Raw genomic sequence first — 57,671 nt, forward strand, 5'->3', positions numbered from 1 at the left:
CCCCGGGGGGCGCCCCCGCCCCCCCCCCCGCCCCCCCCCCGGCCGGGTTATCCCCCCCCCCCCCCCCCCCCGGGGGGGGCCCCCCCCGGGGGGGGGGGGCCCCCCCCGGCCCGTTTCCGTCGGCTGGCAGGTCATTACCGAACGCTGACGTTGTTGGCGACCGGCCGAGATGATCGCGCACACTGGGCCGATGAGCACCACGTCACGGCGGTACGCCGCGCTGGCCGGAATCACCGCCGCCGCCGTCGCGATCGGGATCGCCGAACCGGTAGCGGTGCTGACCGGCCCCCGGTCGGCACCCCTGGTCGCGGTCGGCGGGGTCATCGTCGACGCCGTCCCCGAGTCACTCAAGCAACTCGCCATCGACCTCTTCGGCACCGCCGACAAGATCGCGCTGCTGGTCGGCACCGCCGTGTTGCTGGGCGGCTTCGCCGCGCTCCTCGGCGTACTGGCGGTCCGTCGGCTGGCACTCGGCCTGGCAGGCATCGGCGTGTTCGGCGCCATCGGCGTCGCCGCCGCGTTGACCCGCTCCGGCGCGGACCTCGCCGACGCACTGCCGTCAGTGATCGGCGCGGGTCTCGGCGCCCTGGTGCTCTGGCTGTTCATCGCCGGCCCGTTCGAACTGAACCCCTGGCCCTGGTCACCACCCACGCCGACCGTGCGGTCCGCCGGCCCGGCGCCGTCCAACGGTCCTGTGCCGCCTGCCGGTGCGGCGCGGCCTGACGGTGCGGTGCCGCCTGCCGGGCCTGTGTCGTCCACCGGCCCGGGGTCGGAGTCGCGGGACGAGCTGCCGACGGGAGCCTCCTCAGCATCCGAGCGTCGGCCGGTGTCTCCGGCCGCGCCGGTGCCGGTGCCTTCGGCGGGGCCGACGCCGGCGGTTGAGCCGGTTGGGCCCGCCGAGGTGGACCCGGAGTCGCGGCGGCGATTTCTCACCGGGAGCGGGGTGCTGCTCGGAACGGCAGTGGTGGCCGGTCTCGGCGGGCGTTGGCTGGCGGGTCGGCGCGGCGTGTCCGCAGCCCGGGACGCGATCCGCCTGCCCGCGCCGGTCGCCCCCGCACCGGCCGTGCCGGCAGGCGCGAACCTCTCGCTGGCCCAACTGGCGCCGTACGTCACCCCGAACTTCGGGTTCTACCGGATCGACACCGCGCTGGTGGTGCCCCAGGTCGACCCGGACACCTGGCGGCTGCGGATCCACGGACGGGTCGGTAAGGAGCGCACCTACAGTTACGCGGACCTGCTGGCCCGACCGCTGGTCGAGCGGTACGTCACCCTGGCCTGCGTCTCCAACGAGGTGGGCGGGGACCTGATCGGCAATGCCCGCTGGCTCGGCGTACCCCTGCGGGAACTGCTGGACGAGGTCGAACCCGACGACGACGCCGACCAGGTCGTCGGCCGGTCTGTCGACGGCTGGACCTGCGGCACCCCCACCGCCGCACTGCGCGACGGACGGGACGCGCTGCTGGCCGTCGGAATGAACGGCGAGCCGCTGCCGGTCGAGCACGGCTTCCCGGTCCGGATGGTGGTGCCGGGCCTCTACGGCTACGTGTCGGCCTGCAAATGGGTGACCGAACTTGAGCTGACCCGGTTCGCCGACTTCGACGCGTACTGGGTGCCGCGCGGATGGTCCCGCGAGGGGCCGATCAAGACCCAGTCGCGGATCGACACGCCCCGCAGACGCAACCGGCTGACCGCCGGGCCGGTGACCGTCGCCGGGGTGGCCTGGGCGCAGCACCGAGGCATCCGCCGAGTCGAGGTACGCGTCGACGACGGGCAGTGGCAGGAGGCCGAACTGGCCCCCACAGTGTCGGTGGACACCTGGGTCCAGTGGTCCTGGCGCTGGGACGCCACACCGGGCGAACACCGGCTCCAGGTCCGAGCGACAGACGCGACCGGTGGAACCCAAACCGACCGTACCCAGGGCGTCGTCCCGGACGGCGCCACCGGCTGGCATACCGTCACCGTCACCGTCCGCTGACCCCGACACACCACGGCCCCTCCGGTCGACAGCGGGGAGGGTCCCCACCTGACCGCGGGGTCCGTGAGTGATCTACCGCGGCTGCCTACCGACCTGGCTTGTGGTCCCGTGCCTGTCCTTCGGCGCGGCCGGCGGCTGATGGACCGGCGATGCTCGGACCGTACATGTAGATCTTGGACAGTTTCCGTTCCGCGCTAACGGAAACTGTCCAAGATCTGGAAACGAGCGCCGCTTGATGACGCCATCCGCCTCCGCCGAGGATCCCTTCAGCGCGGCATCTCCCGTTGCGGCCCGCTGCGGCGGTCGGTGGTCGGCGTCCCGGGGGCGGGCGTCCCGGCGGGCCGGCGGGCCGGCGGGCCGGCGCAACGCAAAGGCCGCTGGCCGGCACCCCGGGTTGCGGGTGCCGGCCAGCGGTCGGTGTTCTCACGGTCCTACCGTGCGGTGGTGCGGTGGTGCTGGTGGTCAGCTGTTCCAGTGCTGGGCGACGAGGTCGGTGGCCTGCTGCTCCCACTGGGCGTAGGCGTCCGGGTACGCCGACACCTGCACGGTCTGCGCGGCCTGGGTCAGGGGCATGTTCTGCCACCCGTCGACCTGCTTGAGGCCCTTGAGGAACGCGGTCGTGGAGTACTCGGGGTCGGTGATCTGCTCCGGGGTACCCCAACCCGAGCTCGGGCGCTGCTGGAACAGGCCCAGCGAGTCGTGGTCGTTGGCGTCGCCGAGGTGGCCCAGGTTTTCCAGCTTCGACTCCTGCAGGCTCGTCGCGATGGAGATCACCGCGGCGCGCTCGGGCAGGCCGGCCTTCTTCGTGGCGGCGATGATCGCCTTGACGTTGGCGCTCTGCTCGTCGTTGAGGGTGATGTGCGACTGCTCGCCCTGCGGCTTCGCCGCCTGCACCGCCACCGCTGCGGCGGCGGGCTTGGCGTCCACGGCCGGGGTGGCGGCGTGGGCGGCGATCGGGCCGGCGAACACACCACCGGCGAACGCGAGACCAGCAACGGACAGCATGCTCTTACGGAAGATCGTGTTCATGGGGGTAGCTCCTTCGGGGGTAAGAACACCCACACGTCGGGGGGACGCACGGGTGTGAGCACCTCGTCCGGCGCTGCACATAACAAGGGGAAAGTTTGGGGGGTGACGCCTCTAGAGGCGTCGGTCGGCGACTTCACGGGCGCGGGGCTCATGGCGCCGGGGTCCAGGTGTAACGACCGGGGGGCCGGGGTCATTCCGGGGGTGGCCCAACCTGTCGGCACCCAGGTGGAGGCGATGCCTGCGGTCGATCGTCGGGATCACAACGACCGGGGGGCCGGGGTCATTCCGGGCTGGCCCAACCTGTCGGCACCCAGATGACGGCGGTGCCTGCGGTCGATCGTGGGGACCATAACGACCGGGTGGCGGGGGGCATTCCACCCTGCCGGACCTCAGATCCCGCACCCGTGAAGACCGGGCGGCGGGAGGTGCTGCTGCGATCGTCAGGGTGTGTAACGACCCCCGCCCGGCCATGATTCCGGCCCACCGGTGAGACCGGTAACCAGGCAAAAGCCCCAAACCGTGCATAGCCTAACGGTACGTCACCCTGCAACGGCCCAGACCGGACAAATCTCCCCTGAGATCATCCCCCGCCGGCTGGTCCCGTGCGCACCAGGGCTTGATCCACTCGTCTTCAATGAAATCGGGGTGTCCGGGCGAGCGGGACGGCCCGACATCAAGGACCTCGTGTTGATCATGGCCGTAATGAGGTCGGCATCGAGCGCGATGGTCGCGGGTTTGTCAGCCGGCCTGAAGCCGTGCAGACCTCGCGAAGCCACCCGAGCCCGTAACGCGACGCAGACCTCGCGAAGCCAGGCAGGCCCGCAAGGCCGCGCAGACCGGGAAGCAACCCAAGCCCGCAAGGCCGCACAGACCGCGAAGCAACCCAAGCCCGCAAGGACCGCGCAGACCTCGCGAAGCCACGCGAGCCCGCAACGCGGCGCGGACCCTGCGAAGCCACGCAAGCCCGGCAAGGCCGCGCAGACCTGCCGAGCTGCGTAGGCGGCGCGCCGCGCAGGCCGGGTTAGACCCGCGCGCAACCGCGCGAACCGCGCCTCCAGGTCGGGGGCGCGGTTCGCGGATGTTGGGGACGGTCGGGTCAGGCGACCTTGCGTTGGTCCGGGACCGTCGACTTGTGCGGGCGACCGAGGCGGGCTTCCAGTCGCGCGACGTCGACTCGGGCGTGCCGGCGGTCTGCGAGGTCCTCCCAACCGACGGCGAGCAGTCGGAGACGCTCCGACTCGCTGAAGCCGCCCCACACGCCGTACGGCTCGCGCACTGACAGTGCGTGGGCGGCGCACTCGGCGCGTACGGGGCAGGTGCGGCAGACCGCCTTGGCGGAGGATTCGCGGCGCAGCCGGGACGAGCCTCGTTCACCGTCGGGGTGGAAGAACTGCGCGCTGTCGCGTCCTCGGCAGGCACCGAGTCGCTGCCAGTCCCAGAGATCGACGATGGGTCCGGGCAGTCTACGTACGTTCGACATCAGCACCCCTCCTCCCGCGCGGCTCCGCGAGAATCCTTGATGGCCGGCGTCCGGGCGGCGGGCCGCGCAGGCGCACCGTTCCCGGCCTGGATCTCCGGTACCCGGGCTTTCGTCAACTCACACGTCTGTGATCGAAAACCTCCGGGAAATTGCGGCTTTCGCCCTATCTGTCGGAAAAGTTCGAACGATTGCCCGGAACCACCTCCCCAGCCGACCGCGTCATGGTCTGCTCGTTGGCGGAGAGGAGACCACAGTGCGTACCGTCCTTGTGTGCGTTCGGACACCGCTCGCGGCCCAGCACCTTACTTCTGCTGCCGCGCGGCTGGGGTTGTCCGCGATCGTTCGTACCGCCGTCTCTGATCCCGAGGTGATGCTGCGGCTGGCGGAGCGGCCGGCCGACGTGGTGTTGGCGGACACCGCCCTCACCCGGCCGGACAGCGCCGGCTTCGTCCGCCGGGTGTTGGCGCGGGCCCCGCAGGCAGCGGTGCTGCTGCTCGGCACCGAGGAGTCCGAGGCTGCGGCGGCCACCATCAGTGCCGGCGCCCGGGGGCTCATCCAGAATGTCGACCACGACCTGACCAGCGCGGTGGCGAAGGCCCTACTGCTGCTCACCGCGCCCGGTCGAGCCTCCCGGCAGCGAAGCACCGATCCGGCCCGCGACGCGGCGGCGGTGGGTGGTTCCGGTCGCTCCGGGCCGGCGCCGCGCGGTTCCGGTGAGCCCGGTTGGACGGCGACGGCCGCTGACGGGTCGGCCGGTCTGGCGTCGGTGCCGGTGCAGCGGGGCGACGACGAGGCGGAGGCGGGGACCGGTGAGCCGGCGGCGCAGACCGACCCGGGCCGTCCCGTCCCGAACGCGCGACCCAGTCGGGCGTCCATCGGCCTCACCGAGCGTGAGCTTCAGGTGCTGCTGGGCATGGCCGAGGGCAAGAGCAACGCGGAGATCGGCCGGGAGCTGTTCGTGTCGGAGGACACCGTCAAGACGCACGCCCGCCGGTTGTTCCGCAAGCTCGGTGCCCGGGACCGGGCGCACGCGGTGGCGGCGGGGTTCCGCGCCGGTCTGGTGGCCTGACGTCCGCGCAGCGCCGCCGCAGGGCGCGCCGCGCGGAAGCGGGGCACGCCCGCACGGCACCCGAGAGCAGGGGTACGCCGCGCGGCGGTGTCGTCACTTGGTGGCGGTCGGGGCGCCCGGCTCGTCCTCGGTGCCCTCGGACAGGGTGTCGTGCACCCCGTCGGCGTACCCCCGGGCGTAGTCCCAGGTCACATAGTGATCCGGGTCGGGGTCGTACGCGGGCTCGTGCACCCGGGGTCGGCCGGAGTTGAGCAGGTGCCGCAGGTTGCCGCGGAGCAGGTCCCAGTCGAAGTAGTGCGGCTCCCGGCAGTCCTCGCATTCGATCACCAGCCCGCGGACCCCGATCGGGGCCAGCAGCGCCTGGTAGATCTCCAGGTCGGCGAGGTCCTCCAGCACATCCTGCCGCTCGACGTCGGTCAGCGGATCCGGCGTCGCGTCATCGCCCGGGTCATCCAGACCCGCTGTCGGATCGGCCGGGTCGCCATTGAACGGGTCGATGGGCTCGTCGTGCACCCCCTCACCGTAGACCCAACGCGGCGCGAACGTCCGCCCCCCGGCCTCCGCGCCGGGCCGGCCTGCCACGGACGGGTCGCCCAGCTCACTGGGTACGATGAAGCGACGTGCCGGCACCGTGGCGCGCTCCGGTGCCCGCCCGCGCCACCTCGCTGAAGCCCATCCGAGCAGCTCAGGGGAGCAATCGTGGAAAATTCGCCCAGCACCGATCTTCCGGCCGGCGTCGAGCACGCCGACCTGGGCGGCCACCTGCCTGAGCTGCCGGCCGGCTCCGCCCGGGTGGTTCCGCTCGGTCTGACCTTCGACGACGTGCTGCTCCAGCCGGGCGAGTCGGACGTGGTGCCCAGCCGGGTCAACACCCGGACGAAGCTCACCCGCAACATCGAGTTGTCCATTCCGCTGCTGTCCAGCGCCATGGACACGGTGACCGAGGCCCGGATGGCGATCGCCATGGCCCGCCAGGGCGGCATCGGTGTGTTGCACCGCAACCTCTCCATGGAGGACCAGGCCCTCCAGGTCGACCTGGTCAAGCGCTCCGAGTCCGGCATGATCACCAACCCGGTGACCGCCAGCCCGGACGACACGCTGCGCGAGGTCGACGAGCTGTGCGGGCGGTACCGCATCTCGGGCGTTCCGGTGGTGGACGGCGACGGCCAGCTGGTGGGCATCGTCACCAACCGGGACATGCGTTTCGTCTCCGAGCCGAACACCCCGGTCCGCGAGATCATGACCCGCACTCCGTTGATCACGGCCCGGGTCGGGGTGAGCAAGGACGACGCTCTGGCCCTGCTGCGTCAGCACAAGGTCGAGAAGCTGCCGATCGTCGACGACTCGGGCCGACTGCGCGGCCTGATCACGGTGAAGGACTTCACCAAGAGCGAGCAGTATCCGGACGCCAGCAAGGACGACGCCGGTCGTCTGCGGGTCGCCGCCGCCATCGGTGTCGGTGAGGACGCCTACAAGCGGGCCCGTGCCCTGGTCGACGCGGGCGTGGACGTGCTGATCGTGGACACCGCGCACGGTCACCAGCGGGCCGTGCTGGACATGGTCCGCCGGCTCAAGGCCGACGTGGCGGTCGACGTCATGGGCGGCAACGTGGCCACGTACGCCGGCGCGAAGGCGCTCGTCGACGCCGGCGCCGACGGCGTCAAGGTGGGTGTGGGGCCGGGCGCGATCTGCACCACCCGGATCGTCGCCGGGGTCGGCGTGCCGCAGGTGACCGCGATCATGGAGGCGGCCCGGGCCGCCCGCCCGGCCGGCGTGCCGGTGATCGGCGACGGCGGCATTCAATATTCCGGTGACATCGCCAAGGCCCTGGTCGCCGGCGCCGACACGGTGATGCTCGGCAGCCTGCTGGCCGGCTGCGAGGAGAGCCCCGGCGAGCTGATCTTCGTCAATGGCAAGCAGTTCAAGACGTACCGCGGGATGGGGTCGCTCGGCGCGATGCAGTCCCGGGGTCAGGCCAAGTCGTACAGCAAGGACCGCTACTTCCAGCAGGACGTGCTCAGCGACGACAAGCTGGTCCCGGAGGGCGTGGAGGGCCAGGTGCCCTACCGGGGGCCGCTCTCCCGGGTGGCCCACCAGCTGGTCGGCGGTCTGCGACTGGCCATGGGGTACGCCGGTGCGGAGAACATCCCCGATCTGCACCGCCGGGGCCAGCTCATCCGGATCACCGCGGCCGGCCTGAAGGAGAGCCACCCGCACGACATCCAGATGACCGTCGAGGCGCCCAACTACCACACCCGCTGACCCACCACCCCCAACCACCTGGAGTCCCCCATGCGTGACGTGGTCGAGATCGGGCTGGGCAAGACCGCGCAGCGCGGCTACCACCTGGACGACATCGCCATCGTGCCGAGCCGCCGCACCCGGGACGTCGACGACGTGTCGACGTCCTGGCAGCTCGACGCGTACCCGTTCGGCATTCCGTGCGTCGGCCACCCCTCCGACGCCACCATGAGCCCGTCCTCGGCGGTGCGTCTCGGTCAGCTCGGCGGCCTCGGCGTGCTCAACGTGGAGGGGCTCTGGACCCGCTACGAGAACCCGACGAAGGTGCTGGACGAGCTGGCCGGCCTCGACGAGGACGCCCGCGCCACCAAGCGGCTCCAAGAGGTGTACGCGGAGCCGATCCGCCCGGACCTGATCGCGGAGCGGGTCCGTGAGCTGCGCGCCGGTGGCGGCACGGTGGCGGTGCGGGTCTCCCCGCAGCACACCCTGGCGCTGGCGCCGGTGATCCTGGACGCCGGTGTGGACATCCTGGTCATCCAGGGCACCATCGTCTCGGCCGAGCACGTGTCGACCACTGACGAGCCGCTGAACCTCAAGGAGTTCATCGCCGACCTCGACCTGCCCGTGATCGTCGGTGGCTGCACCGACTACAAGACGGCGCTGCACCTGATGCGCACCGGCGCGGCCGGGGTGATCGTGGGCATCGGTGGTGACGAGTGGTCGACCACCGAGTCGGTGCTGGGCATCCGGGTGCCGATGGCCACCGCGATCGCCGACGCCGCGGCGGCCCGCCGTGACTACCTGGACGAGACCGGCGGCCGGTACGTGCACCTGATCGCCGACGGTGACATCCAGACCTCGGGTGACATCGCCAAGGCGCTCGGCTGCGGCGCTGACGCGGTGATGCTCGGTGAGCCGCTGTCGCTGTGCGAGGAGGCCCCCGCCGGTGGTGCCTGGTGGCACTCGGCGGCGAGCCACCCGTCGCTGCCCCGGGGTGCCTTCGAGGTTTCCGGTGATCCGCTCGGGTCGATGGAGCAGTTGCTCTTCGGGCCGGCCGACGAGGCCGACGGTCAGCTGAACCTGTTCGGCGGGCTGCGTCGGGCGATGGCCAAGTGTGGTTACCGCGACCTGAAGGAGTTCCAGAAGGTCGGTCTGGTCCTCGACCGCTGACCGCTCCTGACGTCCGAAGGCCGGCCCGCACGGGCCGGCCTTCGTCGTGTTCAGCCGGCTGTCACTTCTCCAGGTAGATGGTCAGGTCGGACATGTTGCGGTAGCTGGTCGCCGCGAAGTCGAGCGACTGGCCCTTGTTGTCAGCGCCGCCGGGGGCGGTGTCCATCTCCCAGTTGGCGTGGTGGAAGTTGCGCTCGCCGATGGTCTGGAAGAACTGCTGGAAGTTGAGGTCGCCGTCGCCCAGCGGGGTCATCTGGTACCCGTTGGGGACAGTGGTGTCCCGGTCGCCGTCCTTGGCGTGGAAGAGCGGGAACCGGGTGGTCCGGTCGGCCACGGTGAGGATCGGGTCGAACAGGTCGGTCACCTCCTGGCCGGCCGGGTTGATGTACTTCTGGTGCTTGTAGCGGGCCACGTAGGCCCAGTAGATGTCCAGCTCGAAGAAGACGTACCGCGGGTCGGTGATCTCGAAGAAGTACTCCAGGCGGCGGATGCCGGAGGACCGGGTCTGCCGGCCCTGCGCGTCGCGCGGGCCCCGGTCGATCAGGAAGCTGTACGCGGCGTCGTGGTTGTGCGTGTAGAGCCGCATGCCCCGGGCCCTGGCCTGCCGGCCCAGCTCGTTCCAGATGTCCGCGGCGGCGTCCCACTCGGCCTTGTACGCGCTGTTGGTCGGGTCGCTGCCGGTGCCGATGTTCTTCATGCCGAGTTCCTCGGCGATGTCCAGTTGTTGCTGGAAGGTGGCCGGCTGGATCGTGGCGTGGGTGCCGTTGGCCACCAGGCCGTTGTCGTCGAGGATCTTGCGGATCTCGGCGGGGGTGATCTGCCGGCCCAGGATCTCGGTGCTCTGGGTGTAGCCGGCGAACTCGATCTCCTTGTAACCGATTTCGGCGAGTCGGGCGAGGACGCGCTCGAAGCCGTACGGGACTCCGCTGTCGTCGGGCGCGGCGGTGATCCGGTCGCGGACGCTGTAGAGGATGATGCCGCGGTTCTTCGCCGGGATCAGCGGTTCGACCCGCAGCTTGCTCTTGGGGTTGGCGAGCGCGGGGGTGCCGGTGGCCAGGACGGGCAGGCCGGCCGCGCCGATCGCGGCGGCGGCGCCGGCGGACGCGGCGAGCAGGGACCGACGGCTGAGTCGGCCGGTGGGGGTGGCGTCGGGGGCGGTGTGGTCGGGCATGGTTCCACCTTTCGCGACGGTGGTCGGGAACAGACACTAACGTCGGTCTAAGTCGAAAGAAAGGTTCGATCGACGTCGTCTTTTGTTTGATTCAACGAAAGTTACTGATGATCGTCGATACCGGCCGCGCGGCCCGCGATGCTGGCTAGGCTCGGCCTGAGCGGAGTGCCGCAGGAGGAGTGCGCATGGTCCTGACCGGACGGAGACTGCGGGTCGCCGCCGCGCTGACCTGCGTCCTCGGGCTGGTCGCGGCGGCCGGCTGTACGGGCGATGAGCGCGACGGCTTCCGGCCCGGCGCGGCCGACGTCGGCGACCCGTACGTGCCGGGGCGCGGCAACGGCGGCTACGACGTCGCGCACTACGGTCTCGACGTCCGCTACGACCCGTCGACCGACCGGCTGACCGGGAAGGCCGTCATCACCGCCACCGCCACCCAGGACCTGTCCCGGTTCAACCTGGACCTGGCCGGCCTGGAGGTCGGCGCGGTCAGCGTGGGCGACGCGGCGGCCGAGTACCGGCGCGGCGACGGCGAACTGGTGGTGACGCCCCGCGACGGCGTACCGCGGGGGCGGCAGTTCACCGTGACCGTCGACTACGCGGGCGTACCGACTGCCGTCGACGACGGGGCATTGGGCAGCGGCGGTTTCCTGCACACCAGCGACGGCGCGGTGGCGCTCGGCCAACCCCACTCGGCCGCCACCTGGTTCCCGGTCAACGACCACCCTTCGGACAAGGCCACCTACGAGCTGGCGGTGACCGTCCCGGACGGCCTGGCCGCGCTGAGCAACGGCGTGCCGCTGCCGAGGAGCAGCGCCGACGGGTGGACCACCTGGCGGTGGTCGGAGCGCACCCCGATGGCCAGCTACCTGAGCACCCTCGTGATCGGTGACTACCGGGTGGTGACCGGCACGCACGCCGGCCGGCCGATGGTGACGGCGGTGGCCGCGAGCCTGCCGGCGACCGGTGGGGCGGCCACCTCGCTGGCCCGCACCGGCGCGATCGCCGACTTCCTGGCCAGCCGCTTCGGCCCGTACCCGTTCGACTCGTACGGGGGGATCGTGATCGCCGACGACCGGGTCGGGTACGCCCTGGAGACCCAGTCCCGACCGGTCTACGGGCCGGCCTTCTTCGCCGACGACCGGCCGAACCCGAGCGTCGTCGCACACGAGCTGGCGCACCAGTGGTTCGGCGACAGCGTGTCACTGACCAGGTGGGGCGACATCTGGCTCAACGAGGGTTTCGCCAGCTACGCCGAGTGGCTGTGGGAGGAGCACGACGGCGGCCGGACCGCCCAGCGCAACTTCGAAATGCAGTACGCGGCGACCGACTGGAGGCAGCCGTCGGTCGAGCCGGGCCGGGAGCAGATGTTCGGCACTGCCGTCTACAAGCGGGGTGCGCTCGCCGTGCACGCGTTGCGCCGCACCGTCGGTGACGACCTCTTCTTCCGCATCCTGCGCACCTGGACCGCCGAGCGGGCGGGAGGCAACGCGACCACCGCAGACCTCGTCTCGCTGGCCGAGCGGGTCGCGCAGCGGCAACTGCGCCCGCTCTTCGACGCCTGGCTGGTGGGTGGGTCGGCCCCCACACTGCCGTGACCCGGCCCGGCCGCCCGGTCGATATGCTGCCGCCGGTGAACGGCGGGTAGGCGCCCGTTCGTGCGGAGCGGCGGAGGCCGTGACCGGCCACCGTGCGGAGAGGGTGTGGGATGCGGGGGACGCGGCACAGACTGCGGACGGGTGCCGCTCTGGTGGTGACCAGTGCGCTGGCACTGTCCGGATGCGACTCGACGGGCCCGGAGACGGCACCGTCACCGAGCACGTCCTCCACCACGGCGCGGACGTTCACGGCGGGTGCCGACGGGGTCGGCGACACCTACTTCCCGACCTACGGCAACGGCGGCTACGACGTCGGCCGGTACACCGTGAAGGTGCGCTACGACCCGGCCAAGGACCAGTTGACGGGTACGACCACGGTGCGGGCCACCGCGACCACCGACCTGTCGACGTTCAATCTCGACCTGGCCGGCCTGACCGTCAGCGCGGTCACCGTGGACGGCGCACCGGCGACGCACAGCCGCAAGCGCAACGAGCTGGTGATCAAGCCGGCGTCCGGCCTGATCAACGGCAACGGGTTCGTCGTCGAGATCACCTACGCCGGCAAGCCGAAGCCGTTGAAGAACGAGACGCTCGGTGACGGCGGCTTCCTGCACACCGCCGACGGTGCCATCGCGCTGGGTCAGCCCGAATCGGCCAGCACCTGGTTCCCGGTCAACGACCACCCGTCGGACAAGGCGGCCTACGACTTCGAGGTCACCGTTCCGGACGGGCTGACCGCGATCAGCAACGGCGTTCCCGGCGGGAAGGTCAGCTCGGGCGGTTGGACCACCTGGAAGTGGTCGGAGAAGTCGCCGATGGCCAGCTATCTGAGCACGCTGGTGATCGGCAAGTTCCGGATCACCACCGGTGAGCACAAGGGCCGCCCGGTCTACAACGCTGTCACCACCAACCTGGCCAAGGGGAGCGCGGACGCGTCGATCGCCCGGACCGTGGAAGTGGCCGACTACCTGGAGAGCGTGTTCGGGCCGTACCCGTTCGACGCGTACGGCGGTGTGGTGGTCTCCGACAGCCGGATCTCCTACGCCCTGGAGACGCAGAGCCGACCGGTGTACGCGGCGAGCTTCTTCCGGCAGGGCGAGAACACCGAGGTCGTCGCCCACGAGTTGGCCCACCAGTGGTTCGGCGACAGCGTCGCGTTGGCCAAGTGGGAGGACATCTGGCTCAACGAGGGCTTCGCGACGTACGCGGAGTGGCTCTGGGCCGAGCACACCGACGAGTACACCGCCAAGGAGGCGTTCGACACCCGCTACGTCGAGATGTCCGCGCAGGTGTGGCAGACACCGCCGGGCAAGCCGGGTGCGGAGAAGCTGTTCAGCGAGTCGGTCTACCAGCGCGGCGGGATGACGGTGCACGCCCTGCGGGTGGCCGTGGGCGACGAGGCGTTCTTCGAGATCGTCAAGACCTGGGCGGCGGAGAAGCGCGACGGCACCGCCACCACCGCCGAGTTCGTGGCCCTCGCCGAGCGGGTCTCCGGCAAGAAGCTCGACGCGCTCTTCGACGCCTGGCTGTACGGCACCAAGAAGCCCGCCCCGCCCAAGCGGCTCTGAGCGCCGGTCAGTTCTTGACGACCAGCTTGGGGTGGGCGTCCAGGTACGCGTCGGCGCGACCGGCGCGCAGTTCGGTGAGGAACGTGCGGCCCTCGGCGGTCAGCTGCTCACCCCGGTAGGCGCTGCCTTTGCCGACACCGGAACCGGGCAGCCCGACCAGCGTGAAACGGTTCTCCGGCAGGCCACTGAGGGCGTACGCGATGTCGACGATCCGGCGTCCGCCGACGTAGACCAACGTGTCGCCCAGCGCGGAGACCACCTTGTCGACGCGCTCCGGTTGCTTGGCCAGGCCCTCGTCCAGGATCTTGCGGGTCATCGCCCGGATCAGCTGCTGCTGGTGACGCTGCCGGGCGTAGTCGCCGCCCGTGATGTAGCGCTGCCGTGCGTAGTCCAGCGCCTGCCAGCCGTTGAGGTGCCGCTCGCCCTTCTCGTAGACCTGCTGCGGCCCCTTGTACCCGCCCGGCGCGGGCTCCCGGTACTTGCCGTCCGGTCGGCGGTGCAGCGACTCGACCCGCTGGTCGACGTAGATGTCCACCCCGCCCAGTTCGTCGACCAGCCGGTCGAACCCGTTGAACGTGAGCACCGCGCCAGCGTCGATGCGCAGCCCGGTGTAACCGCTGACCGTGCTGCGCAGCAGCTCGTACCCCTGGGCGGTGCTGGGTTGTTTGGGTTTGCCCGGCACCCGGCTGCCGAAGCTCATCGCGTGGGTGAGCTTGGTCTTGCCGCCCTTGTAGCCGGCCTTCGGGAACGCCGGGATGTCCACGAGCAGGTCGCGGGGGAGTGAGAAGAGGTACGCCCGGTTCAGTCCCTTGGGTACGTGCAGCACCAGCACGGCGTCCGAGTGCGGCTCCCATCCGGGCACGCTGACCCGGGTGTCCACACCGACCAGCAGCAGGTTGAGCGGGCCGGTGATGTCCGCGCCCGGCGGTGGACCGCTGGGGCTCGGGGTGGGCGTGCCGACCGGCGACGGGGTCGGTGAGCCGGCCACCGGAGCGCCGCCCGGCGTGTTGTCACCGGTCAGCCGGGTGATCACCACCGCGCCGGCGGCGATCAGCGCGACCGCGGCGAGGGCCGTCAGCCCCAGCAGCAGCCAGCGTCGGCGTGGCGCCATCGACCCGAGAACCATGTGGATTCCTCTCACCCTCTGGTGAACAACGCTCCGACAGGTGCTCCCGGTTGCGGCCGGGAGACGCCGGGTCGGTCGGCCGGAGCATGATCGCGCGAAAACGGGCGCTGGCGCGAGCGCTACTCACGAGTAATGATGCCTTCATGCGGTACGACGTGGTCGTCATCGGGTCCGGCTTCGGTGGCAGCGTCACCGCGCTCCGACTCGCCGAGAAGGGTTACTCGGTGGCGGTGCTGGAAGCCGGCCGCCGCTTCACCGACGACGAGTTCCCACAGACGTCCTGGCGGGTCCGCCGGTTCCTCTGGGCTCCGAAGCTGGGTTGCTACGGCATCCAACGACTCACCCTGCTCCGCCCGGCCGACCGAGGGTCCGGCGGTGGGGTGCTGGTGCTCTCCGGCGCGGGGGTGGGCGGCGGTTCGCTGGTCTACGCGAACACCCTCTACGAACCGCTGCCGGCCTTCTACGACGACCCGCAGTGGCGGGACATCACCGACTGGCGCGATGAGTTGGCCCACCACTACGACCAGGCGAAACGGATGCTCGGTGTCACCACGTACCCCGTGCACACCGGTGCGGACCGGGCCATGCGGGCGGTGGCCGAGCGGATGGGGGTGGGGCACACCTTCCACGCCACCCCGGTGGGCGTGCACATCGGCCGGCCCGGCCAGCGGGTCGCGGACCCGTACTTCGGCGGCGCCGGCCCGGAGCGCACCGGCTGCACGCACTGCGGCTCGTGCATGACCGGTTGCCGGCACGGGGCGAAGAACACGCTTGTCAAGAACTACCTCTGGCTCGCCGAGCGGCTCGGGGTCACGGTCCGCCCGTTGACCACCGTGACCGCCGTTCGGCCCGCCGACGGCGGCGGCTACCAGGTGCACACCGAACGCACCGGCGCCTGGCTGCGCCGGGGCCGGCAGGTCATCCACGCCGACCAGGTGGTCTTCGCCGCCGGGGCGCTCGGCACCCAGCGGCTGCTGCACGCGATGCGCGCCGACGCGGCGCTACCCGGGCTCTCGCCCCGCCTCGGCGAGCTGACCCGAACCAACTCGGAGGCGATCCTCGGCGCCTCGGTGCCACGACAGCGGGCCCGCTCCGAGCGGTTGGACTACACCGAGGGGGTGGCCATCACCAGCTCGTTCCACCCCGACCCGCAGACGCACATCGAGCCGGTCCGCTACGGGCGCGGCTCCAACGCGATGGGGCTGCTCCAGTCGCTGCTGGTCGACGGCGGCCCGCACCGGGTACGCCGCTGGCTGGGCAGCATCGTGCGGCAGCCCGGGTTGGCCGCGCGGATGGTGTCGGTCCGGGGCTGGTCGGAACGGACGGTGATCGCCCTGGTCATGCAGTCGGTGGACAACTCGCTGACCACCCGGTGGCGGCGTGGCCCGCTGGGCCGCAGGCTGGTCACCGGCCCGGGTCACGGCACCCCGAGCCCGACCTGGATCCCGGCCGGCAACACAGCGGCCCGGCTGCTCGCCGACGAGATCGGCGGCACCGCCGGCGGCTCGCTCACCGAGCCGTTCGACATCCCGGTGACCGCGCACATCCTGGGCGGGGCGGTCATCGGCGCGACAGCGGCCGACGGAGTGATCGATCCCTGGCACCGGGTGTACGGGCACGCCGGGCTGCACGTGGTCGACGGCGCGGCGGTCTCGGCCAACCTGGGCGTGAACCCCTCCCTGACGATCACCGCCCAGGCGGAACGGGCCATGTCCTTCTGGCCGAACAAGGGCGAGGAAGATCCCCGCCCGCCGCTCGGCGGCCCGTACCGCCGGCTGCCCCCCGTACCCCCGCGAAACCCGGCAGTCCCGCCGAACGCCCCGGGCGCGCTGCGTCCTTGACCCCCCCCGCAACCCCCGCGATCTTGCACTTTCGGTCGTCGTTGCGCGGCATTCGTGCCATTTGTCGCGACAGAAAGTGCAAGATCGCGGGGGAGGGGCGGGGTGGGCGTGCCGGTGGCGGGCACGGTCGTGACTGTCGGTAGGCTTTGTGCACATGAGCCTGCCTCGCCCTGTCCTCGTGGTGGACTTCGGAGCCCAGTACGCCCAGCTCATCGCCCGTCGGGTCCGTGAGGCGAAGGTCTACTCCGAGATCGTGCCGCACTCGATGCCGATCGCCGAGATGCTGGCGAAGAACCCCGCCGCGATCATCCTGTCCGGCGGCCCGGCCAGCGTCTACGCCCCGGACGCGCCGCAGATCGACGCGGGGGTGTTCAACGCCGACGTGCCGGTCTTCGGCATCTGCTACGGCTTCCAGGCAATGGCCCAGGCGCTCGGCGGCACGGTCACCAGGACCGGCAACCGTGAGTACGGCGGCACCCCGCTGCGCCCCCGCCTGCTCGACCCCGGTGTGCTGCTGCGGGACCTGCCGGCCGACCTGCCGGTGTGGATGAGCCACGGCGACTGCGTCACCGAGGCGCCCGAGGGCTTCACGGTGACCGCCGAGTCGGCGGGCGCCCCCGTCGCGGCATTCGAGGACCTGGCCGGCCGGCGGGCCGGCGTGCAGTTCCACCCGGAGGTCGGGCACACCGCGCACGGCCAGGAGATGCTGACCCGTTTCCTCTACGACATCGCCGGCATCGAGCCGACCTGGACGCCCGAGAACATCATCGACGAGCAGGTCGCCCGGATCCGCGCCCAGATCGGCGACAAGGAGGTCATCTGCGGCCTCTCCGGCGGGGTGGACTCGGCGGTCGCCGCGGCGCTGGTGCACAAGGCGGTCGGTGACCAGCTCACCTGCGTCTTCGTCGACCACGGCCTGCTGCGCGCCGGCGAGGCCGAGCAGGTGGAGAAGGACTACGTCGCCGCCACCGGCATCAAGCTGAAGGTGGTCGACGCCGCCGACCGGTTCCTCGGCGCGCTCGCCGGGGTGACCGACCCGGAGCAGAAGCGCAAGATCATTGGCCGGGAGTTCATCCGGGTCTTCGAGGCGGCGGCCCGCGAGATCGCCGCGCACGGCGACGTGGAGTTCCTCGTCCAGGGCACCCTCTACCCCGACGTGGTGGAGTCCGGCGGCGGCACTGGCACCGCCAACATCAAGAGCCACCACAACGTCGGCGGCCTCCCGGAGGACCTGAAGTTCGCGCTGGTCGAGCCGCTGCGCACCCTGTTCAAGGACGAGGTCCGAGCGCTCGGCCTCCAGCTGGGTCTGCCCGAGGCGATGGTCTGGCGGCACCCGTTCCCCGGCCCCGGCCTCGCCATCCGGATCATCGGCGCCGTCGACCAGGAGCGCCTCGACCTGCTTCGCCAGGCCGACCTGATCGCCCGCGAGGAGTTGACCGCCGCCGGCCTCGACCGGGGCGTGTGGCAGTTCCCGGTGGTGCTGCTCGCCGACGTGCGCAGCGTCGGTGTGCAGGGAGACGGACGCAGCTACGGGCACCCCGTGGTGCTGCGCCCGGTCTCCAGCGAGGACGCGATGACCGCCGACTGGTCCCGGCTGCCCTACGACGTGGTGGCCCGGATCTCCACCCGGATCACCAACGAGGTCGCCGAGGTCAACCGGGTGGTCCTGGACGTCACCAGCAAGCCGCCGGGCACCATCGAGTGGGAGTGAGCGCCGCTCAGGCGGCCGGCGGCGGGCTGGACGGGGTCGTCGGCGGGTAGGGCGGCGTCGGGGCGTACCCCTGCGGTGGGCCGCCGGGCGCGGGCCCGGCGGTGGGCGGCGGGCCGTTCTGCGGCGCGACGCCCGCGGCGTGCGGCCAGGCCGGCGCGCCGGCGGGCTCCTCCGGCATCAGGAACCACATGATCGGGTACGCGAACAGCGCGAGCCCGCCGGTGAGCAGGCCGGTGACCGCGAAGATCACCCTGACCAGTGTGGGGTCGATGTCGAAGTAGCGGCCGATGCCGCTGGCGACCCCCGCGACCATGCGGTCGGTGGTGGGTCGCCGAAGCTGCTTGTACGGGGCGTGGGGTGCGGTGGTCGATGTCATACCCCCACGGTCCGCGCTGGCGTCCGCCTCGCCCTCGGTGACCGCCCGGATCATTACCCTGACCAATCCCTGATCGGGGCCGGACAGTCAGGAATCCGACTCTTTTCCGTTCCGGTAACCCGGCCCGGGGAGAATTTGCTTCCGTGACCACCTTGCTCAAGCCGCTCCGCAGGATCGCGGCATACGCAGTTTGTGCTGATTCAAGCGGCCGCGTCCTGCTGGTCCGCGCATCGGAGCACTCCGGGACCCCCGGGGCGTGGTCGCTGCCCGGCGGGGCCGTCGACCACGGCGAGGACCCGAACCACACCGTCGTCCGCGAGACCGCCGCCGAAACCGGCCTCTCGGTCGCCGTCTCCGGGCTGGCCGACGTGCTCGCCGACATGCGGGCACTCCCGGATCGCGGCATCACCATCCACACCGACCGGCTGATCTACCGGGTGGCCGTGCGCGGCGGCACCCTCGCGGACCGGGCCGGCGAACGCCCCACCGACCTCGCCCGGTGGTACACCCTCGACGAGGCGCGCGAGCTGCCGCTGCGCTCGTTCACCGCACGCGCCCTCGGGCTGCCCGCCTCCTCGGCCGACGTGGTGCCCGACGAGGCACCCGAGTTCCCCTCCTTCTACGCCGTGCCCGGCCCCGACGGGCTGCACCGGGCCCAGCGCTTCGCCGCGTACGCGGTCTGCACCGACCCGGCCGGTCGCGTCCTGCTCACCCGGGTCTCCGACGGCTACCCCGGTGCCGGCTGCTGGCACCTGCCCGGCGGCGGCACCGACTACGGTGAGCAGCCCGGCGCGGCCCTCATCCGGGAGTTGGTCGAGGAGACCGGCCAGACCGGCCGCCTCGTCGAACTGCTCGGGGTGGCCAGCCACCGCGACGCCGCCTCGCTCGGCCCGGAGGGCTACCCGATCGACTGGCACGGCGTACGCGCCTTCTACCGGGTCGTCGTCGACCAGCCCAACCCGCTGACCGTGGCTGACGTGGGCGGCTCCACCTGCGAGGCCCGCTGGTTCGGCCGCGAGGAGTTGGGCGCGCTCCCCACCGACCGCCTCACCGAGGTGACCGCCGAGGCGGTGCAGGCGGCCCAGCTAACCTGACCCCGGCCGGTCTACGAGGAGACGGCCCAACGGTCGCGCCCCCGTCCGGCACGACCTGCCGGCTTGCCGCCGGCTGCCCGTGGTCGCGCCCCGCCGCTGCGCAGTGGCCTCGCCCTGTGATCGACTGGCCTCACCCCCTTGATCAACTCGGGTTCCTTGAAGGCGCGGTATCCCGGCGCGCGGGACACCGCGCCTTCCGTGAACCCGAGTGGATCACGCTTCGTCCTGAGTGACGCCGGTTCGCCAGCTCCGTGGGTTCCCATGCGCCACCTCGCGTTGATCATGAAGTTATTGTCAGAGTGCGAGATGGATGGCGATAACTTCATGATCAACGGCATGGGGTGCGAAGCGGGGGCGAGCAAAGGTGCAATTGATGCGGCGGGTCGGGGTCTACGGGCTCATCAGGGATTCGGGCCGTGTCCTGGTGGTTCGGGACGGGGTTGAAGGCGAATTCCCGGGTCTCTGGCGGTTGCCGGGCGGTGCCGTCGGGCATGCCGAGGACCCGGAGCGTGCAGTGGTCCGCGAGGTCGCCGAACAGGTCGGGTTGACGGTGACGGTGTCTCGACTGCTCGCGGTGGTCGCCGATGTGGCCACTTCTTCGGAGGGCAGGATCTCGCTGCACACCGACCGGCTGTTGTTTGAACTCAGCACGCCCCACGGCGCTCTGTCCGATGCCCCGCGACCCCAGGCGGCTCAGCCGCAGGATGCGCAGCCCCAAGGCGCGCAGCCCGAGGCCGGGGCTGGTCTGGTTGATCAGTCTCGCTGGCTCTCCCCGGCGGAGGTGGCGCAGGTGCCGCTGACCCCGTTCACCGCCGAGGCGCTCGGTGTGCCGGTCACCCCACTGCCGCCCGGGACGCACCGGCCGCGGCATCCGGCTGCGCCGCCACACCCCGATCGTCGGCTGCGCTTCGGGGCGTACGGGCTGGTCACCGACCCTGCTGGGCGGATTCTGCTGACGCAGATCGCGCAGGGCTATCCGGGGGCCGGTCTCTGGCATCTGCCCGGCGGTGGCACCGATCACGGTGAGCAGCCAGCCACCGGGTTGCTCCGGGAGCTCGTCGAGGAGGGTGGGCAGGTGGGCCGGGTGGTGGAGCTCCTCGGCGTCAACAACCTGCACAATCCGGCCGCGTACGGCCCGGAGGGTCGTCCGCTGGACTGGCATGGCGTACGGGTGATCTATCGGGTGTTGGTGGACGTACCTACTGACGCGACGGTCACCGAAGCCGCCGGAGGGTCGACGGCCCGGGCGGGGTGGTTCACCCGGGCCGAGGCGGTTGACCTGCCGTTGAGCGACATCGCTGCCGTGGCAATCGGACAGAGTGGCCGATAGCACTCGGCTCACTGAGCCGAGTTGGTGACCCTCCGGTACAGTCAAAGGCGGGAATGATGGAGGAAACGGGCGATGAGGCCCGGGATGGGAACAAGCGAGCGGTTCGAGCGGTTTAAGCCAGTTATAAGTACCGCCGGCAGCTATCGCCAAGCCATGTTCCCCTATGCGATGGTGTACTCCGCAAAACGGCTGCCGGGCCATGCAAGGTCCGGCACGAGACAGCCGGACACCGCCCCACGGCGGCCAGCAGATCCGGTGATGGAGGAAACGTGCCGAGAGCCCCATGGCGCCGGCGTCGTACTACTGACAGTCCGCGCCCCGCAGGGCGTCGCTGGGCGGGCCGGTTGCGCCGCAGCAGCACGTTCGCCCGCCAGGTGCTGTTGGTCCGGGTCGGTCGCCGCGACGGCGACCTGCACCCGACCGACCTGACCCCGACCGAGCACCGGTACGCCGACCGGCAGCGCCGTCGTTACGGCCTGGACCGGCTCAGCCGACCGACGCTGGGTGTGGACCCGACACTGGGCCTGGACCGGGCGGACATCGACGCGGTCGTACCGGTCAGCCCGGCGATGCCGCCGATGGCGCAGGCCGACGAGGCCCGCTCGATCCCGCTGCTTCCCGGCGAGCGCACCATCGCGCGCCGGATGAAGTTCGGCCTGGTCAACGCCTGCACGCTGGCCAGCCTGATGCTCGGCATGCTGGCCATCTTCCTGGCCATGCAGGGTGAGGTGCGCATGGCCGCGCTCTGCCTGATCGCCTGCGTCGGCTTCGACGGTCTGGACGGCGCGCTGGCCCGACGCCTCGGCGTGGCCAGCCCGTTCGGCGCTCAGATGGACTCACTGGCCGACATGTGCTCGTTCGGCCTGGCCGCGCCGGTCGTGGTCTACGCGTCGCTCGCCGGCTCGGTCTCCACGGCCGCGGCGGCGGTGGCCTGCGCCCTGGTCGCCGCGTGTGCCGCGATCCGACTGGCCCGGTTCAACGTCTCGCCGAAGGACGGCCGCTTCTTCTGCGGTGTGCCCACCACCATGGCCGCCGCGGTGCTCGCCGTGACGGTGGCGATCGGCCTGCCGGTGCCCGGTGCCGTGCTGGTCGCCGGGGTGGCGTTGCTGGCTTTCGCGATGGTGTCGAGCTTCCCGTACGCCAAGCTCGCCCGCCTGGTGAAGCTGCCGCCGTGGCTCTGGTTGGCTCCGGTGATCGGCGCACTGGTCGACATCCGGCTGACGTTCGCCCTGATCGTGGTGGGTTACCTGGTCAGCGGGCCGGTTCTCTGGCTGCGGCAGCGTCGTACCGCCTGATTGAGCAGACAGAACGGGGCGCCGCGGACCGCGGCGCCCCGTTCGTCGTCAGCGGGTCAGCGCCAGCGGGCGATGACCGTGGACCCACCGACCACCTTGTCGCCCGGCCCGACCAGCGGGTCCGCGGCCTCGGCGGGCAGGTAGACGTCGGTCCGGGAGCCGAACCGGATCAGCCCGAAGCGCTCGCCCTTGGCCAGCAGTGCGCCGATCGGCGCGCGCTGCACGATCCGACGGGCGATCAGCCCGGTCCGCTGCGCGACCACCACAGTGCCGCGCGCGGTGTCCAGCACGGTGTACGCGGCGACGTTGTGCTCGGCGTCCGGCTTCATCGCGTTGACGAAGCCGCCGTCGGCGACGAAGTAGTCCACCACCTTGCCGGCGACCGGTGCGCGGTTGACGTGCACGTCCAGCACCGACAGGAACACCGCGATTCGCAGCCACTCGCCGTCGCCGAAGCGCTCGTCGTGCAGCCGCTGAACCGACAGAACCTTTCCGTCCGCGCTGGCGACCACGGCGCTCGGGTCCTCCGGCACGTCCCGCTCGGGGTCCCGGAAGAACGCGGCGACCGGCCCGGCTGCCAGGGCCGGCAGCAGCCACAGCTTGGACGACGGACGCGCCACCCGGGTGAGCGCGGCGAGGCCCAGCGCGATACCCGCCGCCGCCACACCGTTGGAGTCGATGTGCATGCTCCGGGTCACCGGCACACTCGACGGCCGGTACGCGGGGGCCAGGCTGTCGGCGGTGGCCGGGCTGGCCGGGGTGAACCGCAGTCGGGAGACCCGCACCGGTGGCGAGTTGCGCAGCACCAGGTCGGCGCCGACGCCGTAGAGGGCGTCCTGTCGGGCCAGCTCGGCGGCGGCGCCCTCGGTCCGGCCGGGCGTGGCGACTGTCGCCACGCTCAGCACCGCCCCGTCGGTCAGGTACTTGGCCAGCCCTTCGACGCCGCCGCGGGTCGCCTCGGCGGTGCCGGTGAACACCTCACCGGCGATGACGACCGCGGCGGGCTCGGCTTCGGCCAGCGAGTCGACGACGTTCACCCGGTCGGCGACCCAGCGGCCCTGGGCGGTGACGTGCTCGCGCAGCGCGGCGGCGCCGAACGGCTCGGTGGGCACCACGGTGAGCCGGTCACCGGGGAGCAGCGCCTCGATCGCCGCGGCCAGCACCGCGGAGGCCGGGTGCACCCCGACCAGCAGGGCGGCCTTGGCGTCGTTGATCCGGGCCAGCTCGGCGACGAGGGTACGGGCGGCTCGCTCGCCGATGCGGACCGGACCGGACCGGCCGGTGGTACGCACGGCGGGGGACTGGGTCATGTCGGGCGGGCTCCTGACGGGGGTAGAGACGGGAATCGCGGCGGGACCGCCATGGGCGGGACGGGCCGGCCGGCGGAGGCGAGATCTCCACCGGCCAGCATATGCGCCCGTCCGCGCCGGTCCCACCGCCGTGCGGCTGTGGGGGACCGACGCGGGTCAGGCGCCCGGGGTCAGACTTCCCGGCGCGGACCCTCCCGCTCGTCGCGGGTCTGGTCGCCGCCGCTGGCTGCCGCATCGTCGGCGGCGGCCGTGCCCGGGTGGTCACCGCCGGCCGCGACCGGTTGGTCGGACCGGGTCGGCTCGTCCCCGTCGGACGTCCCCGGGCGGGCGAGGACCCCGAGAGTCGGCTCCTCGTCCGCGCCGCCGGACCGGCCCGGGATCGGCTCGGTCGGCGGCTCCGACGGCGGATGTGCCAGCCAGGCCGGGTGGATCACATCGGTGATCGGCGCATCCTCCGCCCGCACCTCCGCGGTCGGCGTCTCCAGCGACCGGTCCGAGGCGAACGTCGGGTCCGAGATGCGCGTCGGGTCCGGGGAGGGGGTGTCCCAGGTGGAGCGTTCGGCCTCCCAGACCGGCAGCGCCGCGCCGGATGTCGACGTGGCGGCACCGGAGACCGGCGCGGGCGCACCGGAGCTGGGCGCGCCGGAGACCGACGTGCCGGAAACGGGCACGACGGCCTCGGCGACCCCGGCGGTCGGCTCCGGCTGGCTCGGTCGACCCGAGCGCAGCGCGCCGACCAGCCCGAAGACCCCGATCAGGATGAGTGCGCCGGCCAGGAACCAGCCGACCGGCGGCAGCGCCAGCCCGAGCAGTTGGGCGAGCAGCCACCAGGCGGACAGCGCCAGGAACACGAGCCCGAAGGCGAACGACACCAGATCCGTGCGGTGAGCCTTCACCGGGTCACCTCCAGGTTGCCCGCGTTGACGTGGATGTAGAGGCGCAGGGTCCCGCCACCGGGCCCGTCCGCGCCGAGGTCGGTGGATTCCCGCAGACGGCCGTCCAGGCCGCCGGAGCGGTTGCCGAAGACGGTGGCGTCACCCGCGTTGACGTCGGCCACCGTCGTGACGTCGACGTTCGGCGGCACGACCACTGTCGCCTGGCCGAAGTTGACGGCCACCGTCACCTGGCTCTCCCGTTTCGCGAAGTCGATCCCGCGCAGGTCGAGCACGGCGTCACCGAAGCTGTTCTCGTACCGGTCCGCCAGGTCGCGGTAGTCGGTGGGCGCCCAGGTCACCGCGCCGTCGACCCCTCGGATCCGGTCGTAGGACTCGGCGACGGTGGCCGTGCCCAGCGCCGCGGCGGTCACCAGGCCGAGCGCGATGAGCCAGCGGGCCCGCCCGAACCAGGTGCCGACCAGCAGACCCAGCGCGATGGTGGCCAACGCGGCGGCGAAGTACGCCGAGGCGCTGATGGCGAAGACGTCCAGCAGGTCGAGCAGGGCGACCAGACCGAGCACCAGGAAGATCAGCGAGAAGGTCACCGCGCCGAGTGGTGACCGCTCCTTCGGGCGCTTCGGCGGCTTCGGTGGCTTGGGCGGAGGCGGCGCGGCCGGGGTCGGCGAAGCGTACGGACCGTGCGGGGCGAACGGCGGGCGGTAACCGGAGGGCGGCGGGGCGGTCGGGTAGCCGGCCGGGGCAGCGGGTGCGCTGCTCACCGGTGGCGACGGCCAACCGGAGCTGGGCATGGCGGTGCTCGGCCAGCCGGGCTGGGCAGCCGTCGTGCCGGCCGGTTGCCCGGACACCGGACCCATCCCGGACACCTGCTGCGTCGCGGTGGCCGGCTGCGGGCCGCTGGTCGGCGGCGTGTCGTACCCCGGGATGGTGGCGGTGGGCGTCGCCCCCGTGGTCGCGGTGGCGTACCCCGGACCGGTGCCGAACATCGGCGGCGTCACCGCCGGGCCGGTCGACGACGCCGCGCCGTACGACGGTGCGGGCCAGGCCACCGGTGGGACGACCGGGCCGGCCGGGTTGCCGGCCGGTGGCGGACCGCCCGGGGTGCCGGGCCGTGGGTTGCGGCCGTCCCGGTTGAGCAGGAGCGCGCCGGCGACCAGGATGGCCGCGCCGAGCAGCACCGCGCGGAAGGCGTCGGTGACGATGTACGCGAAGCTGGCCGCGACCAGGATGCCCAGGACGATCACGGTCACCGGCGACATGCTGGAGCGACCGCGGCCGAGCATGGATTCGACAGGGGACGCGGTGTCGCCCTCGTTCGGGATGATCAGCCAGGCGGCGACGTACACCAGAATGCCGATGCCCCCGAAGAAGCCGAGCACCGCGAGCAGCACCCGCCAGAGCACCGGATCGGTGTTGGTGGCGCGCCCGATGGCCGCGCAGACCCCGGCCAGATACCGCCCGTCGCGCGGTCGGACCAGCCCGTACCGTGAGGTGAAGCTGGTGCCGCCCAGCGGCGGTGGCGGTGCGGACGGTCCGGGACCACCGGGTGGCGTGCCGCCCGGACCGTAGCCGGTGCCCGCCGCGAACCCCGGGCCTGGGCCGTAGCCCGCAGCGGGCGGCGCGTAGCCGTCGGCCGGATCGCCGGGTGCGGTCTCGGCGGTCGCGTCGGTGCCAGCGTGCGGACCGAACGTGCGGGGCTCGGTCCATTCGGTGGGCGTGGTGGCGGGCGGGGGCGGTGCTGAACCGCCCGACTGTGCCGACCCCGGTCGGGGCGGCGGGGCAGCTTCCTCGGTCATGCTTCGATCCTGCTGCCCGGCGCACCCGAACGACCTCAGGACCCGACCCTGACCCCACCCTGAGATCCTGCGGCCGGAATGTCGGGGGCGTCCCCGTGGTCACCGACGCCGCAGCGTGTGACGATCGAGTCACCGACCTCGACCTGTCCGCCACCGTGACCAGGGAGCCTCCGATCAGCAGCACCGTGACCCCACCCCCGCGGCTCTACCGCGCCCCCGAGCACCGGATGGCCGCCGGCGTCGCCGCCGGTATCGCCGACCACCTCGGCATCTCGGTGTTGCGGGTGCGCGTCGCGTTCATGGTCCTGCTCGGGCTGAGCGGGCTCGGTCTGCTGCTCTACGCGGCCTTCTGGGCGGTGGTGCCGCTGCGTCCCGGTGACACTGCGGTGCCGCCCCGGCGGGATGTCGCCCAACTCCTGCCGTTCGTGGGGATCGGGCTCGGTGTCCTGCTGATCCAGGTGATGGTCTTCGACTCGGTGGGCGCGGCGGGCACCGCCGGCTGGTTGGTGGCGATCATCGCGGTCGGCGCCGGCGTCATCTGGCACCAGTCCGCGCCCGAGCGGCGGCGGCAGTGGGGCGACGCGATGCCGGTGCCCTGGCTCGGCGCGGTCGTCGAGGAGAGCGACCGCCGGGCCTTCGTGCTCCGGTTCATCGGCGGTGGAGTGCTGGTCGCGGTCGGCATCATCGGTGTCGCGGCCGTCTACTCGCCGGCACAGAACTTCGACGCGGTGATCAACGGCGTGATCTTCGCGCTGGTCGGGCTGGCGGGCGTCGGCGTGGTCGCCGCGCCGGTGCTCTGGCGGACGTACAGCCAGCTCCGCTCGGAGCGCGAGGGGCGCATCCGCGAGCAGGAGCGGGCCGAGTTGGCCGCCATGGTGCACGACCAGGTGCTGCACACGTTGGCCCTGATCCAGCGCAACGCCGGTGACGTGAAGACCGTGCAGCGGCTGGCCCGAGGGCAGGAGCGTTCGCTGCGCAACTGGCTCTACAAGCCCACCGCCTCGCCGAGCGAGCGCTTCGCCGCCGCCCTGGAGCAGGCCGCGGCCGAGGTCGAGGACACCTTCGCGATCAGCGTGGAGACGGTGGTGGTCGGCGATCGGGAGACCGACGAGAAGGTCGGGGCACTGGTGGCGGCCGCCCGCGAGGCTCTGGTGAACGCGGCCCGGCACGCCGGCGTGCAGACCGTGTCGCTCTACGCCGAGGTGGAGCCGGATCAGGTCAGCGTCTTCGTTCGGGACCGGGGGAAGGGCTTCGATCCGGATACCGTGGAGGACCACCGGCACGGCGTACGCGGCTCGATCATCGGGCGGATGAAGCGGCACGGCGGACGGGCCGAAATCCGGTCCGGCCCGGGGGAGGGGACCGAGGTCCGGTTGATCCTGCCGATCTCCCGGGACTCGTCCGCAGCGGAAAGGAACAGATGACCATGGCCGAGCAGTCGACCGAGCACCTCGACCCGGCGGATGCCCGCCCCGAGCGGCTGCGGGTGTTCCTGGTGGACGATCACGCCATGTTCCGGGCCGGGGTGCGCGCGGAGTTGGGCGCCCACGTGGAGGTGGTGGGCGAGGCGAGCACGGTGGCCGAGGCGGTCACCCGGATCGCCGCCGTCGGCCCGGACGTGGTCCTGCTCGACGTGCACATGCCCGACGGTGGCGGTCGCGCGGTGCTGGAGGCGATGCGGCGTACCCATCCGCAGGTCAAGTTCCTGGCGTTGAGCGTCTCCGACGCGGCGGAGGACGTGATCGGGCTGATCCGTGCCGGTGCCCGGGGGTACGTCACCAAGACCATCTCCCCGGACGAGTTGGCTGCCGCGATCCGTCGGGTGGCCGACGGCGACGCGGTGTTCAGCCCACGGCTGGCCGGGTTCGTGCTGGATGCCTTCGCGGCCCGGCCGGACGCCCCGGTGGCCGACCCGGAGCTGGACCAGCTCACCAACCGTGAGCGGGAGGTGCTGCGGCTGCTGGCCCGGGGCTACGCGTACAAGGAGATCGCCAAGGAGCTGTTCATCTCCATCAAGACGGTGGAGACGCACGTGTCCAACGTGCTGCGCAAGCTCCAGATGTCCAACCGTTACGAGCTCTCCCGGTGGGCGGCGGATCGCCGGCTCGTCTGACGTGGGTCGCCAGCGGCGAGGATCAGAGAAACGTCCGGCGCACCCTCGTCCACCCAGCCGGTGATCGTGGCCGGGTAGTCCTGGGCACCCTCATCCGGATGGCTCGAAACGTGAGTGGTGACGGACGTCCCACCGGGCCCGGGTGACCTCGGGGACGCGCACGGGCTGAGGCCTCGTGTTCGGGCGGCGCAACGTATTTCCTGCTCAACGCTGCCTGCGGCGACCGTTTTATGATCATTTTTCAAGTATCGGCAACGTGGCGGGCAACTAACGGCTTGATAACGGCACCTTCACGGAAGCGGCCAGTGGGTGTCACAGTGGCAGCACCTCACCATCGGTGTGTGGCACTCCGTACGCCCCACGACCACGAATCTGCCGATCACGGCGGCCCGTGGCTGTGTCGGTTGCGTCGTGTCGCGCCTCGTTGGTGAGGGAGCCCGGCGGATCGGAACATCAGGGGTGTCCCCAACTTCCCTGTGGTCCCGGCGACCCGCGCCCCGGGGTGGTCGGGCGGTGTCACCCCCAAACGTGCGTGAAACCCACGACGGAACCTGGTTAGAAAGAGGAGGCCCCTCGGAATGAGAGTCTCGAAGCGGGCGACGAGCGCCATCGCGCTCAGCGCGGCTGCCGCGCTTGTCGCGAGCGGTTGCTCGAGCGGCGGCGACGGCGATACTGCCGCCAGCGCGGACGGCTCGATCGTTGTGCACGGCGTCCAGCCGGAGAACCCGCTGGTCCCGTCGAACACCACGGAGACCGGCGGCGGGAAGATCGTCGACTGGCTGTGGACCGGCCTGGTCGAGTACCCGAACGACGGTGGGGCCCCGCGTAACGCGCTGGCGGAGTCCATCAACACCACGGACTCCAAGGTCTTCACGATCAAGATCAAGGCCGGTACCAAGTTCCACGACGGTACCGAGGTCAAGGCGAAGAACTTCGTCGACGCCTGGAACTGGGCCGCCTACTCGCCGAACGGCGCGCAGAACGGCACCTTCTTCGCCGACATCGCGGGCTTCGACCAGACCTACACCACGGACCCGGACGGCCCGGACGGCCCGAAGAAGGCTCCGACGCCGTCGACCGACAAGATGTCCGGCCTGAAGGTCATCGACGAGCAGACCTTCGAGGTCACGCTGTCGGCGCCGACCGCGGTCTTCCCGACCAAGCTCGGCTACAGCGCCTTCATGCCGCTGCCGGACGTGTTCTTCACCATGAAGCCCGAGGAGTTCGGCCGCAAGCCGATCGCCAACGGCCCGGTGAAGTTCGTGTCGTGGGAGGACAACTCCCTCATCAAGCTGACGCGCTTCGACGACTACAATCTTCGCGACAAGATGAAGATCAAGGACGTCGACGTCAAGCTGTACCAGGACGACAACGCCGCCTACGCCGACCTGCTGGCGAACAACCTCGACTTCATGGAGGTTGTCCCCACCTCGGCGCTCGCCGGTGACAAGTGGAAGACCGACCTCGGTGACCGGGGCCGCTCGACCGTCACGCCGTCGACCGCGTTCATCGCGTTCCCGATCTACGACAAGCGCTTCCAGAACCCGAAGCTGCGTCGTGCCGTGTCGCTGGCGGTCAACCGGCAGGAGATCTCGGACAAGATCTTCTTCGGCACCCGCAAGCCGGCCGACAGCTGGGCGAACCCGCTGACCCCGGGCGCCAAGCCGGGCAACTGCACCGCCTGCAAGTTCGACCCGGAGACGGCCAAGACGCTGCTCGCCGAGGCCGGTGGCTTCACCGGTGAGATGGTCTTCTACTACAACGCGGACTCCGCCCACAAGGACTGGATGGACGCCGTCGCGCAGCAGATCAAGACCAACCTCAACATCAACGCTCGGGCTGAGGGCGTGCCGACCTTCGCGGTCTTCCGCCAGAACATCAACGCCCACACCATGAAGGGCCCGTACCGCGCTGCCTGGCAGCAGGACTACCCGGACGTGGAGAACTGGGTGAACCCCCTGTTCGTCACCAACGGCTCCTCCAACGACGGTCTGTACAGCAACCCCGAGGTCGACGCGCTGGCCAAGCAGGCCAGCGGCGCGCCGAGCCTGGAGGCCTCGCACGAGGCGTTCGCCAAGGCCGTCGAGAAGGTCGACCAGGACGTCCCGAGCATCCCGGTCTACTTCTACGGCCAGCAGTCCGGCCACTCGGAGAAGATCAAGAAGCTCGAGCTGAACAACGTCGGCGAGATCGACATCACCTCGGTCGAGCTCTGATCCGAACGGTCTGACCCCGGGTCGGGCTCGCCACATCCGGTGAGCCCGACCCGGGGCCGTTCCGCGAGTGGGTGTTACAACGCTCCACTCGCACGTTGTCACCACCGTGTCGGCCGTCCGACGCGCCCCCTGTCTGGAGGACCACCCCATGGGCCGTTATCTGTTGAGACGGCTGCTCCAACTCGTGCCGGTCTTCATCGGTACGACGTTCCTGATCTACTGGCTCGTCTGGGCCGTCCCCGGTGACCCGTTCGCCGGCAAGTGCGGTGAGCGCCGCTGCCCGGACCAGTACATCGCCTTCATGACCGAGAAGTACCACCTCGACCAGAACGTCTTCGTGCAGTACGGCAGCTACATGAAGAACCTGCTCCAGGGCGATTTCGGTCAGACCTTCTCGCAGCGCGAGATCAGCGACATCATCATGACCTCGTACCCGAACACGCTGAAGCTGGCGCTCGTGGCGCTCGCCATCGAGGCGATCATCGGCCTCGGTGCCGGCGTGCTGAGCGGCCTGCGGCGTAACGGCTTCCTGGACAACCTGGTCCTGGTCTCCACCCTCTTCCTGATCGCGCTGCCGGTCTTCGTGGTCGGCTTCGTGCTGCAGTGGCTGCTGGGTGTGCAGTGGGGCATCATCAAGCCGACCGTCTCCTCGGAGATGCGGTGGTCCGAGCTGATCGTGCCGGGCTTCGTGCTCGGTAGCGCGTCGGTGGCGTACATCGCCCGGGTGGCTCGAACGAGCATCGCGGAGAACCGTCGCGCGGACTACGTGCGTACCGCCATCGCCAAGGGCCTGCCGATGCGCCGGGTGGTGGGTGTGCACCTGCTGCGCAACTCGCTCATCCCGGTGGTGACCCTGCTCGGCACCGACCTCGGTGCCCTGATGGGTGGCGCGATCGTCACCGAGGGAATCTTCGGCATCAACGGAATCGGCCGCCAGGTCTTCCGGGCGATCATCACCAAGGAAAGCGCCACGGTGGTAGGAATCGTGGTCGTCCTGGTGCTGGTCTATCTCGTGATGAACCTGCTGGTTGACCTGCTCTACGCCGCCCTGGACCCGAGGATCCGTTATGAGTGACCCGAGTACCGCATCGATCGTCAGCACCCCTGGCGCACACCCGACCGACTCCGCCGCCCCCGCCACCGCGGGTCAGCCGCAGAGCAACGAGAAGCCGCGCGGCCTGCTCGCCGACGCCTGGCGTGACCTGCGGCGCAAGCCGCTGTTCTGGATCTCGGCCACGCTGATCCTGGTCTTCCTGCTGATGGCGGCGTTCCCGGCGCTCTTCGCCCCGGGCGACGCGGTCAACGGTTCGCTGTCCCGCAGCCTCGACAAGCCGTCGGCCAATGGCTGGTTCGGCTACGACGTGCAGGGCCGTGACGTCTACGCCCGGGTCATCTACGGCGCACGGGCTTCCGTCGTGGTCGCCGTGCTCTCCGTGCTGGGCACCCTGCTCATCGGCGGAACGATGGGCATCATCTCCGGCTACCGCGGTGGCTGGGTGGACGCGCTGCTGAGCCGGATCGCCGACGTCTTCTTCGGTCTGCCCTTCGTGCTCGGCGCGATCGTCATCCTGACCACGTTCAACGGGTCGGGCTCCGGCAACAGCAAGGCCCAGATCATGGGCCTGGTGATCGCGTCGCTGATCGTGCTGAGCTGGCCGGTCGTGATGCGGCTGATGCGCTCCTCGGTGCTCGCCACCAAGGAGGCCGACTACATCGTGGCGGCCCGCGCACTGGGTGCCGGCACCGGCCGGATCATCCTCAAGCACCTGCTGCCGAACTGCCTGGCCCCGCTGCTGGTCTACGGCACGATCATGGTCGGCTCGTTCATCGGCGCCGAGGCCACGCTGTCGTTCCTGGGCGTCGGTCTGAAGTCGCCGGTGGTGTCCTGGGGCATCATGATCAGTGATGGGCAGCAGTTCGTCCGGGTCGCGCCGGGGCTGGTGTTCTTCCCCGCCGCGTTCCTCGTCACCGCCGTGCTGAGCTTCGTGATGCTCGGTGAGTCGGTCCGCGAGGCCCTCGATCCGAAACTCCGCTAGGGGAGATCCAGTTGTCCGACATTCTCGTGTCCGAGCAGTCAGCGCCGGGATCCGGCGGGTCCGGGCGTCCCTCCGGTCGGCTGCTCGAGGTCGACGACCTGCGGGTGGAGTTCCGTACCCGGGACGGCGTCGCAAAGGTCATCAACGGGGTCACGTACCACGTCGACGCGGGGGAGACCCTCGCCGTGCTCGGCGAGTCCGGCTCCGGTAAGAGCGTCACGGCGCAGACCATCATGGGCATCCTCGACACGCCGCCGGGCTTCGTGACCGGTGGGCAGGTCCGCTTCCACGGCAAGGACATGCTGCGCATGTCCGACGAGGAGCGCCGCCGCATCCGCGGCGAGGGCATCGCGATGATCTTCCAGGACGCGCTCTCCGCGCTGAACCCCGTCTTCACCGTCGGGTTCCAGATCGCCGAGCAGTTCCGGGTCCGGCGGGGCATGGGTCGCGCGGAGGCCAAGAAGCGCGCGATCGACATGCTCGACCAGGTCAAGATCCCGAACGCCAAGGGTCGGTTCAACAACTACCCGCACCAGTTCTCCGGCGGTATGCGGCAGCGCGCGATGATCGCGATGTCGCTGGCGCTCGACCCGGAGGTGCTGATCGCGGACGAGCCGACCACCGCTCTCGACGTGACCGTGCAGGCCCAGATCATGGACCTGCTGGCCGAGCTCCAGCGTGAGCGGCAGATGGGCATGATCCTGATCACCCACGACCTCGGCGTGGTCGCCGACGTCGCGGACCGGATCGCGGTCATGTACGCGGGCCGGATCGTCGAGGAAGCGGACGTGTACGACCTGTACGCCAAGCCGGCGCACCCGTACACGATGGGTCTGATCGACTCGATCCCGCGGATGGACGAGAAGGGGCAGCAGCTCCGGACGATCAAGGGCCTCCCGCCGAACCTGATGAACATCCCGCCGGGCTGCCCGTTCAACCCGCGCTGCCCCATGGCTCAGCCGGTGTGTCGGGAAAAGGTCCCGCCGCTGCTGCAGGTGGGCAATGCCCGGGCCAGCGCCTGCCACTTCGCCGAGGAGCTGGTGAACCGTGTCTGAGAACATCCTCGAGGTCCGTGACCTGGTCAAGCACTACCCCGTGACGCAGGGTGTGGTGTTCAAGAAGACCGTCGGTCAGGTCAAGGCGGTCGACGGGGTCTCCTTCGATCTGCGCGCCGGCGAGACGCTCGGCGTGGTCGGCGAGTCCGGCTGCGGCAAGTCGACGCTCGCCCGGGTGCTGATGAACCTGGAGAAGCCGACCGAAGGCAGCGTCCTCTACAAGGGTCAGGACATCTCCAAGCTCTCCGGTGGTGCGCTGCGGCGCCTGCGCCGGCAGATCCAGCTGGTCATGCAGGACCCGTACACCTCGCTGAACCCGCGGATGACCGTCGGTGACCTGCTCGGTGAGCCGTTCGAGATCCACCCGGAGGTGGCGCCGAAGGGCAGCCGCCGGGCCAAGGTCAGGGAGCTGCTCGACCTGGTCGGGCTCAACCCCGAGCACATCAACCGGTACCCGCACCAGTTCTCCGGCGGTCAGCGTCAGCGCATCGGCATCGCCCGTGCGCTCGCGCTGCGGCCCGAGATCATCGTCTGCGACGAGCCGGTGTCGGCGCTCGACGTCTCCATCCAGGCCCAGGTCATGAACCTGCTGGAGCAGCTGCAGGGCGAGTTCGGGCTGTCGTACGTCTTCATCGCGCACGACCTGTCGGTGGTCCGCCACCTCTCGGACCGGGTCGCGGTGATGTACCTCGGCAAGATCGTGGAGATCGGCACCGAGGACGAGATCTACGAGCGGCCGACCCACCCGTACACCCAGGCTCTGCTCTCCGCGGTGCCGGTGCCGGACCCGACGCAGCGGCACAACAAGACGATCATCCGGCTCACGGGTGACGTGCCGTCGCCGATCAGCCCGCCCTCGGGCTGCCGGTTCCGGACCCGCTGCTGGAAGGCGCAGGACGTCTGCGCCGAGCAGGTCCCGCTGCTGGAGATCCGGCCGGGCTCGGACCACCCGAGCGCCTGCCACTTCGCCGAGAAGCGCGAGATCGTCGCCACCCACGAGGTGTGAGTCACCGAAACCGCCTGCCGCCGTCATCGCGACGACGGCAGGCGGTTTCGTCTGTCAGTGACCCCTGGACGAGTGCTGCACGCGGCCATGGTTCAGCGCGTCGGGTGATCCGACCGCCGGCCGGTGTGGCTCACAGCGGGCCGCGGCCGGCGCGGAGCAGCAGCAGGGCCAGCTGGGTGCCGTCGGCGCCGAGCGCGACCCGGAACCGCTCCAGGATCTCCCGTTCCCGGGAGAGCACCAGGCGGGTCCCACCGGACGCCATCCGGGTCGCCCCGACCTCCTGGGACAACGCGGCCCGCTCCTGCCAGAGCGTGATCAACGCGTTGTCGATCTCGTCGATCCGTTCCCTGATCTGCACGATCCGCGCGGAGGCGGACGGCTCCTCGGTGCCGGTCTGCTGCTCGGCCGGTTCGGTGTGCCCACCCGTCGGCGGTGTGGCCGCCACCGGCCCAGCGCCCTGCGCTGCGGGCTGCCCCGGTCGGGTCGGGCCGCCGCTCTGCTCCATCACGTCTGTCATCATCGGGTACCTCTCGCAGTGTGGTGCCCGGTGCCCGGAACCTGGGACGGAAAAAGCCCCGGACTCCAGGAGCCCGGGGCTTTAGCAGGTCTGAATCGATCAGGCGCGACCTACGACAGCCGGACTCCCGGTGCCATAGTAAAAGTAGTAGCGCGCAGCGATCACGCCGTCGAGTATGCCCACGTCGTTGCCCGGCGCGCAAGCAGTCCGGGTCGAGAAGGGCAGCTTTCCCGACGGTGGGCGCACCCGGTGGTGGTGCGCGGTGTCGGGCACGAGCCGCTGAGCGCCGAAGGCACAGTGTCGGGCCGGCGGCATAGACTTGTCGGGCGATGCATCCTCTCTTCGACATCCCCGCGTCCCCGCCTGCGCCGGAGTCCGCGCCGGCCCGCCCGCACCGACCCGGGGCGGTCGCCGCGCGTCTCGATCCGCAGCAGCTCCTCGACGGGCTGAACGGGCCGCAGCGCGACGCCGTCAGTCATGCCGGCTCGCCGCTGCTGATCGTGGCCGGCGCCGGGTCGGGCAAGACCCGGGTGCTCACGCACCGGATCGCCTACCTGCTCGCCGCTCGGGACGTGCACCCCGGTGAGATCATCGCGATCACCTTCACCAACAAGGCCGCCGGCGAGATGAAGGAGCGCGTCGCCGCGCTGGTGGGCCCCCGGGCCCGCCTGATGTGGGTGTCGACGTTCCACTCGGCCTGCGTGCGGATCCTGCGCGCCGAGCACGAGCACGCCGGCCTCAAGTCGACGTTCTCGATCTACGACGCGGACGACTCCCGCCGGCTGATGCAGTTGGTGACCCGCGAGCTGGATCTCGACCCGAAGCGCTACCCGGCGCGAGGGCTCGCCGCCCAGGTCTCCAACCTCAAGAACGAGCTGGTCGACCCGGAGCAGTTCGCGGCGCGGGCCACCGGCCCCAACGAGCGGGCACTGGCCGAGGCGTACACGCTCTACCAGCGCCGGTTGCGTGAGGCGCACGCCCTGGACTTCGACGACCTGATCATGACCACGGTGCACCTGCTCCAGTCCCACCCGCACGTCGCGGAGAGCTACCGGCGGCGGTTCCGGCACGTGCTGGTGGACGAATACCAGGACACCAACCACGCCCAGTACGTCCTGATCAAGGAGTTGGTCTCCGGCACCGACGGGTTGGCGCCCGCCGAGCTGTGCGTGGTCGGCGACGCCGACCAGTCGATCTACGCGTTCCGGGGTGCGACGATCCGCAACATCCTGGAGTTCGAACGGGACTTCACCGACGCCCGGACGATCCTGCTGGAGCAGAACTACCGCTCCACCCAGACGATTCTCAACGCGGCCAACGCGGTGATCGACCGCAACACCTCCCGCAAACCCAAACGGCTGTGGAGCGAGGCCGGCGCCGGCGAGCAGATCGTCGGCTACGTGGCCGACACCGAGCACGCCGAGGCCGACTGGGTGGCCCGCGAGATCGACCGGCTGGTCGACGCCGACGAGACCCGCCCCGGCGATGTGGCGGTCTTCTACCGCACCAACGCCCAGTCCCGCGTCTTCGAGGAGGTGTTCATCCGCGTCGGCCTGCCCTACAAGGTGGTCGGCGGGGTGCGCTTCTACGAGCGCAAGGAGGTCCGCGACGCCCTGGCGTACCTGCGTTCGGTGGTCAACGACGACGACACGGTGAGCCTGCGGCGGGTGCTCAACACCCCGCGCCGGGGGATCGGCGACCGGGCCGAGGCGTGTGTCGAGGCGCTCTCCAGCCGTGATCGGATCTCCTTCGGCGCGGCCCTGCGCCGGGCCCGGGAGGCGCCGGGCATCTCCAGCCGGGCGGCGAACGGCATCGCCGACTTCGTGGCGCTGCTCGACGGCGCCCGTGAGCTGGCCGAGACCGGCACCCCCGAGGAGGTGCTGGAGGCGCTGCTGACCCGCTCCGGCTACCTCACCGAGCTGGAGGAGAGCCTGGACCCGCAGGACGCCGGTCGGGTGGACAACCTCCAGGAACTGGTCAGCGTCGCCCGCGAGTACACCGAGCGGATCGAGGCGCTCGGCGCCGACGGGGAGCGGGCCACCCTGGCCGGCTTCCTGGAGCAGGTGGCGCTGGTCGCCGACGCCGACCAGATCCCCTCCGACGACCCCGACCACCAGGGCGTGGTCACCCTGATGACGTTGCACACCGCCAAGGGGCTCGAGTTCCCGGTGGTCTTCCTGACCGGGTTGGAGGACGGCGTCTTCCCGCACCTGCGCTCGCTCGGCGACACCCGCGAGCTGGAGGAGGAGCGCCGGCTGGCGTACGTCGGCATCACCCGCGCTCGGCAGCGGCTCTACCTCTCCCGGGCGGTGACCCGCTCGGCCTGGGGGCAGCCGTCCTACAACCCGCCGTCGCGCTTCCTGGAGGAGTTGCCGACCGAGTTGGTGCACTGGGAGCGCACCGAGGGGTCGTACACCTCGTGGGCCGGCGGGGGCGGCGGCGTCGGCGGCCGTGCGGACCGCGCGCCCGGCGGCCGTGGCACCTTCACCGGTGGCACGCCGAAGGCGGCGCAGCTGGCCCAGCGGCTCGGCGTGGACGCCAGCCGGCTGACCACGGCCAGCGAGCTGCCGCAGGGGCCGAAGGTGTCAGCGGGCGACCGGGTCAATCACCAGCGGTACGGGCTGGGCCGGGTGCTCGCCGTCGAGGGCCACGGCCCGGGTGCCCGCGCGCAGATCGACTTCGGCGACCAGACCATGTGGCTGGTGCTTCGGCACGCCCCGGTCGACAAGCTCTGACCCGGCACGCCGGAGATCGCACCAGATCAGGGAAAGAGTGGTCTCAGCGCTGTCTGAGGCCACTCTTTCCCTGATGTTGTTCCGGAGACGTGCAGGCGTCAGCAGCCCAGGTCGACGCCGCGCGCCCGCATGAACGGGGCCGGATCGATCTGGTTCCACATGCCCTGGTGCACCTCGAAGTGCAGGTGCGGGCCGGTGGCGTCGCCGGTGGCGCCCTCGTAGCCGATGACCTGGCCGGCCTTGACCGCCTGCCCGACCGTGACCGCGATGCGGCTCTGGTGGGCGTAGTGGGTCAGGTAGCCGTTGCCGTGGTCGACGAAGACGGAGTTGCCGTACCCGTCGGAGGCGTCGCCGGCCTGGGTCACGGTGCCCGCGGCGGCGGCGCGGATCGGCGTACCGGAGGGCAGCGCCAGGTCGATACCGGCGTGCAGGGTGCCCCAGCGCTGCCCGTAGCAGGAGGTGACGGCTGCTCCCGGCATCGGGTTGACCCAGGCAGGCGCGGGCTTGGTGGTCTTCTTCGGCTTCGGCTTGGCCTTCGCGACGGCCGTCCTGGTGGGGGTCGGGCTGGCGCTGACCGCGGACGGGCTCGGCGTCGGGCTGATCGAGGGGGTGGCCGGCGCGCTCGACTCGCGTACCGAGCGGTCGGCCCGGCCCGCGGCCTCGGCCCGGGACTGGGTGTCGAGGGAGACGGCGGCGGGTGCCGGGTGGTCGGTGCCGCTGGTGGCGACGGCGACCCCACCGAGGCCGAGGGCTACCAGGGCGGCGGCCCCGAGCACGATGAGGCGGTTCCGTCGGCCGGTGCGCCGCGGCTGCGCGGTCTGGCTGGTGTCGGGGGTGTTCTCGTTCTGGACGGGGCTGTCTTCCTGCACGGCGGACCTTCACAGTCGAGGGGCACTTGACCTCGAAATACTGGTGTCGGGCCGAGTTGCGGCAGGCGCGGGGACCGAACGGTCGGAGCACCAACGGACGGCCGGCTGCCCGGATATGACCCGCTCTGGTGCGCTACTTCCGGAAAAGTGATCATGTTTGCCCGTGGCATCGGTCACAATCGCCGCTGTGACCCGGGATACATCAGCCAGAGCCGCCGCACGAAAAACCGCCCGGATCGACAGATCCGGGCGGTCAACGGTCGTGACGAAGCGTCAGGAGGCGGCTACCTCGCTGTAAATTGCCTCGACTTGCAGCTTGATGTCCACTCCGCGCTCCTGGAGGAACGGCACCGGGTCCTTCGGCTGCCCCTTGACATGGATCTCCAGGTGCAGGTGGGTGCCGTACGCGTGGCCGGTCTGACCCACCAGGCCGAGCTGGTCGCCCGCCTTGACCTGCTGGCCTTCCTTCACGCTGACCGCGGAGGAGTGGCCGTAGATGGCCTCGCTGCCGTCGGCGTGCTGGACGATCACCGCGTTGCCGTACCCGCCGAACCAGCCGGCCTTGGTGACCAGGCCATCGTGGATCGCCACATAGGGAGTGCCCTCGGCGGCGACCAGGTCGACGCCGGTGTGCAGCTTGCCCCAGCGCATCCCGTACGGGGAGTTGAAGTCGTAGCCCTGCAGCGGCAGCAGCCAGACCTCGGGCTCGGCGCTGTCCTCCTTGCGGCTGTCCCGGGAGGCGCGGTCGGCGTTCTCCGAACGGGCAGCGGCATCCTGGCTGGTGACCGACGCCTGCTTGAGCTCGTCGAGGACCGACGGGCTGACGTCCTTGGCGTCCGGCAGGGCGCTTGCGCCGAGGGCCACGATGCCGGCACCGACGAACGCGGTGGTGACGACAGCGGCGTAACGGCTGCGGGGTGGGGTGGGTACGCGGCGGCGACCGCGATATCGATCGGGCTCAGACGACAGGCGCTGGCGCACGCACACCCTCCGTTGTCGGGGTTCCGAAGCGGCCGGTGGGCGTCCTCTGAAGTTCCAGTGAACGTCCGCTGACCGCGTCGTCACCCGTCCATGGACCTGATGACAACCGTGGACACGTTAGCCATTCGCCAGGCGAGTCACAAGCTAGAGCGAGAAATTGGCGTGTCGATCTGTCCGTTTGCGTCCATGATTGTCATGCATCGCGACGCCGAACGGTGCCCCCGTCGCTGCCCGTTCGTCGCCGAGCGTGACCGTTCCGGCGGACTCGTCCGGCTTGACTCCGCACCGCGCCGGGATCGTGTCGACGGCACTGTCCAGGAGGTGGCGGGAGGGTTCGCGGCCTGAGCACCCGGGGTTGCCGGGCGGCTGCGCCGGGTAACGGCCGGTGACGGAGCCCGGATTTCCCGGGCCGGGCCCGCCGGGTTACCGTTCGTTAAGGTGAAGGCGGTCAAGCCGGTGAAAGGTGTGCGCTGATGAGCTCTCGTATCCGGGTCGTCGTCGCGAAGCCTGGCCTGGACGGCCACGACCGAGGCGCGAAGGTCGTCGCGCGCGCCCTGCGGGACGCCGGGATGGAGGTCGTCTACACCGGCCTGCACCAGACTCCCGAGCAGATCGTGGAAACCGCCATCCAGGAGGACGCCGACGCGGTCGGCCTGTCCGTGCTCTCCGGCGCGCACATGACGCTCTTCCGGCGGGTGCTGGAACTGCTCGCTGAGCGGGACGCCCGCGACATCGTCGTGTTCGGCGGCGGCATCATTCCGAACGGCGACATTCCCGAGTTGGAGAAGCTGGGCGTGGCGAAGATCTTCACGCCGGGCGCCACCACTCAGGCGATTGTCGACTGGGTCCGGCAGAACGTGGCCCAGCCGGTTTCCTGAGAAACACGCCAGGCGACCGGATCTGGGCACGGGGGAGGGGCCGGACGCACCCCTCACACGTCCGGCCCCTCTATGCACGATGCCCCGCCGCCACCCCTCGACCGACAGGGCATCGGCCGTCTCCCGTCATTGCGCTGTTCAGCGCTCCGACATCTGACTCAACGACGCCCCCACGGCAGGGTTACGCAAGCCGGACAACATCGCTCGGACGGTGGATGTCACCCGGGTGATGACCGGAAACCGGCCACACCTGATGTCCGGTTGTGCATTACCGCACACCGTGCACCCGCTCGGTTGCCGGCGGTGCCGACCTCGCTAGGCTGCGGCCAATGGCCTGTTTCAACTGATGACAGGCGTCAAACTGTTTTCTGAACGCTGGTGGCGGCGCGACGGCGCGCCGCGGAGACGGGACGGGACGCGCAATCGTGGACCTGTACGAGTACCAGGGGCGGGACCTGTTCGAGCGGCACGGCTTGCCCGTGCTGGCCGGCGGCGTCGCCACTACCCCGGAAGAGGCCCGCGCGATCGCCGAACGCCTCGGCGGCCGTGTGGTCGTCAAGGCGCAGGTAAAGGTCGGCGGCCGAGGTAAGGCCGGCGGCGTCAAGCTGGCCGAGGGCCCGGATGAGGCGGTGGCTCGGGCCACCGACATCCTCGGCATGGACATCAAGGGTCACACCGTCCACAAGGTCATGATCACCGTGACCGCGGACGTGGCCGAGGAGTACTACTTCTCGTACCTGCTCGACCGGGCGAACCGCACCTTCCTCTGCATCGCCAGCGTCGCCGGCGGCATGGACATCGAGCAGGTCGCCGCCGACACCCCCGACAAGGTCGTGAAGGCCCCGATCGACGCCGTGAAGGGCGTGGACGAGGCCAAGGCCCGCGAGATCGTGACCGCTGCCGGCTTCCCGACCGCTGTCGCCGACCAGGTGGTCGAGATCGCCGTCGGCCTGTGGCAGGCGTTCGTCGCCGAGGACGCCACCCTGGTCGAGGTCAACCCGCTCGCCAAGAACGGCGACGGTCGGATGCTGCTGCTCGACGCCAAGATCAGCCTGGACGAGAACGCGGCGTTCCGGCACCCGGACCACGAGGCCCTGGTCGACCAGGCCGCTGTGGACCCGCTGGAGCAGGCCGCCAAGGCCAAGGACCTCAACTACGTCAAGCTCGACGGCGAGGTCGGCATCATCGGCAACGGTGCGGGTCTGGTCATGTCGACCCTCGACGTGGTCGCGTACGCCGGTGAGCGGCACGGCAACGTCAAGCCGGCCAACTTCCTCGACATCGGCGGCGGCGCGAGCGCCGCGGTGATGGCGAACGGGCTGGAGATCGTGCTCTCCGACCCGGCCGTGAAGAGCGTCTTCGTCAACGTCTTCGGCGGCATCACCGCCTGCGACGAGGTCGCCAACGGCATCATCCAGGCGCTGGCCCTGCTGGAGCAGCGCGGCGAGCGGGTCACCAAGCCGCTCGTCGTCCGGCTCGACGGCAACAACGCCGAGGCTGGCCGGGCGATCCTGGACAGCGCGAACAACCCGCTCGTGCAGCGGGTGGACACCATGGACGGTGCGGCCGAGCGGGCCGCCGAGCTGGCAGCTGCGGGGGTCTGATCATGGCTATCTGGCTGACCAAGGACTCGAAGGTCATCGTCCAGGGGATGACCGGTTCCGAGGGTTCCAAGCACACCCGGCGGATGCTGGCCGCCGGCACCAACGTGGTGGGCGGCGTCAACCCGCGCAAGGCGGGCCAGACTGTCGACTTCGACGGCACCGAGCTGCCGGTCTTCGCGTCCGTGGCGGACGCGATGGCCGAGACCGGGGCCGACGTCACCGTCATCTTCGTGCCGCCGCAGTTCACCAAGGCCGCCGTGGTCGAGGCGATCGACGCCGCGATCCCGTTGGCGGTCGTGATCACCGAGGGCGTCCCGGTGCACGACACCGCGTCGTTCTGGGCGTACAACGTGGCGCAGGGCGAGCGGACCCGGATCATCGGGCCGAACTGCCCGGGCATCGCCTCGCCGGGCGCGTCCAACGCCGGCATCATCCCGGCCGACATCACCGGCTCCGGCCGGATCGGTCTGGTCAGCAAGAGCGGCACGCTGACCTACCAGATGATGTACGAGCTGCGCGACATCGGCTTCTCCACCTGCGTCGGCATCGGCGGCGACCCGATCATCGGGACCACCCACATCGACGCCCTCGCGGCGTTCGAGGCCGACCCGGAGACGGACGCCATCGTCATGATCGGTGAGATCGGTGGCGACGCCGAGGAGCGGGCCGCCGAGTTCATCAAGGCGAACGTCACCAAGCCGGTGGTCGGCTACATCGCCGGCTTCACCGCGCCTCCCGGCAAGACCATGGGTCACGCCGGGGCGATCATCTCCGGCTCGGCCGGCACCGCCGAGGCGAAGCAGGCGGCGCTGGAGGCGGTCGGCGTCAAGGTCGGCAAGACGCCGACCGAGACGGCGAAGCTGATGCGGGAGATCATGTCCGGCAGCTGAGCCGGTCAGGCAACACGAAGGGGGTCGACCGGTCGCGGTCGACCCCCTTCGGCGTACCTGTGCTCGCCGCCGGTCAGTCGTTGTTCCAGAACGGGTAGTTGCCGGTCGCCCGCAGGATCGCGCCGCCGATGATGTTGATCACGCCGAACGCGATGGCGAGGTAACCGAGCAACGGCGACTGCCCGTACCGCCGGGCGTCGCGGATGGACAGGTAGCCGAAGATGATGCCGAGGATGCCGCAGCAGATCAGCCCCAGCACGATGCCCAGCACGCCCCAGAGGGTGGTCCGGTCGCGTCCCTGCGCCGGTGGTGGCGGGGGAGGCGGGTATGGCGTCGTCACAACTTCCTCCGAACGCTCATGGGCGACGCGCCGGCCCGGACGCCGGCCGGCGGACCCGTCCCGGGTGGCGGCGACTCGCGCCCCCTCTGGGCCGAGGCTAGACCGGCCCGGGTGGGCAGGACGCCGGTTCGGTGAACTCGCGGTCCTTAGGAGGGGTTAACGGACTGCCACCGCCCGCGCGACGTGCCAGAGTAGAGCTGATGTCCCCCGTCACCCCTGATCGTCCCAGCCGTCCCGGCGGTGTGAGCGCCGACGACCGGCCGGTCGACCGTGCCGCGTCGGCCCGGCGGGTGCCCGCGCCCCGCGCGGGTGGGTCGCCGCGCGGGCGTGCGCCGTTGCCCGTCGCCGCCGGGGTGGCCGCCTGTTGGGCCGCGCTCACGTCCTACCTGCCGGTCGCCATCGTGCTCGGCCTGGTGCAGCTCGGCACGGACTCCACCACGCTGACCGGCACCCTGCGCACCGCGCTGGCCGGCTGGCTGCTCGGGCACGGTGTGCCCCTGCGCACCGAGTCCGGCCCGCTCGGGCTCGCCCCGCTCGCGCTGACGGTGCTCGCGCTCTGGCGGCTGACCCGTGCCGGCGTGCACGTCAGCCGGGCGATCGGCGCCCGCGACACCCGCTCGCCCCGTCGGGCACTGCTCGCCGCGGCTGCTGTCGGCATCGCGTACGCGCTGCTCGGCGCGCTCGCGGCGGTGCTGGTCGGCACCGGCGGACCGGAGGTGTCGCTGATCCGGGCGGGCGCCACGTTCGCGGTGGTCGGCACACTCGCCGCGCTGGTCGGCGCGGTCCGGATCACCGCCGTGACCCGGCTGCTCGTCGCAGGGCTGCCCGGCCCGGTGCGCGACGGTGTGCGCACCGGTCTGGTGGCCGGGCTGCTGCTGCTCGGCGCGGGCGCTGGCGCGGCCGGCCTGGCGGTGGCCACCGGCGGCGGCGACGCGGCCGACATGATCGGGGCGTACCGGACCGGGGTCGCCGGGCAGGCCGGCATCACACTGGTCAGCGTCGCCTACGCGCCCAACGCGGCGGTCTGGTCGACCAGTTACCTGCTGGGGCCGGGCTTCGCGGTCGGGACCGACACCGCGGTGCGCACCAGCGAGGTGTCGGTCGGCGCGCTGCCGGCCGTGCCGCTGCTCGCTGGCCTGCCGCGCGGCCCGGTGGACGGCTTCGGCGCGCTGCTGCTCGCGGTGCCGGTGCTGGCCGGAATGGTCGCCGGCTGGCTGCTCGCCCGTCGGGTGGCTCGACTCGCCGGGCCGGAGCGGGCCGCCGGACGCTGGGCCCAGTTGCTGGCACCGGCGGCGTTGGCCGGGCCGGTGGCCGGGGTGGTGCTCGGTGCGGCCGCCGCGGTCTCCGGTGGGCCGCTCGGCGCCGGTCGGCTGGCCCAGGTCGGGCCGGTGGGTTGGCAGGTCGGTGCGGTGGCGGCCGGTGTCATCGCGGCCGGCGCGCTCCTGGGCGCCGCCGCCACCCGCGTGCTGACCCGCAGGCCGGCACAGTAGACGAGCGCGGGGCGCCCCGGGTGAACCCGGAACGCCCCGTCGAATCCGAGCCCGTCAGGGCTGGGTGGGCAGGTTGACCTGCGCCACGACGCTCAGGATGAGCAGCAGGATGCCCAGCCCGACGCCGACCGCGCCGCAGATCAGACCGGCCTTGGCCTGGCCGGCGTTGTTGGCCTGGCCCTGCGCCACCTTCTGCTTGGCGAGATAACCGGTCACGATGCCCGCGATGCCGACCGGGATGCCCAGGTACAGGCAGCAGACCAGCGGGATCGACGCGATACCGAGGATCATCGACACCAGGCCGAGGGTGTTGTTCTGCCCCTGCGCCTGCGGGTACCCGGCGTTCGGGTACGTCGGGGCGCCGTACGGGGGCTGCTGCTGGGCGTACGGGTCCTGGTACGGCGGCTGCTGGCCGTACGGCTGCCCCGAGGTGGGCTGCTGACCGTACGGTGCCTGCGGTGCGGCGTACGGGTCCTGGTTGGGCTGCTGGCCGTACGGCTGTCCCGAGGTGGGCTGCTGGCCGTACGGGGCGGCCGGCGGCTGGGGAGCGGTCGGGTCCTGGTTGGGCTGCTGGCCGTACGGGTCCTGACCGGGGTTACCGGGCTGCATTCGAGAAGCTCCTTGAACTGGGTTCCGTCAGTTGGTGCTCTTTGTTTCCATCCATGATCGCGGTCAGTCCTCCCAATGCCCAGTGATGCGGCCGGAGGACATTCTTTCCCAAAGCACGTGAACAGCCCTTGTCGGCCGCTTCGTTGTGCCGGATCAGGGGCGGTGTGTGGGCTGGTGCGGCGTTCAGCCCGAGCGAGCGGCAGCGTACCGGGTCGAGGCACGTGGTCGCTGGTGATGACGGCGCGCCGCCCAGCCGATGGGCATCCCTGACCTGCCGATAGGGTGACCCGGTGACCGAGCCCGCGTCTGTCGCCCGCATCGTCGTCCTCATCTCCGGCTCCGGGAGCAACCTTCAGTCGCTGCTGGATGCCGCCGCCGACCCCGCGTACGGCGCGCAGGTCGTCGCGGTCGGCGCGGACCGCGACGGCATCGCGGGCCTGGACCGGGCCGAGGCGGCGGGGGTGCCGACGTTCGTGGAGCGGGTCCGCGACCACGACACCCGGGAGGCCTGGGACCGTGCGCTCACCGCGCACGTCGCGAAGCACCAACCCGACCTGGTCATCTCGGCCGGCTTCCTGAAGTTGGTCGGGCCGCACTTTCTCGCCGCCTTCGGCGACCGCTACCTGAACACCCACAACACGCTGCTGCCGGCGTTTCCCGGCATCCACGGCCCGCGTGACGCCCTCGCCTACGGCGTGAAGCTCACCGGGGCCACCCTCTTCTTCGTCGACGCCGGCATGGACACCGGGCCGATCGTCGCGCAGGTCGCGGTGCCGGTGCTGGACGACGACGACGTGGACACGCTCACCGAGCGCATCAAGGAAGCCGAGCGGCGCCAGCTCGTCGAGCAGGTCGGTCGCCTGGTCCGCGAAGGCTGGACCATCACCGGAAGGAAGGTCACGGTTCCGTGAGTCCCACTCAGGACGGGCGCCGCCCGATCAGGCGGGCGCTGGTCAGCGTCTACGACAAGACCGGGCTGGTCGAGCTGGCTCAGGCCCTGCACGCGGCCGGCGTGGAGATCGTCTCCACCGGCAGCACCGCGGGCACCATCGCCGCCGCCGGGGTGCCGGTGACGCCGGTGGAGACGGTGACCGGGTTTCCCGAGGTGCTCGACGGCCGGGTGAAGACCCTGCACCCGAAGGTGCACGCGGGTCTCCTCGCGGACCTGCGCAAGGACACGCACGTCACGCAGCTCGACGAGTTGGGCGTGGCGGCGTTCGACCTGCTGGTCTCCAACCTCTACCCGTTCCAGGCGACAGTCGCCTCCGGCGCCGGCGTCGAGGAGTGCGTGGAGCAGATCGACATCGGTGGCCCCGCGATGGTGCGGGCCGCCGCCAAGAACCACGCCTCGGTCGCCGTGCTCACCGACCCGGCCGGTTACCCGGCGCTGGTCGACGCGCTCAGCGAGGGTGGCTTCACACTGGCCCAGCGTCGTGCGCTGGCGGCACGGGCGTTCGCCGACATCGCCGAGTACGACGTGGCCGTCGCGCAGTGGTGCGCCCGGGAGTTGGCGCCGGCCGACGACTCCTGGCCGACGTTCACCGGTTCGGCGCTGCGTAAGTCGGCGGTGTTGCGCTACGGCGAGAACCCGCACCAGCCGGCAGCGCTCTACGTCGACCCGGACGCCCCGGCGGGGCTGGCCCAGGCGGAGCAGCTGCACGGCAAGGAGATGTCGTACAACAACTACGTCGACGCGGACGCCGCCTGGCGGGCCGCGAACGACTTCGCCGACCAGCCGGCGGTGGCGATCATCAAGCACGCCAACCCGTGCGGCATCGCCATCGGCGCTGACGTCGCCGAGGCGCACCGCCTGGCGCACGCCTGCGACCCGGTGTCGGCGTTCGGTGGCGTCATCGCTGTCAACCGGCCGGTCTCGGTCGAGCTGGCCCGGCAGGTCGCCGAGATCTTCACCGAGGTGGTGGTCGCCCCCGGTTTCGACGAGGGCGCGGTCGAGGTGTTGCAGGGCAAGAAGAACATCCGGCTGCTGCGGGCGCCGGCCTGGACGCCGGCCCGGGTGGAGGTGCGGCAGGTGACCGGTGGCGTGCTGGCCCAGGTCGCCGACCGGGTAAACGCCCCCGGTGACGATCCGGCCAACTGGCGGTTGGTGACCGGTGAGGCCGCCGACGAGGAGTTGCTGCGGGACCTCGCGTTCGCCTGGCGGGCGGTCCGCGCGGTGAAGAGCAACGCGATCCTGCTCGCCAAGGACGGCGCCACCGTCGGGGTCGGCATGGGTCAGGTCAACCGGGTCGACTCGGCGCAGCTGGCGGTCACCCGTGCCGGTGCCGACCGGGCCCGCGGCTCGGTCGCCGCCTCGGACGCGTTCTTCCCGTTCGCCGACGGGCCGCAGATCCTCATCGACGCCGGCGTCCGTGCCATCGTCCAGCCGGGCGGCTCGATCCGCGACGAAGAGGTCATCGAGGCGGCCAAGAAGGCCAACGTAACCATGTACCTAACGGGAACCCGCCACTTCTTCCACTAACCCCCCGCCCCCCGCCCCCCGCCCCCTGCCCCCGCCCCCCCGCCCCCCCGGGCCCCACCGCCCAACGGGTTGATCATGAGGTTGACGGGCGACAAGCCGGATGAAACGGCCCGTCAACCTCATGATCGCCGTGGGTGGGCGGCGGGCCGGGGTCGGCCGGGTGGGTGGGTCAGGCCGGGGTGGGGCGTAGTTCGGCGAAGTGGCAGGCGGAGGGGTGCGGGTCGGCCGCCCGGGGGACCGTTGCCGGGTCTTCCACGGCGCAGATCTCCTGGGCCTTCCAGCAGCGGGTCCGGAAGTGGCATCCGCTCGGCGGGTCGGCCGGGCTGGGCACGTCGCCGACCAGCCGGATCATGGTGCGCTGGTCCCGGGCCTCCGGGTCCGGCACCGGCACGGCAGAGAGCAGAGCCTGGGTGTACGGGTGGGTGGCCCGCTCGTAGATCTCGTCCTCGGTGCCGATCTCGACGATCCGACCGAGGTACATCACGGCGACGCGGTCGGCGATGTGCCGCACCACTGACAGGTCGTGCGCGATGAAGATGTACGAGAGCCCGAGCTCGCCCTGCAGCTGCTTGAGCAGGTTGATCACCTGCGCCTGGATGGAGACGTCCAGCGCCGACACCGGCTCGTCGCAGACGATCACCTCGGGCTTCAGCGCGAGCGCACGAGCGATGCCGATGCGCTGACGCTGACCGCCGGAGAACTGGTGCGGGTACCGGTTGATGTGCTCCGGGTTGAGCCCGACCAGGTCCAACAGCTCCTGGACCCGCTTGGCCTTGCTGCCCTTCGGCGCCGCATCCGGGTGGATCTCGAACGGCTCGCCGATGATGTCGCCGACCGTCATCCGCGGGTTCAGCGAGGTGTACGGGTCCTGCATGACCATCTGCATGTTGCGGCGCAACCGGCGCAGTTCGCCCCCGGAGGCCTTGAACAGGTCCCTGCCCTCCAGGGTGGCGCGCCCCGAGGTGGGCGTCTCCAGCCGCATCAGCAGCCGGGCGAGGGTGGACTTGCCGCAGCCGGACTCGCCGACCACGCCGAGCGTCTCGCCCCGACGCAGCTCGAAGCTCACCCCGTCGACGGCCTTCACCGCCCCGATCTGCCGCTGGAACAGCACGCCCTGAGTGATCGGGAAGTGCTTCACCAGGTTGTCGACGGAGAGGATGGTCTCGCCGCGGACCTTGGTGGGTTTAGCGGGCGACGCTGTCATCACGGACCTCCTGCGCGAAGTGGCAAGCGCTGGTCCGGCCGTCGCCGAGGACCAGGTCGTGCGGCACCTCGTCCACGCAGACCTGCTGCACGTACGGGCACCGGGGGTGGAACGGGCAGCCGGACGGGATGCGCATCAGGTTCGGCGGCAACCCCTTGATCGTCGACAGTTCCTGGCCGCGGACGTCCAGGCGCGGGATCGACTCCAACAACCCCTTGGTGTACGGGTGGGCGGGCGCCTTGTAGAGCGAGCGGACGTCGGCGTGCTCGACGATCCGGCCGGCGTACATGACCGCGATCCGGTCCGCGACACCGGCGACCACACCCAGGTCATGGGTGATCAGGATCATCGCCATGTTGAGTTCGCGGCGCAGGTCGGCGAGCAGGTCCATGATCTGGGCCTGCACCGTCACGTCGAGCGCCGTGGTGGGCTCGTCGGCGATCAGCACCTTCGGATCCAGCGCCAACGCCATGGCGATCATGACGCGCTGCCGCATACCGCCCGAGAACTGGTGCGGGTAGTCCCCGATCCGCTTGGCGGCACCCGGAATCTTGACCAGATCCATCAGCTCGATGGCACGACGTCGAGCGTCGGCCCGGGACATGCCGGCGCGCTGACGAAGCGTCTCACCGATCTGCCAACCGACCGGGAAGACCGGGTTGAGGGCGGAGAGCGCGTCCTGGAAGATCATCGCGATCTCCTTGCCGCGTACCTGCCGGCGCTGCTCCTCGGAGCGGGTGAGCAGGTCCTCGCCCTGGTAGAGGATCTGGCCGGAGCGGACGAACGCGGGCGGGGTGTCCAGGATGCCCATGATCGCCTGGGCGGTGACCGACTTGCCCGAGCCGGACTCGCCGAGCACCGCGAGGGTCTCGCCGGCGTCCAGGTGGTACGACACGCCGTTGATCACCCGGGCGACACCCTCGTTGGTGCGGAACTCGACGTGCAGGTCCCGCAACTCCAACAGGTGGCCGCCCTCGGGCGTGGCGGAGGCGGGCGTGGGATTGATGGTCATGAGGGATCACCGCAGCTTCGGGTCGAAGGCGTCACGGATCGCGTCGCCGAGCATGATGAACGCCAGCACTGTCAGCGCCAGGAAGGCCGACGGGACGATCAACGGGGTGGCCGCCTCCCGCATGTGGATCCGGCCGGTATCGATGTCCTGCCCCCACGAGATGGTGGGCGCCTTCAGGCCGATGCCGAGGAAGGAGAGCGTCGCCTCGGCCGCGATGAACGAGCCGAGCGCGATGGTCAGTACGACGATCGCCGGGGCCAGCGAGTTCGGGAGGATGTGCCGCCACATGATCCGGCTGTTGCCGGCACCGAGCATCCGGGCCGCCGCGACGTAGTCCTGCTCCTTCGCGGTGATCACCGACGACCGGACCACGCGGGCGGCGGTGGTCCAGCCGAGGAGGGCCAACACGAAGACGACAGCGCCGATGCGCGCCCACTGGCTGTCACTGGAGACCCGCTTGAGCAGCACGATCGCGGCCAGCAGCAGCGGGATGCCGAGCACCACGTCGATCACCCGGGAGAGCACCGCGTCGACCCAGCGGCCGAAGTAGCCGGCCAGCATGCCGACCACCAGCGCGATGATCCCGGTGCCGAGCGCGGCCAGGGCGCCGACCAGCAGCGACGCCCGGGTGCCGTAGACCGCCCGGGAGTACGTGTCGCAGCCCTGGAAGTCGTACCCGAAGATGGCTCCGCCGGACGGCCCGGCGTGCTGCCGGGAGAGCAGGCAGTCGTTCGGGCTGTTGGCGGTGAACACGCCGGGGAGCAGCGCCATCAGGGTGAAGATGACCACCAGCGCCAGCGAGATCCAGAAGATCGGGTTGCGGCGCAGGTCGCGCCAGGCGTCCCCGGCCAGGCTGCGGGGCTTGTTCGCGGCGCCGACCTGGTTGGGGGTTCCCGGCTCCCCCGAGGGGCCCCGTCGCGCGGCCTGGTTCTCGGTGGCCGCCACGGTCTCAAAGTCGCTCATGCCGGCACCTCGCTGCGGTCACTCATAGCGGATCCTCGGGTCGAGTACGGCGTACAGGACGTCCACCACCAGGTTCGAGACCAGGTAGACCACGACGAGCACGCTGACGATGCCCACCACCAGGGGGCCGTCCTCGGTGCGGATGCCGCGGAAGAGGTTGAAGCCCACGCCGGGGATGTTGAAGACGCCCTCGGTGATGATCGCGCCGCTCATCAGGTTGCCCAGTTCCACACCGAGGAAGGTGACCACCGGGATCAGCGAGTTGCGCAGCACGTGGACGATGACGATGCGCCGCTTGACCAGGCCCTTGGACCGGGCGGTCCGGACGTAGTCGGCGCGCAGGTTCTCCGCCACCGAGGCCCGGGTGAGTCGCAGGGCGGTGGCCAGCGACAGGGAGCCGAGCACGATGCCCGGCAGCAGGAGCGCGTAGAACGTCGGGTCGGAGCCGGCGGTGGGTGGGAAGAGTTGCCACTTGACGCCCAGGAGGTACTGCGCCAGCGGGGCCAGCACGATGGTCGGGATGCCCAGCACCAGCAGGGTCAGCACGAGCGTCGAGTTGTCGAAGATGCTGGCCCGGCGGATGCCGGCGAGCACACCGGCGGTGACGCCGAAGATGATCGCCACTGCGAGCGCGATGAGCGCGAGCCGCACGGTGACCGGCCAGGCCTGCTGGAGGATGTCGCCGATGTTCCGACCGGTGAGTGACTCGCCCAGATTGCCCTGGAGCAGGTTCTTCACGTAGTCGAAGTAGCGGTAGAAGAAGCCGCCGACGCCGGTGGCGTCCAGGTGGTACTTCTCGGTCAGGTACGCCCGTTGCGCCGGCGTCACCGGGCGTTCGCCGGCGAGCGCCTGGATCGGGTCGCCCTGCCCGGCGAATGTCAGCGCGTAGACGATCAGGGTGGTCCCGAAGAAGGCCAGGACCATCTGCAGTAGGCGCCGCAGGATGTAGCGGAACATGCTTAGCAGTCTCTCCGGAAATGTGCGAAAGGGTCGCAGGACGGCATCTCTGGTCGTACCCGAAATGTCGGAGACGTGCCGTCCGGCCCGGGGGAGCCGGCACCACCGACGCCGGGTCCGCTGCTGCGGCCCGGCCCCGGTGGCGCGGATGGGGCCACCCGGGCTTCGTCGCCCGGGTGGCCCGCACCATGCTCAGCTCAGCTGGCTGCTTCGATCTTGACGAGGTTGACCCGCTGGAACAGGTCCATCTCGACGTTCTTGACCTTGGACGAGTGGCCGAACACGTTCTCGCCGAAGCGGAGCGGGATCACCGGCATGTCCTTGGCCAGGATGTCCTCCGCCTGCTGGTACTTGGCGATCGCCTCGTCCTGCGTCTTGGCGGCGGCACCCTCCTTGACCAGCTTGTCGAACTCCGGGTTGCTGTAGCCGTAGTAGTTCGACGAGCCGTTCGTGCTGTACAGCGGGCCGAGGTAGTCCTCCATGGTCGGGTAGTCCATGACCCAACCCATCCGGAACGCACCCACCGGCGTCTTGTTCTCGACCTTGGTGAGCAGGTCGGCGAACTTCGGCTCGGCCGAACCCACCGCGTCCACGCCCAGGTTGGTCTTGAGCTGGTTGACGGTGGCGTCGACCCAGTCCTTGTGCCCGCCGTCGCCGTTGTACGAGATGACGATCTTCGACGGACCACCGGCGGCCTGGTAGAGCTTCTTGGCCTCGGTCGGGTTGAACTCGCCCGACTTACCCGTCGTGTCGTCCCGGTAGCCCGGCAGGACCGGCGAGACGAAGGAGCGCGCCGGCGTCTGCGAGCCCTTGAAGACCGACTTGGTGATCTCGTCACGGTCGATCGCCATCGAGATGGCCTTGCGGACGTCCGGGTTGCTGTAGTCCTTGTCGAACGTCGGGAACGCCAGGAACTGGAACGACGACATCGGGCTGGTCTTGTACCGGTCACCCAGGTCGCTCGGCGCGGTGCTCAGGCTCTCGGTCGGGATCGTGGGCAGCACGTCCAGGTTGTCCGCCAGGACGTCCGCGTAGGCCGCGGTGAGCTGCTGGTAGATCCGGAACTCGACGTTCTTCACCTTGGGCTTCTCACCCGGGAAGGCGTCGTAGCGCTCGACCTCGATCTTGCTGTCGTGCTGCCAGGTGCCCTTCATCTTGAAGGGGCCCTGCCCGATCGGCGCCTGCTCGTAGGAGTCCTTGAGCACGCCCGGAGCCGAGAACGCGGCGTCCGGCATCGGGAAGAACGCGTTGTAGCCCAGCGTGGTCTTGAAGTCGATGTACGGCTCGTTGAGCGTCACGGTGAAGGTGAGGTCGTCGACCTTCTTCAGCCCGGACATCTCCTTGGCCTTCGGCTCCTTGCCCTGCAGGTCCGCGTAACCAGCGATCTTCTCGAAGAACGGGTTGGTGTCCTGACCGTTGGGGCCGTACGCGCCGTAGTTCCAGGCGTTGATGTAGCTCTGGGCGGTGACCTTCTCGCCGTTGTGGAAGGTGTAGCCGTCCTTGAGCTTGATCGTCCAGACCTTGTTGTCGGTCGAGGTGACCGAGTCGGCCGCGACCTCGTACGGCTTGTTCTGGGCGTCGTAGTCGACGAGCGGGCTGAACAGGCCGGCGATGACCTGCGAACCCGACGTCTCGGTGGTGTTGGTGGGAACCAGGTGCTTCGGCTCGGCGATCTGGATGCTGACCACCGAACTGTCGCTGCCACCGGATCCACCGTCTCCGCCGCTGCCGCAGGCCGCGAGGCCCAGCGTCACCGCGAGCGGGAGGGCGGTCCAGGCGGCGAGTCTACGAACTCGCATTGAGCCTCCTCATCTCCTCACGCTGCGCAGTCAAGCCCGACGCTGGGTTACGCTGCGCAACAAGCGGTAACGGTAGGTCGGCGGCGAGCCTTCGGCAACGGCGCGGTTGCGGGTGGGTAACGGTCCGGGCTCTCCCTCCTTGTCGAAGGCGGGTGAATCTGCTAGCCGAAACCGGGTTTACTGGCAATATCCTGCGGATATTCGGGCCGCTGGCGAGCTGATTGGGCTCGGTTGGGTTGGCTCGACACCTGCTGGGACGAAGGTCCGGTCTCCGTTTCGCCGACCCGGTCTGTCTGGTTCGACAGTGATCGAACCCACAAACTGTGACCGAGAGTGACTAGCGACACGTCACACACCGTCACGCAGGCGGTAGTCAGTTCGGCTCGACCTGAACGTTGGGCAACCAGCACCTGGCACTGGCGGCGGACCGCCCCGAGCTGAGGTCGTCTGAACCGCGGGTGCCGGTCGTGAGACGATCTGGTCGTGACGGCGACGCTTCTGGACGGCAAGGCAACCGCAGCGGAGATCAAGGACGAGCTGCGCATTCGGGTGAAGGCCCTCGCGGAACGCGGCATCACCCCGGGGCTCGGCACGGTCCTGGTCGGGGCGGATCCGGGCAGCCAGGCGTACGTCAACGGCAAGCACCGCGACTGCGCCGAGGTGGGCATCGCCTCGATCCGCCGCGAACTGCCGGCCGACGCCACCCAGCAGCAGGTCGACGACGTGCTGGCCGAGCTGAACGCCGACCCGGCGTGCCACGGCTACATCGTCCAGTTGCCGCTGCCGGCCCACCTCGACACCCAGCGGGTGCTGGAGTTGATCGACCCGGACAAGGACGCCGACGGCCTGCACCCGGTCAACCTGGGTCGGCTCGTGCTCGGCTACGACGGGCCGCTGCCGTGCACCCCGCGCGGCATCGTCGAGCTGCTCCGCCGACACGACGTGGCGCTGCGCGGTGCCACCGTCGCGGTGGTCGGCCGGGGCAACACCGTCGGGCGCCCACTCGGCCTGCTGCTCACCCGGCGCAGTGAGAACGCCACAGTCACCCTGTGCCACACCGGCACCCTCGACCTCGCCTCGCACACCCGCGCCGCCGACATCGTCATCGTCGCGGCCGGCGTACCGGGTCTGCTCACCGCCGACATGATCAACTCTGGCGCGGTGGTGGTGGATGTCGGCATCACCCGCGTGATCGGCGCGGACGGCAAGGGCCGCTACACCGGCGACGTGGACCCGGAGGTGGTCCAGACGGCCGGCGCGCTCGTCCCCATGCCCGGCGGCGTGGGCCCGATGACCCGGGCCATGCTGCTCACCAATGTCGTGGAGCGCGCCGAGCGCGGCTGACCCGCACGTCGGCGCACCGAACCAGGACGGCGGTGACGTTCGCCCCATCCCGGCGATGCCCGCCGCCCCTGGCCGGATCGGTGCCAGGATGACTGATACGGTCCGGAAAACCGACTGGTATCAGGGAGTGGGACGACCATGGGTAAGAAGGTCACTGTCGTCGGGGCTGGCTTCTACGGCTCCACCACCGCACAGCGCCTGGCCGAGTACGACGTCTTCGACACCGTAGTGATCACCGACATCGTGGAGGGCAAGCCCGCGGGCCTGGCACTCGACCTCAACCAGTCGCGGGCCATCGAGGGCTTCGAGACCAAGGTCGTCGGCGTGACGACCGGCCCCAACGGTGAGGGCTACGAGCAGATCGAGGGCTCCGACGTCGTCGTGATCACCGCTGGTCTGCCGCGCAAGCCCGGCATGAGCCGGATGGACCTGCTGGAGACCAACGCCAAGATCGTCCGCCAGGTCGCCGAGAACGTCGCCAAGTACGCCCCGAACGCCGTCGTCATCGTGGTCTCCAACCCGCTGGACGAGATGACCGCGCTGGCCCAGCTCGCCACCCAGTTCCCGAAGAACCGGGTGCTCGGCCAGGCCGGCATGCTGGACACCGCCCGGTTCAGCAACTTCGTCGCCGAGGCGCTGAACGTGCCGGTGGCGTCGGTACGCACGCTGACCCTGGGCTCGCACGGCGACACGATGGTCCCGGTGCCCTCGAAGAGCACCGTCAACGGCAAGCCGTTGCGTGACGTGATGCCGGCCGAGCAGATCGAGGAGCTGGTCGTCAAGACCCGCAACGGTGGCGCCGAGGTGGTCGCCCTGCTCAAGACCGGTTCGGCGTACTACGCCCCGTCCGCCGCCGCGGCCCGGATGGCGAAGGCCGTCGCCGAGGACTCCGGCGACGTCATGCCGGTCTGCGCCTGGGTCGACGGCGAGTACGGCATCTCCGGTGTCTACCTGGGTGTCGAGGCCGAGATCGGCGCTCAGGGCGTCAAGCGGGTCGTCGAGACCGACCTGGACGCCGACGAGCTGGCCAGCCTCAAGGAGGCCGCCGAGGCCGTCCGTGCCAAGCAGGCTGACATCTCCAGCATGTAGTTCCCCGAACCACCGAAAGGGCGCGCCGGCAGAGCCGACGCGCCCTTTCCCCGTCCCACCCCACCCCACCCCAACCCCACCCCCTCCGGTCGATCATGGGGTTAGCGGCAGGCGTGGAGATCGAAAACCCCGCCAACCTCATGATCAACCGATCAGGGGGTGGGGTCAGGCGGTGGGCAGAGGGTGAAGGGTGAAGGGGGTGGCCAGGTGGGGGGTGGCCAGGAGGGTGGGGTTCGCCGTGGCCAGGGCGGCCTGGCGGGAGCGGCGGGCTTGTTCCTGGTCCACCTCGTGGGCGTACGCCAGGTCGGGATCGACCAGCTGCACCATGTGCACCAGCAGGTCGCCGGTGAACAGCATCCGCTCGTCGGCTGCGGTCAGCAGCACCGACTGGTGGCCAGGGGTGTGGCCGGGGGTGGGCAGCAGACGTACCGCCGGGGTGAGGGTGGTCTCGCCCTCGACCACCCGGAGCTGGCCGGCGGCGCGCAACGGCCCGATCACGCCGGCCGGCAGCCCCGGGTTCAGCGTCTCCGCCGCGTCGACCTCGGCGCGTTGCACCAGGTAGCTCGCGTTCGGGAAGTACGGCCGCCCCGGCGTGCCGGTGACCGCCCAGCCGATGTGGTCGCTGTGCAGATGGGTCAGCACTACCGTGTCGACGTCGGCCGGGTCGATGCCGGCGGCGGCCAGCTCGGCGGGCATCCGGCCGGGCACCGGCGCCCAGCTCGCGGCGAGGGAGTCCGACGGCCCGATGCCGGCGTCGACGAGCGTCACCGGCCCGTCGTCGACCCGGATCGCGAAGCTGCGGAACAGCAGCCACCACTGCCCGTCGGCGGTCACCGAGCCGGGGTCGCGTCGGTCGGCCTCCGCCCAGTGAGCGGCCGTGGCCTGCGGAAACGCGTCCGCGCGAGGCTGGAAGAACTGACTCTCACCGTCGGTGAGCGCGGTGACCGTGATAGACCCGAGGGTGCGGTTCAGTGGCATCGGACGATGATTCCAGGGCATTCCTGTTCCGCGCAGTCCGGTTCCGCCGGTCGGTCGAGGCCGGCTGGGGGCTGCCGGTCCAATTGCAGTACGCTCGTACTGCTTGAGCACGTGTCCCCCGAGAGGAGCGCCGGCCGATGGCGAAGATCAAGGTAAACAACCCGGTCGTAGAACTCGACGGCGACGAGATGACCCGGATCATCTGGAAGCAGATCCGGGAGCAGCTGATCCTGCCCTACCTCGACGTCGACCTGCACTACTACGACCTGTCGATCCAGCACCGCGACGAGACCGACGACCAGGTCACGATCGACGCCGCCAACGCCATCAAGGAGCACGGCGTCGGCGTCAAGTGCGCGACCATCACCCCGGACGAGGCCCGGGTCGAGGAGTTCGGCCTGAAGAAGATGTGGCGGTCGCCCAACGGCACCATCCGC

47 protein-coding genes and 1 pseudogene (1 of these 48 running past the window's edge) are annotated in these 57,671 nt (G+C 70.7%); 28 read left to right on the forward strand and 20 right to left on the reverse strand.

Going from position 1 to position 57,671, the window contains the following annotated elements:
- Window positions 1-190 precede the first annotated feature (190 nt).
- Entirely contained in the window at window positions 191-1,975 is a 1,785-nt protein-coding gene (locus tag AB0C03_RS28175; RefSeq protein WP_357639963.1) for a molybdopterin-dependent oxidoreductase, read from the forward strand.
- A gap of 462 nt (window positions 1,976-2,437) precedes the next feature.
- On the opposite strand, the gene AB0C03_RS28180 is transcribed toward AB0C03_RS28175, so the two are convergent.
- Both AB0C03_RS28180 and AB0C03_RS28185 read right to left on the reverse strand, forming a co-directional pair.
- Window positions 2,438-3,004: a hypothetical protein gene (locus AB0C03_RS28180; RefSeq protein WP_357639966.1), complete on the reverse strand. Its 567-nt coding sequence runs from the start codon at window positions 3,002-3,004 to the stop codon at window positions 2,438-2,440.
- A 1,096-nt stretch (window positions 3,005-4,100) separates the two neighbouring features.
- Window positions 4,101-4,484 carry a WhiB family transcriptional regulator gene (locus AB0C03_RS28185; RefSeq protein WP_210858416.1) on the reverse strand — a complete coding sequence of 128 codons (384 nt, stop codon included), beginning with the start codon at window positions 4,482-4,484 and terminating at the stop codon, window positions 4,101-4,103.
- Between the two features lie 253 nt (window positions 4,485-4,737).
- Between AB0C03_RS28185 and AB0C03_RS28190 the strand changes: the two genes are divergently transcribed.
- Window positions 4,738-5,553 carry a helix-turn-helix transcriptional regulator gene (locus tag AB0C03_RS28190; protein ID WP_030337861.1) on the forward strand — a complete coding sequence of 272 codons (816 nt, stop codon included), beginning with the start codon at window positions 4,738-4,740 and terminating at the stop codon, window positions 5,551-5,553.
- A 93-nt stretch (window positions 5,554-5,646) separates the two neighbouring features.
- On the opposite strand, the gene AB0C03_RS28195 is transcribed toward AB0C03_RS28190, so the two are convergent.
- The gene (locus tag AB0C03_RS28195; RefSeq protein ID WP_030337860.1) at window positions 5,647-6,066 is read right to left on the reverse strand and encodes a DUF5319 domain-containing protein; all 420 of its coding nucleotides are present in this window, start codon (window positions 6,064-6,066) and stop codon (window positions 5,647-5,649) included.
- Between the two features lie 186 nt (window positions 6,067-6,252).
- On the opposite strand from AB0C03_RS28195, the gene guaB reads away from it, so the two are divergent.
- Window positions 6,253-7,815, forward strand: coding sequence for an IMP dehydrogenase (guaB, locus tag AB0C03_RS28200; RefSeq protein WP_030337859.1), 1,563 nt, complete (start codon window positions 6,253-6,255; stop codon window positions 7,813-7,815).
- A gap of 30 nt (window positions 7,816-7,845) precedes the next feature.
- Complete coding sequence (locus AB0C03_RS28205) at window positions 7,846-8,964, forward strand: GuaB3 family IMP dehydrogenase-related protein (RefSeq protein WP_210864723.1); 1,119 nt, start codon at window positions 7,846-7,848, stop codon at window positions 8,962-8,964.
- Between the two features lie 61 nt (window positions 8,965-9,025).
- Here AB0C03_RS28205 and AB0C03_RS28210 read toward each other — a convergent pair whose 3' ends face one another.
- Window positions 9,026-10,135, reverse strand: a complete 1,110-nt coding sequence (locus AB0C03_RS28210) for a sugar phosphate isomerase/epimerase family protein (protein ID WP_210864722.1) — start codon at window positions 10,133-10,135, stop codon at window positions 9,026-9,028.
- 185 nt (window positions 10,136-10,320) lie between these two features.
- On the opposite strand from AB0C03_RS28210, the gene AB0C03_RS28215 reads away from it, so the two are divergent.
- Together AB0C03_RS28215 and AB0C03_RS28220 are read left to right on the forward strand one after the other, a co-directional pair.
- Window positions 10,321-11,730: a M1 family metallopeptidase gene (locus AB0C03_RS28215; protein WP_210864721.1), complete on the forward strand. Its 1,410-nt coding sequence runs from the start codon at window positions 10,321-10,323 to the stop codon at window positions 11,728-11,730.
- Between the two features lie 110 nt (window positions 11,731-11,840).
- Window positions 11,841-13,298 (forward strand): M1 family metallopeptidase, encoded by a 1,458-nt coding sequence (locus tag AB0C03_RS28220; protein WP_357639975.1) that lies wholly within the window; start codon window positions 11,841-11,843, stop codon window positions 13,296-13,298.
- A 7-nt stretch (window positions 13,299-13,305) separates the two neighbouring features.
- Here the strand turns inward: AB0C03_RS28220 and AB0C03_RS28225 are convergent, their stop codons facing one another.
- Entirely contained in the window at window positions 13,306-14,424 is a 1,119-nt protein-coding gene (locus AB0C03_RS28225; protein ID WP_030337854.1) for an LCP family protein, read from the reverse strand.
- Window positions 14,425-14,567: 143 nt separating this feature from the next.
- On the opposite strand from AB0C03_RS28225, the gene AB0C03_RS28230 reads away from it, so the two are divergent.
- Both AB0C03_RS28230 and guaA read left to right on the forward strand, forming a co-directional pair.
- Window positions 14,568-16,265, forward strand: a complete 1,698-nt coding sequence (locus tag AB0C03_RS28230; protein WP_357639979.1) for an FAD-dependent oxidoreductase — start codon at window positions 14,568-14,570, stop codon at window positions 16,263-16,265.
- 154 nt (window positions 16,266-16,419) lie between these two features.
- Complete coding sequence (guaA, locus tag AB0C03_RS28235) at window positions 16,420-17,976, forward strand: glutamine-hydrolyzing GMP synthase (RefSeq protein ID WP_030337852.1); 1,557 nt, start codon at window positions 16,420-16,422, stop codon at window positions 17,974-17,976.
- Window positions 17,977-17,983: 7 nt separating this feature from the next.
- Here guaA and AB0C03_RS28240 read toward each other — a convergent pair whose 3' ends face one another.
- Window positions 17,984-18,352: a PspC domain-containing protein gene (locus AB0C03_RS28240; protein WP_030337851.1), complete on the reverse strand. Its 369-nt coding sequence runs from the start codon at window positions 18,350-18,352 to the stop codon at window positions 17,984-17,986.
- 143 nt (window positions 18,353-18,495) lie between these two features.
- Here AB0C03_RS28240 and AB0C03_RS28245 point away from each other — a divergent pair, with 143 nt between their 5' ends.
- The 3 genes from AB0C03_RS28245 (at window position 18,496) to AB0C03_RS28255 (ending at window position 22,071) form a co-directional block, all read left to right on the forward strand.
- Window positions 18,496-19,446, forward strand: a complete 951-nt coding sequence (locus AB0C03_RS28245) for an NUDIX hydrolase (RefSeq protein ID WP_030337850.1) — start codon at window positions 18,496-18,498, stop codon at window positions 19,444-19,446.
- Between the two features lie 364 nt (window positions 19,447-19,810).
- Entirely contained in the window at window positions 19,811-20,776 is a 966-nt protein-coding gene (locus AB0C03_RS28250; protein ID WP_357639983.1) for an NUDIX hydrolase, read from the forward strand.
- A 344-nt stretch (window positions 20,777-21,120) separates the two neighbouring features.
- On the forward strand, window positions 21,121-22,071 hold the full coding sequence (locus AB0C03_RS28255; protein ID WP_357640137.1) for a CDP-alcohol phosphatidyltransferase family protein: 951 nt from the start codon (window positions 21,121-21,123) through the stop codon (window positions 22,069-22,071).
- Window positions 22,072-22,127: 56 nt separating this feature from the next.
- On the opposite strand, the gene AB0C03_RS28260 is transcribed toward AB0C03_RS28255, so the two are convergent.
- The 3 genes and pseudogenes from AB0C03_RS28260 to AB0C03_RS28270 all read right to left on the reverse strand — a co-directional run bounded on the left by AB0C03_RS28260 (window position 22,128) and on the right by AB0C03_RS28270 (window position 26,070).
- Entirely contained in the window at window positions 22,128-23,381 is a 1,254-nt protein-coding gene (locus AB0C03_RS28260) for a phosphatidylserine decarboxylase (protein WP_357639985.1), read from the reverse strand.
- A gap of 712 nt (window positions 23,382-24,093) precedes the next feature.
- Window positions 24,094-24,277, reverse strand: a pseudogene (locus tag AB0C03_RS28265) (hypothetical protein); the annotation flags it as partial.
- The gene (locus AB0C03_RS28270) at window positions 24,274-26,070 is read right to left on the reverse strand and encodes a PspC domain-containing protein (protein WP_357639988.1); all 1,797 of its coding nucleotides are present in this window, start codon (window positions 26,068-26,070) and stop codon (window positions 24,274-24,276) included. The gene AB0C03_RS28270 and the pseudogene AB0C03_RS28265, both read right to left, overlap by 4 nt.
- Window positions 26,071-26,225: 155 nt before the next feature.
- Here AB0C03_RS28270 and AB0C03_RS28275 point away from each other — a divergent pair, with 155 nt between their 5' ends.
- The 7 genes from AB0C03_RS28275 to AB0C03_RS28305 all read left to right on the forward strand — a co-directional run bounded on the left by AB0C03_RS28275 (window position 26,226) and on the right by AB0C03_RS28305 (window position 34,496).
- Window positions 26,226-27,494 (forward strand): ATP-binding protein, encoded by a 1,269-nt coding sequence (locus AB0C03_RS28275; protein WP_030337844.1) that lies wholly within the window; start codon window positions 26,226-26,228, stop codon window positions 27,492-27,494.
- Window positions 27,495-27,496: 2 nt separating this feature from the next.
- On the forward strand, window positions 27,497-28,183 hold the full coding sequence (locus AB0C03_RS28280) for a response regulator (RefSeq protein ID WP_030337843.1): 687 nt from the start codon (window positions 27,497-27,499) through the stop codon (window positions 28,181-28,183).
- A gap of 578 nt (window positions 28,184-28,761) precedes the next feature.
- Window positions 28,762-30,399, forward strand: a complete 1,638-nt coding sequence (locus AB0C03_RS28285) for a peptide ABC transporter substrate-binding protein (RefSeq protein WP_030337842.1) — start codon at window positions 28,762-28,764, stop codon at window positions 30,397-30,399.
- Between the two features lie 148 nt (window positions 30,400-30,547).
- Window positions 30,548-31,474, forward strand: coding sequence for an ABC transporter permease (locus AB0C03_RS28290; RefSeq protein WP_030337841.1), 927 nt, complete (start codon window positions 30,548-30,550; stop codon window positions 31,472-31,474).
- A complete protein-coding gene (locus AB0C03_RS28295; RefSeq protein ID WP_357639993.1) occupies window positions 31,467-32,435 on the forward strand; it encodes an ABC transporter permease in 969 nt (322 codons plus the stop codon). The genes AB0C03_RS28290 and AB0C03_RS28295 overlap by 8 nt, the downstream gene beginning before the upstream one ends.
- Window positions 32,436-32,461: 26 nt before the next feature.
- Window positions 32,462-33,490, forward strand: a complete 1,029-nt coding sequence (locus AB0C03_RS28300; RefSeq protein WP_030337839.1) for an ABC transporter ATP-binding protein — start codon at window positions 32,462-32,464, stop codon at window positions 33,488-33,490.
- Window positions 33,483-34,496 carry an ABC transporter ATP-binding protein gene (locus AB0C03_RS28305; RefSeq protein WP_357639996.1) on the forward strand — a complete coding sequence of 338 codons (1,014 nt, stop codon included), beginning with the start codon at window positions 33,483-33,485 and terminating at the stop codon, window positions 34,494-34,496. The genes AB0C03_RS28300 and AB0C03_RS28305 overlap by 8 nt, the downstream gene beginning before the upstream one ends.
- Window positions 34,497-34,626: 130 nt before the next feature.
- On the opposite strand, the gene AB0C03_RS28310 is transcribed toward AB0C03_RS28305, so the two are convergent.
- Window positions 34,627-35,016, reverse strand: a complete 390-nt coding sequence (locus AB0C03_RS28310) for a chorismate mutase (RefSeq protein WP_030337837.1) — start codon at window positions 35,014-35,016, stop codon at window positions 34,627-34,629.
- Window positions 35,017-35,342: 326 nt separating this feature from the next.
- On the opposite strand from AB0C03_RS28310, the gene pcrA reads away from it, so the two are divergent.
- Entirely contained in the window at window positions 35,343-37,748 is a 2,406-nt protein-coding gene (pcrA, locus tag AB0C03_RS28315) for a DNA helicase PcrA (protein WP_357640000.1), read from the forward strand.
- Window positions 37,749-37,846: 98 nt separating this feature from the next.
- Here the strand turns inward: pcrA and AB0C03_RS28320 are convergent, their stop codons facing one another.
- Entirely contained in the window at window positions 37,847-38,617 is a 771-nt protein-coding gene (locus AB0C03_RS28320; RefSeq protein WP_030337835.1) for a M23 family metallopeptidase, read from the reverse strand.
- Window positions 38,618-38,890: 273 nt separating this feature from the next.
- Entirely contained in the window at window positions 38,891-39,598 is a 708-nt protein-coding gene (locus AB0C03_RS28325; RefSeq protein WP_030337834.1) for a M23 family metallopeptidase, read from the reverse strand.
- A 473-nt stretch (window positions 39,599-40,071) separates the two neighbouring features.
- Between AB0C03_RS28325 and icmB the strand changes: the two genes are divergently transcribed.
- The 3 genes from icmB (at window position 40,072) to sucD (ending at window position 42,970) form a co-directional block, all read left to right on the forward strand.
- Window positions 40,072-40,476 carry a coenzyme B12-dependent isobutyryl CoA mutase small subunit gene (gene icmB, locus AB0C03_RS28330; RefSeq protein WP_030337833.1) on the forward strand — a complete coding sequence of 135 codons (405 nt, stop codon included), beginning with the start codon at window positions 40,072-40,074 and terminating at the stop codon, window positions 40,474-40,476.
- A gap of 425 nt (window positions 40,477-40,901) precedes the next feature.
- Window positions 40,902-42,080, forward strand: coding sequence for an ADP-forming succinate--CoA ligase subunit beta (gene sucC, locus AB0C03_RS28335; RefSeq protein ID WP_030337832.1), 1,179 nt, complete (start codon window positions 40,902-40,904; stop codon window positions 42,078-42,080).
- Window positions 42,081-42,082: 2 nt separating this feature from the next.
- The gene (gene sucD / locus AB0C03_RS28340) at window positions 42,083-42,970 is read left to right on the forward strand and encodes a succinate--CoA ligase subunit alpha (protein WP_030337831.1); all 888 of its coding nucleotides are present in this window, start codon (window positions 42,083-42,085) and stop codon (window positions 42,968-42,970) included.
- A gap of 73 nt (window positions 42,971-43,043) precedes the next feature.
- On the opposite strand, the gene AB0C03_RS28345 is transcribed toward sucD, so the two are convergent.
- Window positions 43,044-43,310, reverse strand: coding sequence for a hypothetical protein (locus AB0C03_RS28345; protein WP_030337830.1), 267 nt, complete (start codon window positions 43,308-43,310; stop codon window positions 43,044-43,046).
- A gap of 200 nt (window positions 43,311-43,510) precedes the next feature.
- Between AB0C03_RS28345 and AB0C03_RS28350 the strand changes: the two genes are divergently transcribed.
- Window positions 43,511-44,800 carry a cell division protein PerM gene (locus AB0C03_RS28350; protein ID WP_030337829.1) on the forward strand — a complete coding sequence of 430 codons (1,290 nt, stop codon included), beginning with the start codon at window positions 43,511-43,513 and terminating at the stop codon, window positions 44,798-44,800.
- Window positions 44,801-44,854: 54 nt separating this feature from the next.
- Here the strand turns inward: AB0C03_RS28350 and AB0C03_RS28355 are convergent, their stop codons facing one another.
- Window positions 44,855-45,409 (reverse strand): DUF4190 domain-containing protein, encoded by a 555-nt coding sequence (locus tag AB0C03_RS28355; RefSeq protein WP_030337828.1) that lies wholly within the window; start codon window positions 45,407-45,409, stop codon window positions 44,855-44,857.
- 290 nt (window positions 45,410-45,699) lie between these two features.
- Here AB0C03_RS28355 and purN point away from each other — a divergent pair, with 290 nt between their 5' ends.
- Both purN and purH read left to right on the forward strand, forming a co-directional pair.
- Window positions 45,700-46,320 carry a phosphoribosylglycinamide formyltransferase gene (gene purN / locus AB0C03_RS28360; RefSeq protein WP_030337827.1) on the forward strand — a complete coding sequence of 207 codons (621 nt, stop codon included), beginning with the start codon at window positions 45,700-45,702 and terminating at the stop codon, window positions 46,318-46,320.
- Window positions 46,317-47,888, forward strand: coding sequence for a bifunctional phosphoribosylaminoimidazolecarboxamide formyltransferase/IMP cyclohydrolase (purH, locus tag AB0C03_RS28365; protein WP_357640006.1), 1,572 nt, complete (start codon window positions 46,317-46,319; stop codon window positions 47,886-47,888). Before purN ends, purH begins: the two co-directional genes overlap by 4 nt.
- 169 nt (window positions 47,889-48,057) lie before the next feature.
- Here purH and AB0C03_RS28370 read toward each other — a convergent pair whose 3' ends face one another.
- The 5 genes from AB0C03_RS28370 to AB0C03_RS28390 all read right to left on the reverse strand — a co-directional run bounded on the left by AB0C03_RS28370 (window position 48,058) and on the right by AB0C03_RS28390 (window position 53,823).
- On the reverse strand, window positions 48,058-49,092 hold the full coding sequence (locus AB0C03_RS28370) for an ABC transporter ATP-binding protein (protein ID WP_357640009.1): 1,035 nt from the start codon (window positions 49,090-49,092) through the stop codon (window positions 48,058-48,060).
- A complete protein-coding gene (locus AB0C03_RS28375) occupies window positions 49,073-50,104 on the reverse strand; it encodes an ABC transporter ATP-binding protein (protein WP_030338351.1) in 1,032 nt (343 codons plus the stop codon). Before AB0C03_RS28375 ends, AB0C03_RS28370 begins: the two co-directional genes overlap by 20 nt.
- Window positions 50,105-50,110: 6 nt before the next feature.
- Window positions 50,111-51,067 (reverse strand): ABC transporter permease, encoded by a 957-nt coding sequence (locus AB0C03_RS28380; protein ID WP_357640012.1) that lies wholly within the window; start codon window positions 51,065-51,067, stop codon window positions 50,111-50,113.
- Window positions 51,068-51,085: 18 nt separating this feature from the next.
- The gene (locus AB0C03_RS28385) at window positions 51,086-52,024 is read right to left on the reverse strand and encodes an ABC transporter permease (RefSeq protein ID WP_030338354.1); all 939 of its coding nucleotides are present in this window, start codon (window positions 52,022-52,024) and stop codon (window positions 51,086-51,088) included.
- Window positions 52,025-52,221: 197 nt separating this feature from the next.
- Window positions 52,222-53,823: a peptide ABC transporter substrate-binding protein gene (locus AB0C03_RS28390; protein WP_030338356.1), complete on the reverse strand. Its 1,602-nt coding sequence runs from the start codon at window positions 53,821-53,823 to the stop codon at window positions 52,222-52,224.
- Between the two features lie 483 nt (window positions 53,824-54,306).
- Between AB0C03_RS28390 and AB0C03_RS28395 the strand changes: the two genes are divergently transcribed.
- Both AB0C03_RS28395 and mdh read left to right on the forward strand, forming a co-directional pair.
- On the forward strand, window positions 54,307-55,167 hold the full coding sequence (locus tag AB0C03_RS28395) for a bifunctional methylenetetrahydrofolate dehydrogenase/methenyltetrahydrofolate cyclohydrolase (RefSeq protein WP_357640016.1): 861 nt from the start codon (window positions 54,307-54,309) through the stop codon (window positions 55,165-55,167).
- Between the two features lie 138 nt (window positions 55,168-55,305).
- Window positions 55,306-56,256: a malate dehydrogenase gene (gene mdh, locus AB0C03_RS28400; RefSeq protein ID WP_030338361.1), complete on the forward strand. Its 951-nt coding sequence runs from the start codon at window positions 55,306-55,308 to the stop codon at window positions 56,254-56,256.
- A gap of 165 nt (window positions 56,257-56,421) precedes the next feature.
- On the opposite strand, the gene AB0C03_RS28405 is transcribed toward mdh, so the two are convergent.
- Window positions 56,422-57,234: an MBL fold metallo-hydrolase gene (locus AB0C03_RS28405; RefSeq protein WP_357640019.1), complete on the reverse strand. Its 813-nt coding sequence runs from the start codon at window positions 57,232-57,234 to the stop codon at window positions 56,422-56,424.
- A gap of 137 nt (window positions 57,235-57,371) precedes the next feature.
- Here AB0C03_RS28405 and AB0C03_RS28410 point away from each other — a divergent pair, with 137 nt between their 5' ends.
- Window positions 57,372-57,671 carry the start of an NADP-dependent isocitrate dehydrogenase gene (locus AB0C03_RS28410; RefSeq protein ID WP_030337461.1) on the forward strand. 918 nt of this gene lie beyond the right edge of the window, so 300 of the gene's 1,218 nt are visible here — the first part of the coding sequence; its start codon is at window positions 57,372-57,374; its stop codon lies beyond the right edge, outside the window.

Source organism: Micromonospora parva, from assembly GCF_040649675.1.
GTDB lineage: Bacteria > Actinomycetota > Actinomycetes > Mycobacteriales > Micromonosporaceae > Micromonospora > Micromonospora parva.

Bases quoted from the DNA above. Each gene is read 5' to 3' on its own strand.
- AB0C03_RS28240 (WP_030337851.1), bottom strand. From the start codon at position 18,352: ATGACATCGACCACCGCACCCCACGCCCCGTACAAGCAGCTTCGGCGA.
- AB0C03_RS28375 (WP_030338351.1), bottom strand. From the start codon at position 50,104: ATGACCATCAATCCCACGCCCGCCTCCGCCACGCCCGAGGGCGGCCAC.
- AB0C03_RS28350 (WP_030337829.1), top strand. From the start codon at position 43,511: ATGTCCCCCGTCACCCCTGATCGTCCCAGCCGTCCCGGCGGTGTGAGC.
- AB0C03_RS28220 (WP_357639975.1), top strand. From the start codon at position 11,841: ATGCGGGGGACGCGGCACAGACTGCGGACGGGTGCCGCTCTGGTGGTG.
- AB0C03_RS28370 (WP_357640009.1), bottom strand. From the start codon at position 49,092: ATGACAGCGTCGCCCGCTAAACCCACCAAGGTCCGCGGCGAGACCATC.
- AB0C03_RS28210 (WP_210864722.1), bottom strand. From the start codon at position 10,135: ATGCCCGACCACACCGCCCCCGACGCCACCCCCACCGGCCGACTCAGC.
- AB0C03_RS28180 (WP_357639966.1), bottom strand. From the start codon at position 3,004: ATGAACACGATCTTCCGTAAGAGCATGCTGTCCGTTGCTGGTCTCGCG.
- sucD (WP_030337831.1), top strand. From the start codon at position 42,083: ATGGCTATCTGGCTGACCAAGGACTCGAAGGTCATCGTCCAGGGGATG.
- AB0C03_RS28310 (WP_030337837.1), bottom strand. From the start codon at position 35,016: ATGATGACAGACGTGATGGAGCAGAGCGGCGGCCCGACCCGACCGGGG.
- AB0C03_RS28230 (WP_357639979.1), top strand. From the start codon at position 14,568: ATGCGGTACGACGTGGTCGTCATCGGGTCCGGCTTCGGTGGCAGCGTC.
- AB0C03_RS28290 (WP_030337841.1), top strand. From the start codon at position 30,548: ATGGGCCGTTATCTGTTGAGACGGCTGCTCCAACTCGTGCCGGTCTTC.
- AB0C03_RS28390 (WP_030338356.1), bottom strand. From the start codon at position 53,823: ATGCGAGTTCGTAGACTCGCCGCCTGGACCGCCCTCCCGCTCGCGGTG.
- AB0C03_RS28215 (WP_210864721.1), top strand. From the start codon at position 10,321: ATGGTCCTGACCGGACGGAGACTGCGGGTCGCCGCCGCGCTGACCTGC.
- AB0C03_RS28380 (WP_357640012.1), bottom strand. From the start codon at position 51,067: ATGAGCGACTTTGAGACCGTGGCGGCCACCGAGAACCAGGCCGCGCGA.
- mdh (WP_030338361.1), top strand. From the start codon at position 55,306: ATGGGTAAGAAGGTCACTGTCGTCGGGGCTGGCTTCTACGGCTCCACC.
- AB0C03_RS28260 (WP_357639985.1), bottom strand. From the start codon at position 23,381: ATGACCCAGTCCCCCGCCGTGCGTACCACCGGCCGGTCCGGTCCGGTC.
- AB0C03_RS28280 (WP_030337843.1), top strand. From the start codon at position 27,497: ATGGCCGAGCAGTCGACCGAGCACCTCGACCCGGCGGATGCCCGCCCC.
- icmB (WP_030337833.1), top strand. From the start codon at position 40,072: ATGAGCTCTCGTATCCGGGTCGTCGTCGCGAAGCCTGGCCTGGACGGC.
- AB0C03_RS28175 (WP_357639963.1), top strand. From the start codon at position 191: ATGAGCACCACGTCACGGCGGTACGCCGCGCTGGCCGGAATCACCGCC.
- AB0C03_RS28270 (WP_357639988.1), bottom strand. From the start codon at position 26,070: ATGACCGAGGAAGCTGCCCCGCCGCCCCGACCGGGGTCGGCACAGTCG.
- AB0C03_RS28285 (WP_030337842.1), top strand. From the start codon at position 28,762: ATGAGAGTCTCGAAGCGGGCGACGAGCGCCATCGCGCTCAGCGCGGCT.
- AB0C03_RS28385 (WP_030338354.1), bottom strand. From the start codon at position 52,024: ATGTTCCGCTACATCCTGCGGCGCCTACTGCAGATGGTCCTGGCCTTC.
- guaA (WP_030337852.1), top strand. From the start codon at position 16,420: ATGAGCCTGCCTCGCCCTGTCCTCGTGGTGGACTTCGGAGCCCAGTAC.
- AB0C03_RS28355 (WP_030337828.1), bottom strand. From the start codon at position 45,409: ATGCAGCCCGGTAACCCCGGTCAGGACCCGTACGGCCAGCAGCCCAAC.
- AB0C03_RS28205 (WP_210864723.1), top strand. From the start codon at position 7,846: ATGCGTGACGTGGTCGAGATCGGGCTGGGCAAGACCGCGCAGCGCGGC.
- AB0C03_RS28225 (WP_030337854.1), bottom strand. From the start codon at position 14,424: ATGGTTCTCGGGTCGATGGCGCCACGCCGACGCTGGCTGCTGCTGGGG.
- AB0C03_RS28185 (WP_210858416.1), bottom strand. From the start codon at position 4,484: ATGTCGAACGTACGTAGACTGCCCGGACCCATCGTCGATCTCTGGGAC.
- pcrA (WP_357640000.1), top strand. From the start codon at position 35,343: ATGCATCCTCTCTTCGACATCCCCGCGTCCCCGCCTGCGCCGGAGTCC.
- AB0C03_RS28405 (WP_357640019.1), bottom strand. From the start codon at position 57,234: ATGCCACTGAACCGCACCCTCGGGTCTATCACGGTCACCGCGCTCACC.
- AB0C03_RS28295 (WP_357639993.1), top strand. From the start codon at position 31,467: ATGAGTGACCCGAGTACCGCATCGATCGTCAGCACCCCTGGCGCACAC.